The 57,671-nt window shown below is 40.7% G+C and carries 55 protein-coding genes, 2 tRNA genes and 1 pseudogene (1 of these 58 only partly in view); 32 read left to right on the forward strand and 26 right to left on the reverse strand.

Features of this window, described 5'->3' with window-relative positions; all coding sequences use genetic code 11:
- Positions 1-178 precede the first annotated feature (178 nt).
- The 11 genes from FK004_RS05560 to FK004_RS05610 form a co-directional block, all read right to left on the reverse strand.
- On the reverse strand, positions 179-478 hold the full coding sequence (locus FK004_RS05560; RefSeq protein WP_108736372.1) for a hypothetical protein: 300 nt from the start codon (positions 476-478) through the stop codon (positions 179-181).
- Positions 479-515: 37 nt separating this feature from the next.
- Positions 516-998, reverse strand: a complete 483-nt coding sequence (locus FK004_RS05565) for a hypothetical protein (protein ID WP_157956037.1) — start codon at positions 996-998, stop codon at positions 516-518.
- Positions 999-1,020: 22 nt separating this feature from the next.
- Entirely contained in the window at positions 1,021-1,524 is a 504-nt protein-coding gene (locus tag FK004_RS05570; protein WP_108736374.1) for a hypothetical protein, read from the reverse strand.
- A 2-nt stretch (positions 1,525-1,526) separates the two neighbouring features.
- Positions 1,527-1,808 carry a hypothetical protein gene (locus FK004_RS19390; protein WP_157956038.1) on the reverse strand — a complete coding sequence of 94 codons (282 nt, stop codon included), beginning with the start codon at positions 1,806-1,808 and terminating at the stop codon, positions 1,527-1,529.
- Between the two features lie 178 nt (positions 1,809-1,986).
- Positions 1,987-2,418 (reverse strand): hypothetical protein, encoded by a 432-nt coding sequence (locus FK004_RS05580; RefSeq protein ID WP_108736376.1) that lies wholly within the window; start codon positions 2,416-2,418, stop codon positions 1,987-1,989.
- A gap of 17 nt (positions 2,419-2,435) precedes the next feature.
- Positions 2,436-2,933: a hypothetical protein gene (locus tag FK004_RS05585; RefSeq protein WP_108736377.1), complete on the reverse strand. Its 498-nt coding sequence runs from the start codon at positions 2,931-2,933 to the stop codon at positions 2,436-2,438.
- Entirely contained in the window at positions 2,921-4,126 is a 1,206-nt protein-coding gene (locus FK004_RS05590; RefSeq protein ID WP_108736378.1) for a hypothetical protein, read from the reverse strand. Before FK004_RS05590 ends, FK004_RS05585 begins: the two co-directional genes overlap by 13 nt.
- A 24-nt stretch (positions 4,127-4,150) precedes the next feature.
- A complete protein-coding gene (locus FK004_RS05595; protein ID WP_108736379.1) occupies positions 4,151-4,702 on the reverse strand; it encodes a hypothetical protein in 552 nt (183 codons plus the stop codon).
- Between the two features lie 524 nt (positions 4,703-5,226).
- A complete protein-coding gene (locus tag FK004_RS05600) occupies positions 5,227-5,625 on the reverse strand; it encodes a hypothetical protein (protein WP_108736380.1) in 399 nt (132 codons plus the stop codon).
- A gap of 2 nt (positions 5,626-5,627) precedes the next feature.
- Positions 5,628-5,906 (reverse strand): hypothetical protein, encoded by a 279-nt coding sequence (locus FK004_RS19160; protein ID WP_157956039.1) that lies wholly within the window; start codon positions 5,904-5,906, stop codon positions 5,628-5,630.
- Positions 5,907-6,057: 151 nt separating this feature from the next.
- Positions 6,058-7,833, reverse strand: a complete 1,776-nt coding sequence (locus FK004_RS05610) for a hypothetical protein (protein WP_108736382.1) — start codon at positions 7,831-7,833, stop codon at positions 6,058-6,060.
- 370 nt (positions 7,834-8,203) lie between these two features.
- Here FK004_RS05610 and FK004_RS05615 point away from each other — a divergent pair, with 370 nt between their 5' ends.
- The 4 genes from FK004_RS05615 (at position 8,204) to FK004_RS05630 (ending at position 11,959) form a co-directional block, all read left to right on the forward strand.
- Positions 8,204-8,413, forward strand: coding sequence for a hypothetical protein (locus FK004_RS05615; protein WP_108736383.1), 210 nt, complete (start codon positions 8,204-8,206; stop codon positions 8,411-8,413).
- Between the two features lie 240 nt (positions 8,414-8,653).
- Complete coding sequence (locus FK004_RS05620) at positions 8,654-9,607, forward strand: hypothetical protein (protein ID WP_108736384.1); 954 nt, start codon at positions 8,654-8,656, stop codon at positions 9,605-9,607.
- Positions 9,608-10,320: 713 nt separating this feature from the next.
- Complete coding sequence (locus FK004_RS05625; protein WP_108736385.1) at positions 10,321-11,202, forward strand: Abi family protein; 882 nt, start codon at positions 10,321-10,323, stop codon at positions 11,200-11,202.
- A gap of 424 nt (positions 11,203-11,626) precedes the next feature.
- Positions 11,627-11,959, forward strand: a complete 333-nt coding sequence (locus FK004_RS05630; RefSeq protein WP_108736386.1) for a hypothetical protein — start codon at positions 11,627-11,629, stop codon at positions 11,957-11,959.
- 84 nt (positions 11,960-12,043) lie between these two features.
- Here FK004_RS05630 and FK004_RS05635 read toward each other — a convergent pair whose 3' ends face one another.
- Positions 12,044-12,814: a hypothetical protein gene (locus tag FK004_RS05635; protein ID WP_108736387.1), complete on the reverse strand. Its 771-nt coding sequence runs from the start codon at positions 12,812-12,814 to the stop codon at positions 12,044-12,046.
- An 88-nt stretch (positions 12,815-12,902) separates the two neighbouring features.
- Between FK004_RS05635 and FK004_RS05640 the strand changes: the two genes are divergently transcribed.
- The gene (locus FK004_RS05640) at positions 12,903-13,169 is read left to right on the forward strand and encodes a hypothetical protein (RefSeq protein WP_108736388.1); all 267 of its coding nucleotides are present in this window, start codon (positions 12,903-12,905) and stop codon (positions 13,167-13,169) included.
- A gap of 22 nt (positions 13,170-13,191) precedes the next feature.
- Here the strand turns inward: FK004_RS05640 and FK004_RS05645 are convergent, their stop codons facing one another.
- Positions 13,192-14,133 carry a hypothetical protein gene (locus tag FK004_RS05645; RefSeq protein ID WP_108736389.1) on the reverse strand — a complete coding sequence of 314 codons (942 nt, stop codon included), beginning with the start codon at positions 14,131-14,133 and terminating at the stop codon, positions 13,192-13,194.
- 101 nt (positions 14,134-14,234) lie between these two features.
- On the reverse strand, positions 14,235-15,431 hold the full coding sequence (locus FK004_RS05650) for an FAD-dependent monooxygenase (RefSeq protein WP_108736390.1): 1,197 nt from the start codon (positions 15,429-15,431) through the stop codon (positions 14,235-14,237).
- Between the two features lie 511 nt (positions 15,432-15,942).
- Between FK004_RS05650 and FK004_RS05655 the strand changes: the two genes are divergently transcribed.
- The gene (locus tag FK004_RS05655) at positions 15,943-16,932 is read left to right on the forward strand and encodes an LptM family lipoprotein (RefSeq protein WP_108736391.1); all 990 of its coding nucleotides are present in this window, start codon (positions 15,943-15,945) and stop codon (positions 16,930-16,932) included.
- Between the two features lie 113 nt (positions 16,933-17,045).
- Here FK004_RS05655 and FK004_RS05660 read toward each other — a convergent pair.
- Positions 17,046-17,119: transfer RNA gene (locus tag FK004_RS05660), tRNA-Asn, on the reverse strand.
- Positions 17,120-17,532: 413 nt separating this feature from the next.
- Between FK004_RS05660 and FK004_RS05665 the strand changes: the two genes are divergently transcribed.
- Together FK004_RS05665 and FK004_RS05670 are read left to right on the forward strand one after the other, a co-directional pair.
- Positions 17,533-17,880, forward strand: a complete 348-nt coding sequence (locus FK004_RS05665; RefSeq protein WP_108736392.1) for an ISAon1 family transposase N-terminal region protein — start codon at positions 17,533-17,535, stop codon at positions 17,878-17,880.
- A 22-nt stretch (positions 17,881-17,902) separates the two neighbouring features.
- Positions 17,903-18,856: an ISAon1 family transposase gene (locus FK004_RS05670; RefSeq protein ID WP_227871705.1), complete on the forward strand. Its 954-nt coding sequence runs from the start codon at positions 17,903-17,905 to the stop codon at positions 18,854-18,856.
- Positions 18,857-18,982: 126 nt separating this feature from the next.
- On the opposite strand, the gene FK004_RS05675 is transcribed toward FK004_RS05670, so the two are convergent.
- Both FK004_RS05675 and rseP read right to left on the reverse strand, forming a co-directional pair.
- Positions 18,983-19,056, reverse strand: a tRNA-Asn gene (locus FK004_RS05675).
- Between the two features lie 84 nt (positions 19,057-19,140).
- Complete coding sequence (gene rseP, locus FK004_RS05680; protein WP_108736394.1) at positions 19,141-20,484, reverse strand: RIP metalloprotease RseP; 1,344 nt, start codon at positions 20,482-20,484, stop codon at positions 19,141-19,143.
- Between the two features lie 143 nt (positions 20,485-20,627).
- On the opposite strand from rseP, the gene FK004_RS05685 reads away from it, so the two are divergent.
- The 9 genes from FK004_RS05685 to FK004_RS05725 all read left to right on the forward strand — a co-directional run bounded on the left by FK004_RS05685 (position 20,628) and on the right by FK004_RS05725 (position 29,419).
- Positions 20,628-21,110 carry a DoxX family membrane protein gene (locus FK004_RS05685; RefSeq protein ID WP_227871678.1) on the forward strand — a complete coding sequence of 161 codons (483 nt, stop codon included), beginning with the start codon at positions 20,628-20,630 and terminating at the stop codon, positions 21,108-21,110.
- 4 nt (positions 21,111-21,114) lie between these two features.
- Positions 21,115-22,188, forward strand: a complete 1,074-nt coding sequence (locus FK004_RS05690) for an NADH:flavin oxidoreductase/NADH oxidase (protein ID WP_108736395.1) — start codon at positions 21,115-21,117, stop codon at positions 22,186-22,188.
- A 15-nt stretch (positions 22,189-22,203) separates the two neighbouring features.
- Entirely contained in the window at positions 22,204-23,247 is a 1,044-nt protein-coding gene (locus tag FK004_RS05695; protein WP_108736396.1) for a Gfo/Idh/MocA family oxidoreductase, read from the forward strand.
- A 10-nt stretch (positions 23,248-23,257) separates the two neighbouring features.
- Positions 23,258-24,229, forward strand: a complete 972-nt coding sequence (locus tag FK004_RS05700; RefSeq protein ID WP_317046968.1) for an aldo/keto reductase — start codon at positions 23,258-23,260, stop codon at positions 24,227-24,229.
- Positions 24,230-24,286: 57 nt separating this feature from the next.
- Positions 24,287-25,261 (forward strand): 2-hydroxyacid dehydrogenase, encoded by a 975-nt coding sequence (locus tag FK004_RS05705; protein ID WP_108736397.1) that lies wholly within the window; start codon positions 24,287-24,289, stop codon positions 25,259-25,261.
- 21 nt (positions 25,262-25,282) lie between these two features.
- Positions 25,283-26,281 carry an alpha/beta fold hydrolase gene (locus FK004_RS05710; RefSeq protein ID WP_108736398.1) on the forward strand — a complete coding sequence of 333 codons (999 nt, stop codon included), beginning with the start codon at positions 25,283-25,285 and terminating at the stop codon, positions 26,279-26,281.
- Between the two features lie 3 nt (positions 26,282-26,284).
- On the forward strand, positions 26,285-27,442 hold the full coding sequence (locus FK004_RS05715) for an MFS transporter (RefSeq protein ID WP_108736399.1): 1,158 nt from the start codon (positions 26,285-26,287) through the stop codon (positions 27,440-27,442).
- A gap of 22 nt (positions 27,443-27,464) precedes the next feature.
- Positions 27,465-28,460: an aldo/keto reductase gene (locus FK004_RS05720; protein WP_108736400.1), complete on the forward strand. Its 996-nt coding sequence runs from the start codon at positions 27,465-27,467 to the stop codon at positions 28,458-28,460.
- A gap of 134 nt (positions 28,461-28,594) precedes the next feature.
- Positions 28,595-29,419 (forward strand): HAEPLYID family protein, encoded by an 825-nt coding sequence (locus FK004_RS05725; protein WP_108736401.1) that lies wholly within the window; start codon positions 28,595-28,597, stop codon positions 29,417-29,419.
- A gap of 3 nt (positions 29,420-29,422) precedes the next feature.
- Here the strand turns inward: FK004_RS05725 and FK004_RS05730 are convergent, their stop codons facing one another.
- Positions 29,423-31,342, reverse strand: a complete 1,920-nt coding sequence (locus tag FK004_RS05730) for a M1 family aminopeptidase (RefSeq protein ID WP_108736402.1) — start codon at positions 31,340-31,342, stop codon at positions 29,423-29,425.
- A gap of 192 nt (positions 31,343-31,534) precedes the next feature.
- Between FK004_RS05730 and serS the strand changes: the two genes are divergently transcribed.
- The 9 genes and pseudogenes from serS to FK004_RS05775 all read left to right on the forward strand — a co-directional run bounded on the left by serS (position 31,535) and on the right by FK004_RS05775 (position 40,132).
- A complete protein-coding gene (gene serS / locus FK004_RS05735; protein WP_108736403.1) occupies positions 31,535-32,806 on the forward strand; it encodes a serine--tRNA ligase in 1,272 nt (423 codons plus the stop codon).
- A gap of 150 nt (positions 32,807-32,956) precedes the next feature.
- A complete protein-coding gene (locus FK004_RS05740) occupies positions 32,957-34,735 on the forward strand; it encodes a tetratricopeptide repeat protein (protein WP_108736404.1) in 1,779 nt (592 codons plus the stop codon).
- A gap of 55 nt (positions 34,736-34,790) precedes the next feature.
- On the forward strand, positions 34,791-35,102 hold the full coding sequence (locus FK004_RS05745) for a DUF4286 family protein (protein WP_108736405.1): 312 nt from the start codon (positions 34,791-34,793) through the stop codon (positions 35,100-35,102).
- Between the two features lie 96 nt (positions 35,103-35,198).
- Positions 35,199-35,978 carry a 16S rRNA (adenine(1518)-N(6)/adenine(1519)-N(6))-dimethyltransferase RsmA gene (gene rsmA, locus FK004_RS05750; protein ID WP_108736406.1) on the forward strand — a complete coding sequence of 260 codons (780 nt, stop codon included), beginning with the start codon at positions 35,199-35,201 and terminating at the stop codon, positions 35,976-35,978.
- On the forward strand, positions 35,968-37,320 hold the full coding sequence (gene mgtE / locus FK004_RS05755; RefSeq protein WP_108736407.1) for a magnesium transporter: 1,353 nt from the start codon (positions 35,968-35,970) through the stop codon (positions 37,318-37,320). The genes rsmA and mgtE overlap by 11 nt, the downstream gene beginning before the upstream one ends.
- A 139-nt stretch (positions 37,321-37,459) precedes the next feature.
- A pseudogene (locus FK004_RS05760) lies at positions 37,460-38,404 on the forward strand (2-hydroxyacid dehydrogenase); the annotation flags it as partial.
- A gap of 534 nt (positions 38,405-38,938) precedes the next feature.
- Positions 38,939-39,319, forward strand: a complete 381-nt coding sequence (locus tag FK004_RS05765) for a DUF805 domain-containing protein (protein ID WP_108736409.1) — start codon at positions 38,939-38,941, stop codon at positions 39,317-39,319.
- A gap of 20 nt (positions 39,320-39,339) precedes the next feature.
- On the forward strand, positions 39,340-39,696 hold the full coding sequence (locus FK004_RS05770) for a DUF4234 domain-containing protein (protein WP_108736410.1): 357 nt from the start codon (positions 39,340-39,342) through the stop codon (positions 39,694-39,696).
- Positions 39,697-39,760: 64 nt separating this feature from the next.
- Positions 39,761-40,132 (forward strand): DUF2752 domain-containing protein, encoded by a 372-nt coding sequence (locus FK004_RS05775; RefSeq protein WP_170108578.1) that lies wholly within the window; start codon positions 39,761-39,763, stop codon positions 40,130-40,132.
- Between the two features lie 58 nt (positions 40,133-40,190).
- Here the strand turns inward: FK004_RS05775 and FK004_RS05780 are convergent, their stop codons facing one another.
- Positions 40,191-42,005: a GNAT family N-acyltransferase gene (locus FK004_RS05780; RefSeq protein WP_108736412.1), complete on the reverse strand. Its 1,815-nt coding sequence runs from the start codon at positions 42,003-42,005 to the stop codon at positions 40,191-40,193.
- A gap of 215 nt (positions 42,006-42,220) precedes the next feature.
- Between FK004_RS05780 and FK004_RS05785 the strand changes: the two genes are divergently transcribed.
- Both FK004_RS05785 and FK004_RS05790 read left to right on the forward strand, forming a co-directional pair.
- Complete coding sequence (locus tag FK004_RS05785) at positions 42,221-42,982, forward strand: exodeoxyribonuclease III (protein ID WP_108736413.1); 762 nt, start codon at positions 42,221-42,223, stop codon at positions 42,980-42,982.
- A gap of 37 nt (positions 42,983-43,019) precedes the next feature.
- The gene (locus FK004_RS05790; RefSeq protein WP_108736414.1) at positions 43,020-43,982 is read left to right on the forward strand and encodes an OmpA family protein; all 963 of its coding nucleotides are present in this window, start codon (positions 43,020-43,022) and stop codon (positions 43,980-43,982) included.
- 61 nt (positions 43,983-44,043) lie between these two features.
- On the opposite strand, the gene FK004_RS05795 is transcribed toward FK004_RS05790, so the two are convergent.
- The 7 genes from FK004_RS05795 to panC all read right to left on the reverse strand — a co-directional run bounded on the left by FK004_RS05795 (position 44,044) and on the right by panC (position 52,428).
- Positions 44,044-45,414 (reverse strand): PQQ-dependent sugar dehydrogenase, encoded by a 1,371-nt coding sequence (locus FK004_RS05795; protein WP_108736415.1) that lies wholly within the window; start codon positions 45,412-45,414, stop codon positions 44,044-44,046.
- Positions 45,415-45,621: 207 nt separating this feature from the next.
- On the reverse strand, positions 45,622-47,595 hold the full coding sequence (locus tag FK004_RS05800) for a transglycosylase domain-containing protein (RefSeq protein WP_108736416.1): 1,974 nt from the start codon (positions 47,593-47,595) through the stop codon (positions 45,622-45,624).
- A gap of 84 nt (positions 47,596-47,679) precedes the next feature.
- Positions 47,680-49,044, reverse strand: coding sequence for a DNA repair protein RadA (gene radA / locus FK004_RS05805; RefSeq protein ID WP_108736417.1), 1,365 nt, complete (start codon positions 49,042-49,044; stop codon positions 47,680-47,682).
- Positions 49,045-49,052: 8 nt separating this feature from the next.
- The gene (locus tag FK004_RS05810; RefSeq protein ID WP_108736418.1) at positions 49,053-50,195 is read right to left on the reverse strand and encodes an alpha/beta hydrolase; all 1,143 of its coding nucleotides are present in this window, start codon (positions 50,193-50,195) and stop codon (positions 49,053-49,055) included.
- A 53-nt stretch (positions 50,196-50,248) separates the two neighbouring features.
- Positions 50,249-51,211: a lysylphosphatidylglycerol synthase transmembrane domain-containing protein gene (locus tag FK004_RS05815; RefSeq protein WP_108736419.1), complete on the reverse strand. Its 963-nt coding sequence runs from the start codon at positions 51,209-51,211 to the stop codon at positions 50,249-50,251.
- A 4-nt stretch (positions 51,212-51,215) separates the two neighbouring features.
- On the reverse strand, positions 51,216-51,566 hold the full coding sequence (gene panD, locus FK004_RS05820; protein WP_108736420.1) for an aspartate 1-decarboxylase: 351 nt from the start codon (positions 51,564-51,566) through the stop codon (positions 51,216-51,218).
- A 13-nt stretch (positions 51,567-51,579) separates the two neighbouring features.
- Complete coding sequence (gene panC, locus FK004_RS05825; RefSeq protein WP_108736421.1) at positions 51,580-52,428, reverse strand: pantoate--beta-alanine ligase; 849 nt, start codon at positions 52,426-52,428, stop codon at positions 51,580-51,582.
- 108 nt (positions 52,429-52,536) lie between these two features.
- Between panC and FK004_RS05830 the strand changes: the two genes are divergently transcribed.
- From FK004_RS05830 to atpD, 4 genes are all read left to right on the forward strand, one after another.
- Positions 52,537-53,346 carry a glycogen/starch synthase gene (locus FK004_RS05830; RefSeq protein WP_108738765.1) on the forward strand — a complete coding sequence of 270 codons (810 nt, stop codon included), beginning with the start codon at positions 52,537-52,539 and terminating at the stop codon, positions 53,344-53,346.
- Positions 53,347-53,362: 16 nt separating this feature from the next.
- The gene (locus FK004_RS05835) at positions 53,363-54,994 is read left to right on the forward strand and encodes a BamH family beta-barrel-assembly machinery protein (RefSeq protein ID WP_108736422.1); all 1,632 of its coding nucleotides are present in this window, start codon (positions 53,363-53,365) and stop codon (positions 54,992-54,994) included.
- A gap of 8 nt (positions 54,995-55,002) precedes the next feature.
- Positions 55,003-56,850, forward strand: a complete 1,848-nt coding sequence (gene glmS, locus FK004_RS05840; protein WP_108736423.1) for a glutamine--fructose-6-phosphate transaminase (isomerizing) — start codon at positions 55,003-55,005, stop codon at positions 56,848-56,850.
- Between the two features lie 295 nt (positions 56,851-57,145).
- Positions 57,146-57,671, forward strand: partial view of a F0F1 ATP synthase subunit beta gene (gene atpD / locus FK004_RS05850; protein WP_108736425.1) — the 5' portion only. It continues 986 nt past the right edge of the window; 526 of the gene's 1,512 nt are visible here — the first part of the coding sequence; its start codon is at positions 57,146-57,148; its stop codon lies beyond the right edge, outside the window.

Below are 57,671 nucleotides of genomic sequence, written 5' to 3' on the forward strand. Positions count from 1 at the left end.
GCATCTACTTTCCAAATCAGGTATGTTCCTCGGGATATAGGATGTATAATAAATAAGTTTTTAGCATAAATGTATTTCAATTCATGGTTGATAAACTCTTCCCTGGTGATATAGGGGATATTGTTTATAGTGTTGGTCCGGATAGGTTTTTCAATACTCCAATACTCTAATGATTTAACTATTGTATTTCGTTTGGAAAACATTGGTGGATTGTTTTTACATTTTCCAGAGTTTCTTTTTTTGGCTTTTTTCTTTCAATGGCAGTTGCAGGGGTACTTTTGTTTTTCAGAGATCCTTTTCTATAAATTCCAAAAGAAGCTCTTGTACTATCCTTTGATATGGAATAAATTACTGTTTTGTCTAATTGTAGTAAGACATAAAGACTGTCCCGATTTTTTGCTAATGCTACACTTTGGTTCTCTTGCGAATAGCATAGGGCAGTAAAAGATAGTATATAAGCTATCAAAACTGTTTTCATAATGATTTTAATTTACTAAGAAATAGTATAATCTCAATTATTCCCTGGCCATTAAACTGGACTTCCATATTAAATAGTTGCCATAATTATCAGGCTGAATTATAAAAATGTGTTTTCTATAGAGGTACTTTTCCAGATCAGATACAAATTCATACCGCGTGATATAATTTAAGTTCTTTAATGAATGCACTTTTATCGGAGGATACATAGACCAAAAGTTTAATGTTTCTGAAATAGATAATGAGGATTTTTTTGTGACAAAAAGTGGCTTGCTGTTTTTTATATCTTGCCTGTCTTTCCTTTTAGGCATATTCGTGTTTACAGGATTTTTTTTTGGATATCCTTTTTTGTAAACTCCAAAAGAAGCCCTTGTGCTGTCTTTTGATATGGAGGAAATTACTGTTTTATCCAATTTTAATAAAAGATATAGTGTGTCCTGCTTTTTCTCCTGACTAAACAACATAGCATTGGACGAAATAATTAGTAAAAAAACGACTCTTATTTTAAAGGTTATTGACATGATGTATTTTTATTTTGTTATACTATTCATTAAGCTGCCATGGAGCCAATTGTACATTCCATAGTAGATAATCATTTTTGTCAGAACGGTGAATTATAAAATAGTTTTTTGTCCGGTCATATTCTAATGTTCCATTTATAAATTCTTTTCGTATGACAAAAGGAATATTTGTAATGGATTGCATATGATTTGGTTTTTCCCGACCAACGAAATAATAATAAAGCTTTAATGGTTTTTCTTGTTTTGGAGGATGTTTTTTAATCCACTCTAATTGCTTTTTAGCGACAGGACCATTTTTAGTCTTCTTTTGTCGAATGATTTGTGTTTCGTATTTCTCGGTATAAATACCGAATGAGAATAATGTTGAATCTTTACTGAAAGAATAAAACGAAGATTTCTCCGGGTCGTCTAATTCCAACAAAATATATATTGTATCCGAACTTTTTTTCGATACCATTTCCTTTTCCTGCGAATGACATATTAGGGAAAGTAAAAACGTAATACTAATCGTTACAATAGCTTTCATAATTAATCCGTTGCATTTTGATTTCTCCAGGTTACGGGGTATACGACAAACTGTTTGTCGTTAATGATCTCAATTAGGAATGTTTTAAAAACGGCATTCCTATCAGATAAATTTATAAACCAGGTATATTTTTTAATGAGAGCCTCTTTGTTTCTATAATACCATTCTTTTTCCAATACATCTATTTTTGTAACAGGAGTAATTTTATAATTTTTTAATTTGGAAAGCGGGAGAGTGTCGGATTTCTGTTTATTCTTATAGAGTAAACTTACATTTTTATCCATAAGATTAAATACATATCCCTTTTCTTTCTCTCTATAAAATTTATAACCTAAATTCCGTACGGAATCCGTTTTGTTCTTTTCAAACAAAAAATAAACTGTTTTCTTTTTTAAGTTTTGTGAGTATCCTAAAATTGAAAAAAGAAACGTAATACTAATTGTTACAATAGCTTTCATAGTTTTAATCAATTACTCCCTGATTTCGCCAGGTAACTGGATATATGACAAATTCGCTGTTGTCAATGATTTCTATGATATATGTTTTGAAATATGAGTTCTTATCATAAGAATAAGGGATTCTATTATATTTTTTTATAAGCCACTCCTTGTATTTATTTTCAAATTCTGCAATTTGTAACGTATTGGAAATAGAATAGTTTTTTAATTGACTTATTGGGAGTGTATCTGGTCTTTGTTTGACTTCGTATAAGAAACTTTCACCTTTATTAGGTAAGTTAAAAACATATCCTTTTTCTTCTTTATTGAAGAATTTAGATACTCTATCTTTTTGTCTTTTTTCGAACATCACATAAATCGTTTTTTTTTCGATTTTTTGACCCTGACAGAAACATGAAAAAAGAAGCGTAATACTAATCGTTACAATAGCTTTCATATTAGGTGATTTTAGATTTATTCTACACTAATGACGTTTGCAGTCCATTTCAGGTAAGTACCATTATCTAATTTATGGATGATGTAGACTGGATTTGCAATTATGAAATTTTTATTACTGACTCTAAATGTTTCATCTGTAATATAGTTTAGTGTTGTTATATCATTTATTATTTCTGGTTTCTTAAAAGTTATAAAGTTGGTAGAAATAGGAATATATTCTTTACGGATTTTTGTGGGAGGGTGTTTCTTGATGTACTCTAAAGTATATTTTTTAGGTTTTTCCCTGACATAAAATGCATCTCTGGATTTTTGAGTTTCATATCCTTTTCGATAAATCGCAAACGAAGCACTGGTAGTGTCTTTTGAAAATTGAATTTTTGAAAAGGATTTATTAGTCAGATAAATGTTAGATACTTTTTCAGCAGATTCGTTTATCTGTGCAAATAACAATGAAAAAACTGCAGAGCTCAAATAAAGTACCATAATTGAGAAAATCTTGATTATTGTTGGCATGGTAAATTTGTGTTTATATAATTTTTGATTGAATTGATGATTTGTATTCTTTCTGTTTGAGGTATATTTTGCCAAGCGACTGTTGGATTAGGAGGTAATCCAGTACTATCACTTATTTCTCCTTCTCCCATTAATCCGACCCAGGCTAACATCTGATATATTTCATTACTTAGGCCAGGTCTAAACTCCTGTAAAAATTGAACTATAACGTTTCTGTAATGTTGAGCCATCATCTGATGGTCAAGAACACCGGAATTGGTGGTGTTATATTCGTATCTGATGTAATAATCATAAAGACCAGGGAAATTATTACTGAGGTTATTCATAAAATTAGTCCATTCCTGTAAATTGTAATTGTTAAAGTTTACGTGTGGCATGCCGGCAGCACCTAACAATTTTCTTAATATTTCAGCATGTATAATTTCATGCATGAAAGTACGGGCGATATCAAAAGCAGGTCGATTCAGTTTATTTAAATTAAATTCTATTTCGACTATATAATTATTCGATTGATGTGTGATTGCATTTCTTTGATTTTCAGCAGGTAGCGTTTTTGCACTCAACTTCAAATGTGCTACAGAAAAATCACTATCAAAGTTACGAAGATAATTTTGGAAAGTAGGTGCGCCGCCGAGCTGGGTAAAAACACCCATAAGGCATTCGTTATCTTTAAAAGATTTGTCGATGATCACTTTGTAGGTAAAATCCACATCGCCTCCTTCCATCAGCGCATCAAGGGCTTCGCGGGCGAATTCGGCAGCTTTATCAAAATTATCCGATTCAAGAAAATTACTAAAGAGCTGTTGCAATGCCGCCGGGGCATTCTGCCACCAACTTTTCTGTTCAGGAGTCAGGCTGAGTGTAAAGCGGCGCAATGGTGGAATAGTGGGTAGCGGTGAAGTCCAGGGATTTCCGTTTCCGTCTTCGATTCCCGGGGTTATTGGGGCATTTGGATCTGTAGGTTTTGGCGGCCCTCCCCCTTGTCCCGGATTCCCGGAAGAACCACTATTCCCTCCGGAAGAGCTTCCCGAAGACCCGGATGCAGAACCACCATTGGAACTTCCTCCGCCCTCATTACAAAATTTAAATACCAATTGTACAATGTCCGGGGTTGGCATTCCTGGTGTTCCATAATGCACACAGGTTTGCCCGTCCGTGATATTTTGCCAGGTATGCTCGTTACTGGCACACATGGAGCCGGGGGTAATGCTTTCACTCTAGGTATTGCAGCCTCCGTCATCAATGGCCTTGGCACTGAATGCGGCAGCTTTGGATTCCCATCCGTTGAGTACTGTAATGGTTAAGGGGCGTTTAAAATCAAAAGCTTTTCCGTTGGCATATTCCAGTTGTGCGGCTTCGGTCATTTCGTATTGTAGCAGGTACACCTTATAACTGCCATCGGATTGGAGGGAAAGCAGGAGATTTTCCAGGAATCCATTGTTTTCTTCACGGTATAAAGGGAATGTAACCGAATGGTAATTGCCCTTATCAATCCATAAAAAGTTTGGCGTAGCAATGCCATAACCGGAAGTGGCTGCCTGTTGTGTTGTAGGCTTGTTATTAGCAACAGGGAGCAATTGTAGCTCTTTTAGTTTTTGGAGCAGCTTGGGATGATCTTCCAGATCTTCCCAATGGATCATGCGGTAGTGGGCAGGGGTTTCCTGTCCAGGTTTGGCTACAGGATTTTCTGTAGTGACATCATCATTTTGGCAACTGCCGGTTATTGTGAGCAGTACTACGAGTATCATCCAATTGTAAAATTTCCCCATGCGAACATTGTTTTGGTTGTTCTTCAAAGCTAAGTAAGTTGAGAGACAGTACTATACCCCAATAAGTCATATTAGTATCAGAATAGGGTAAAAGGCAAAATAATTCGGGAGCAGGTAAAGGTGGGTGTAAAAAGTTAAGATTGCAATAGGATGCTAATCGTTATAAGTTATGTCATTTTGATTAATGCACAGTCTTTAATAACAATAGATATCCTCTTACTAATAAAAAGGGCTCCTCAATTTTATGAACCTTTGTTTCTGATTTTTTTGACTTTTGAGCACTCCTTTTCAGGATATTCCTTTTCTGTTTTGCCTGGTTGCGGTCAAACTTTGTGTTTATCTTTTATGATTGAATCACCTACCAAATTATCCGATTGCGGAGTTAAAGCGCTATCCGGTATCTTCTGGAAATAAGAGTAGCTATAGAGGAATAGGACTGATTATTACAAATTGCTTTCATACTTCTTAAGATTTAAATAATTACTCAATTGCGTATATCCATTTTACAGGATATAGCATACCTTTTAAATCGCTTTTTTTCTCATAGATATATATATTATTGAAAATATCATCAAAATTATAGGGAGGATTTCTGATGATATTCCCTTTTTCTTTGTTGATTTTTCAAAAGCGGAAGCTTTTTTTTCTAAAATAGATTTAACTTTCTGGTTTACCATTTCAATAGGAAGGAGTTTGTCCTTAATCTCTTTATAATAGATAGGTACCGCACCGTTTTTGACGCTGTCATAGATAAAGTAACTATTGTCAATTTTTGGTTTCAGATAAAAATATTTAAATTTCAAACTTTCCTTAATAGTATTGGTTGTGCTCTCTTCAAAGAGTATATAGATAGTTTCTTTTCCCTGAGAATGGCCTATCAGGGAAAGTAAAAACATAATACTAATCGTTACAATAGCTTTCATAATTAATCCGTTGCATTTTGATTTCTCCAGGTTACGGGGTATACGACAAACTGTTTATCGTTAATGATCTCAATTAAAAAGGTTTTGAAGACTATGTTTCTGTCCCTATAATGAAAAAGACCTTTTCCTTTTGTAATTACTTCATAATTGGTTTTGTACCATTCTTCCATCATTGCATCCAATTTGCTTATGGGAGTAATTTTATAATTTTTTAATTTGGAAAGCGGGAGTGTGTCTGATTTCTGTTTATTTTTATACAATAAAGTGATTCTTCTATCCATAAGATTAAATACATATCCCTTTTCTTTCTCTCTATAAAATTTATAACCTAAATTCCGTACGGAATCCGTTTTGTTCTTTTCAAACAAAAAATAAACTGTTTTCTTTTTTAAGTTTTGTGAGTATCCTAAAATTGAAAAAAGAAGCGTAATACTAATCGTTACAATAGCTTTCATTATTTATAATATTTGTTTGTTTTGATTTAATGTTACTTTGTTCATTTGTAGTAAGGTTGTTCCACGCTACAGTACCTTCTAGCCCTACCCAGGATAATGCTTCATAAAAATTGTCTTCATGTGTATTATTGTCGTAATTTTTTAGGGTTTGTTTTATAATATCCCGGTAATGTTGTGCCATTTGTTCATGCTGAGGACTAGTCGGAGTAGAATTAGAATTTTTATATCGCGTATAATAATCAAACAATCCAGGAAAATTAGGCATAAGGTTTTTTAGGAACGTATTCCATTGTTCTGGAGTATAATTATTTGGATTGAAATCGGCAAGCCCCTCAACACTTGATAATTTACGATATATTTCAGCATGTATCAGCTCATGAATCAGAGCCAGGGCAGTATATATTTTAGGATAATTAATTAATGAACTTTCAAGGTTAGGGTCTATATTCATAATGATTTCAATAACATAATTATAGGTTCCAAAGGTTATTGCTCCTGAGGAAGGGTATTGAGGATAATTCACAAAAAAATTAGAGTCAGCACTCAACTTCAAATGTGCCACAGAAAAATCACTATCAAAGTTACGAAGATAATTTTGGAAAGTAGGTGCGCCGCCGAGCTGGGTAAAAACACCCATGAGGCATTCGTTATCTTTAAAAGATTTGTCAATGATCACTTTGTAGGTAAAATCCACATCGCCTCCTTCCATCAGGGCATCAAGGGCTTCGCGGGCGAATTCGGCAGCCGTGTCAAAATTATCCGATTCAAGAAAATTACTAAAGAGCTGTTGCAATGCCGCCGGGGCATTCTGCCACCAACTTTTCTGTTCAGGAGTCAGGCTGAGTGTAAAGCGGCGTAATGGCGGTAGAGTCGGTAGCGGTGAAGTCCAGGGATTTCCGTTTCCATCTTCGATTCCCGGGGTTATTGGGGCATTTGGATCTGTAGGTTTTGGCGGCCCTCCCCCTTGTCCCGGATTCCCGGAAGACCCGCTATTTCCTCCGGAAGAGCTTCCCGAAGACCCGGATGCAGAACCACCATTGGAACTTCCTCCGCCTTCATTACAAAATTTAAATACCAATTGTACAATGTCCGGGGTTGGCATTCCTGGTGTTCCATAATGCACACAGGTTTGCCCGTCCGTGATATTTTGCCAGGTATGCTCGTTACTGGCACACATGGAGCCGGGGGTAATGCTTTCACTCCAGGTATTGCAGCCTCCGTCATCAATGGCCTTGGCACTGAATGCGGCAGCTTTGGATTCCCATCCGTTGAGTACTGTAATGGTTAAGGGGCGTTTAAAATCAAAAGCTTTTCCGTTGGCATATTCCAGTTGTGCGGCTTCGGTCATTTCGTATTGTAGCAGGTACACCTTATAACTGCCATCGGATTGGAGGGAAAGCAGGAGATTTTCTAGGAATCCATTGTTCTCTTCACGGTATAAAGGGAATGTAACCGAATGGTAACTGCCTTTTTCAATCCATAAAAAGTTTGGCGTAGCAATGCCATAACCGGAAGTGGCTGCCCGTTCTTTTGTAGGTTTGTTTTTGGCAGCGGGGAGCAATTGTAGCTCTTTTAGCTTTTGGAGCAGCTTGGGATGATCTTCCAAATCTTCCCAATGGATCATTCGGTAGTGGGCAGGGATTTCCTGTCCAGGTTTGGCTACAGGATTTTCTGTAGTGACATCATCATTTTGGCAACTGCCGATTATTGCGAGCAGTACTACGAGTATCATCCAATTGTAAAATTTCCCCATGCGAACAGTGTTTTAGTTGTTCTTCAAAGCTAAGTAAGTTGAGAGACAGTACTATACCCCAATAAGTCATATTAGTATCAGAATAGGGTAAAAGGCAAAATAATTCTGGAGCAGGAAACGGGAACTGCCCGATGGGGCGATCTGGATGGACTGCTTTTGTACTGTGGCTCATGCAATGGATAGCAATTGGTATACCGCATCCATAATTATGGGAAGCGACAATGCAGTTGCTGTATTTGAGGGAAATTCCACTGTAAATAAAGGCAATGCTGTACATCTATAATCGGCTCTGCAGATTGTTTGCGGAATAACAAAAAGCAAAGAAGGCGCGACAAGAAGCAAAGAAGGCGCGACAAGAAGCAAAGAGGGCGTGACAAGAAGCATAGAAGGCGTGACAAGAGGTAAAGAAGGTGTGACAAGAAATAAAGAAGGTGTGACAAGAAATAAAGAAGGTGTGACAAGAGGTAAAGAAGGCGTGGCAAGAAGCATAGAAGACGTGACAAGAGGTAAAGAGGGCGTGTCAACAAGCATAGAAGACGTGGCAAGAGGTAAAGAAGGCGTGCCAATAATTATACAATAGATCTAAAAGGGTAATAGTTTGTTATAAATGCTAATATAAAATGAATATTTAGGCACATATAGTTCATTAATGCGCTAATGGTACTTTTTGTTTTATAAATAAACTTTAATGTTGTTTAAAATAAACAAAGTAGATTATTAGATGTTAATTATTTAAAAAATAAAATATAATCACAATAAAACATATTTTAATAAGTTTTATAAAAGATATATAACAATTGTAATCTTAAATTATTCCGATATGAATCCAATTGAAGTTGTCCGTTTGTTTCCAGGATCTGATACCGCCATGACCGGTACCGCGAGGGTGATCCATGAGTTATTCCGTCAGGACCTTGCTGTCTTTATGGCTTTTGATGTGAGTTTGAATATTGATTTTGCAGAGGCTTTTTTAGCCAGTATCGAAGCCGCTGAAATAGTGGTAGCCGATAGTGCTATTATCGACCAGCAGGTAAGCCTTACCGAGGATGCTTATGATGCTATGGACCAGGCGAGGATAAAGTACAATGAAGTGAAGTATTTTGTAGTAAAGGCTTTTCCGAGTGCCGGAGTACAGGGCGAGTTTGGCCTCAATGGCTATCCGAAAGCCCGCCGGAGCCGAAACCAGATGGCACAATTTCTCAATGAAATGCACTTGGCCTGTGTCAAATACCAGGAGGGCCTCATCGCTGCCGGATATAATGCCGAGGCTATCGCTGCTATCCTTCCGTTACGGAATGAGTTAATTGAAAAAAACACATCCCAGAAAATCTTTCGAAAACAACGCCCAAAGCTGACCGAAGACCGAATCAAGATACTGAATAGTTGTTATAAATACCTCAGCCAGATACTGGCGGCAGGGCAGTTAGTATTTCCCACCGAATATGCCAAACAAAAGCAATATGTGTATAAGCCGGTGAGCCGGAAAAAAGAAACGGAGGATTACAGCGATACCTTGTCACCGGGTAGTAGTGTAATGATAGCAACAGTAGCCTATACTCCGGAATCGTTACTTGTTTTTTATAATACCGGATTGGGGACAATGAGTTTTTGCCTGGCGTTGGAAGGGACAACGGAAGGCAATTGGGTGACCTTACCTTCCGGGGCGGAGATTACCAAAACCATGGCGCAGCTGCAGGAAGGCGGTACACAGCTTATGGTGCGCAACGACGATTTGGACCGGGAAGGGAGTTATGCGCTGGAAATCCATTTTTAGGACTGGCCGGACTGAGTCCGCGAAAGAGTCCGGCCGGCGGAATTTCCGAATAAAAATAAAAATCTTGTGGTAGGTGACAGCACCCGAAAGGACTGTGATCCCCATATGTTTTAGGAGTTAGTAGCACCGTACGCCACAAGGATTCCAGGTAGCAGTACCTGGAATGGCGGCCCTGATTGGGCCGCCTTTTTTATGGATATAAGTGATAAGTGGAGCTGGTTTTTTTGAGGGATAGGGAATAGTAAGTTATAAATATTGGTAAATACGGTAGTGACAAAAACAGTACGAATGGATTATATTTACATATAAATCTCTTTTTGGGCTTAGAATCGTGATATAAATAAAAACATTACAGGAATCTCACATGGATTCGTAAAATTTTTTTTTGGGTGGTGATTGGAGTTATCAAAAGAGACTTAATAGTATGGTCTTCTGGAGAAATAGATTATAATAAGATTATTAAAAATAGACTTTTCCGTAATCAGGGAATTTTAAAAATGATAGATAAATCGTAAAGGACTCAAATTTAAAAATTAGTTTTGTATTCGATTTTGAGTATAAAATCAATTTAAGAAAATTTTAGTTATGGCATTACCGAATTGAAAGCACGAGATATTAAATACTGATAAAATAAAAACTTTTGAGGTGTGATTGAACTTTAAAGGAAATATAAAGCTAGATAAAGTACTAGCTTTATAAATATAGATTATAATATGGGGATTAAAGCGACAACTGTAGAGGAACAGATTCAAAAACTTATTGGTAGAGGAATGGTTTTTGAAAATGGTCAAGAAATTGAGAAGGCAAAAGAGATTTTGTTAGATATAGGATATTATAGATTAGGTTTTTATTGGAATCCTTTTGAAATAGATAAAAAACATAACTTTGCGAATGGAACTAAATTTTCTGATGTTGTCTGTTTGTATTACTTAGATGTAGATTTAAAAAACATCTTGAATAAAGCATTAAATAGGATTGAAATTAATTTAAGGACACAAATTATTTATCATGTGTCAAATAATTATTCGGATAATCCTACTTGGTTTGCAAGTAAAAAAGTGATGGTTTCAAAATTTGTTGACGAATTTCCTTTAAAGAGTTATACTGAAAAGTTTAAGGGGAGTAATAAACCTATAAAAAGACATCATAGTAATTATCCAAATGATATTTATGCACCTGCATGGAAGACTTTGGAATTTCTAACATTTGGAAGTATTTATACAATTTATTATTCTTTAAGAGATCCTGTTTTAAAAGGAGAAATCGCAAATTATTATGGTATAAAAAAGATAAAAGTTTTTGAAAATTTTTACAATACAATTGTTTTCATTAGAAATATTTGTGCTCATAGCGGTATACTTTATGATTCAAACACCCCAAAAGAAATTGAAACTACCCCATTGATTAAATTTAATAATAATAATAGACATTCTTTAGATTCCTCAATAAAAGTAATTTTGTATTTTCTTGAAAGGATTTCGCCGAGTAGAAAGAAAATAATTGAAGATGAAATAATTACCTTGTTTGATGCCTATGATCATAATCCAAAAATCCAAAAAATAATAATTGAAAAAATTGGGTATTTGAAAAAATAAGTTAAAAAGCTTTTTTGCGCGTAACAAATAATATATTTTTGTAGTCAAGTGCCCAACTAGTCATTAGCATTAGCGCTGCACTATAAAATAGTAAATATAACCCAGACATGCTCTGGGTTTTTTTATGCAAATATTTGACCTGTAGTGTAATATTGGCTTGTGATACTGGTTAGGAAGTGTAAAAGGGTAATTGAAATAATAAGGAAGGCAATCCAAAAATGGGCTGCCTTTGTCTTTTACAGCCGTTCTGTTTTTATAAACGTTTTGAATTGGGTATATTTGTTGTTCTTAAAATTACCACATTAAGAAACTAATAGATTTCCCTCGTACGATGCAGGCGGTATCGGAAACGACCGCGAATGCTGTGGTAAGCATTAAGACTGCTAAGGTATGAGGGTCTTTTAATTCTTAAAATTACCACATTATGAATGCAGAGAAAAAATCCAAAGTGGCTCCATTCCATTGGGACACTTTAAAAGAGGCGGCAGGCTACCTAAGCCCGTTTAACACCGCCACCCAAAGCCAGGCTTTGGAAATCAGTTTTAATAATTACACCGATCTTATGACTACCACCGGGAGCCTGTTGGAAACCTGTTGTAATGCTTTGCGCTTTGGTGGGAATACTCCGGAAAATCAACCGCAGGAAATCTGCCTCGATGTAGCGAATGTGTTGGAACTCGTCCAGAAGCTATTGCCGTTTTCCGAAATGGAATTCCTCGATCGGCTGACCCTAAGGGAAAGCAAACCGGAAGATTAAAGAGTAATACACTGAAAGCGGCTTTAAGGCCGCTTTTTTAGTTGTCCTTCTTTATGTTTTTGAAATGCCGTAATGTACTGTGAATTAAAAACCTTTCTTCCCTGCATACGGGCTCTTAAAAGCAATCCATCCGGTAGTTTTTCCTGCTACCCCCGATGCCGTAGTAGGCGTAAAGCGCACTTTATAATTTCCGTTTTTCGAAAACGTAAAAGCCCCACTGCACATCCCATGGCCCACAATGATTTGGTTTTTGTCTGCAGCCAGGTAAAAGGTGGTGCTGGTATTGGTGTCCAGATCGACCACTTCGGTTTTATACCACGATCCGGGAGCGGCAGGTGGATTGGAAATGCTAAATATAACAGTCGCCGCCGGACCACATCCGTAATATTCCACACTGGAACTGCTGTAGGTAATCTTAGGGGAAATATTCGGGAGGGACGTTTCGATACGGTCTGTAATCCAGTAGACAGGCTCTTTCTTTTTAGTATCCGGATTCCACTGCAGGAGTTCGCGCTCCTCGTTTTGGGTCATGTTGGCATACTGTAAGATGTATTTGGTATTGGGTTGCAAGGTAGTGGCAGGTTTGAATAGGGCTTGGGTCTCGAACATTTGCCCTTTGAAAATGTTGACTACAGTAAGTGCAACGGTACTGCCGTCTGGTGCTTGCAGGAAAACACCCCGGTTTTTAAAGCTTTCAATCGTTTCCTGGTTTTGCGAAAACCCCTGGATGATAAACAGTGTAATGGGGCTGATGTGTTTTTGCTGCGGGAAAAATGCCATACCGCTGGAAGTGCATTCGGCCCGGCTCATCTGGATTCCCAATACCATCACGAGCACAAAGAGTAGCTTTTTCATAAGGCAGTGTTTTGAATTGCCCTTTAAAAGTAAGAAATAAATGGATGAGGAATAGGGAAGTACAGGATCTTTTTGGGATCTTTACGGTATGGAACATCTCGAAAATACCATCCTTGCTTTTGACCACTGGGAAAATCCCTGGACCTTCCAGAAGTTTGTCCTGTCCCATCTTGATACCGATAACCGGAATGTCTTTAACCACTACTGGACCATCGCTACGGCTGCCGAACTCTGGAACCATTCCGATCTTATATTGGGATGTAAAGCCTGTCATAAACAACTCCGGAAGCAGACACCCCTAAGTGATGCAGCAATAGCAGCTATCGTAAGGGCGGTTTCTTATGAGTGGAATTAATTTCAGATTTTTTTATTCTAATCTAAGATCTTTTCTTTCCCAAATAGAAATCCAATTCTTCTTCCAGTGAAGCCATATTTTCAGGATCCAAAAAAGGATCCGCGTCTTGTTGTACGGCAGTTAGCAATTCTTCCAACGCAGTGTGGTCTACATGATCGATAGTGCCGAGTTCCCGTAAGGAGCCGGATAGTTGTTGTATGGTATAATGTAGCCGTGCTGTGGGGCTAAGGGTTTCGAAGTGGGTATAGTCCCAAGCGACATAGGCATATTCGTACCAGTTTTCGAGGGGGAATTGGATTTTGGCTTGTTCCAATGTTTCCGCAATACTAAAATAGATATGGGAATACAGTGGTGTATACAGCGGATGCTGTTTTAGGTTCCGGTGCAGCAGGTCGATCATCATGTTGAGGTACGGCAGTGCTGCAGGTGATTCCTTAAGGTCATACCTCCGGAATTCTTTTACTTTCTTTTTTAACTCCTTTTTGTGGTTCCGTCGTTGTTCGATCTGGCACTCCATCCACTTTAAATGGATTTGTGCGTCGAGGGCTTCGGTATTAGTGCTGTACTGTTTAAGTTCCGCTTCGGTTTGTGGCAGCAGGGGGCGTAAGGCCTCTAAATCTTTTTTAAGCAAGGCGATTTTAAAGTCCCTGTTGGGTACTTCAATACCGTCCACGCGATCGAGGCTCTCCAGGACGATTTCAAAAATAGTTTGAAAATTGAAGGTGTTCAGTTTGTTGTAATCGGGATCGGTAGGAGTATATGGGACAGTGATGTCGGCATATTTGTGGTACAGGAAGCGTTTTTTGAACTTTTGTGCCTTTTTGGGATGCTCGATAAGGGTAATAAAAATGGCCTGAAAGGTAATCCCATGATCAATCCCAATCAGGTGGTCGTTCAGGAACCGGGAAAGTGCCATCGTATTGGGGGAGCGGTTGCTTTTGTCAAAGTCTATTTCTATTCTCATGTAGGCTGCTTTAGGTCGGGTAATCAAATATAGGAAAATCCCAATAAAACAGCCTAACCGAAAATTGTAGGGATTAAAGTTTCGGCATGGCTTAAAGCGATTTACTTATATTCAGGAAGTTCGATGTCGTCTTTTGTAACGTCTTTTTCTTTCTTGCTAAACAGCTTGCCAATTGCCTTGATGGGGCGGCTGGCCACGATACCCGCTACAGTATTGACTACGGCAACGCCAAATTTAGATTTTGGATGCGCAAGCCACGGAACGCCCGGAGGCAGTTTCTGTATCTTTTCAACAAACGGGCGCATCCGTTTTTCGTAGGCGGCAAAGGCTTCTTCATGGGTAGCATGGCGCGAAAGTTCGCCTGCCAAGAGATAGGCACCGACTATGGCTAAGGTCGTCCCCATTCCCGTAAGCGGGGTTGGGCAATAAGCAGCATCACCAATCATGCCTGCACGGCCATTGAACCATCGTGGGGCATGAACCTGGCTGATCCCATCGAAATACACATCATCGTTGGTTTCCATTTCTTTCATCAGGCGTGCCTCTTCCCAGCCGGCTCCGGAAAGCTTATCCTTTAGTATTTTTTTCTGATCGTCGTTGGAAAGGTTCTGGTAACTTTTGTCATCGGAAAGAAAACTGAATGAGGCTCTTGTCGTCCCATGATTATCGGGACGGAGCAACATCACCCTTGATCCGGGAGCAGTATACCAGCGTGCCCATCTGGTATCTCTTGCTGTTTTAGGAATGGTATACCAGGCATTATAAAGGCCCACAAATTTTATTTCGGGCTCTTCGCCAAAGAGTAACGTTCTGGTAGTAGACCGAACCCCATCAGCCGCGATCAATAAGTCAAACACTTCTTTTGTGTCATCACTAAAGGTCACCTCAACAGTGTTGGTATCCTGCTGTACTGCTGTGATGTATTTGCCAAAGACATACTTTACCTCATTTTTAGTGCTGTTATATAAGATATTGACCAAATCCCCGCGGAGAATTTCAGCTTCGCTGGTAAAACTGCTGGCACCGTCTGTTGGAAATGCAGCTTTGACCTCATTATTTCGGTTTACAAATTGCAGGCCTATCTCTCCGGTGTTGGCGGCAAGTATGTCCTGCTCAATCCCCATCATTCTTACGATGGCGCGCCCGGCTCCCCTGATATCAAGGTTCTGGCCGCCCATTCGCAGAGCTTTGGAACGCTCCACTATGGTGACGTCAAAACCATATTTTGCCAGCCAGAACCCCAGCGTTGGGCCGGCAATACTTGCGCCGGATACTATTACTCTCTTTTTACGTTCCATACTGTTCCTTAATTATATTTCCCTGCCAGTCATTTGTAACGCCCGGAAGTGCGGTGCTTTAAGCCCGTTACTCAAATATAGGAAATTTGTGCTTTCGGGTACCTATGCGATCCTGTTGAAGAAGTTGTTTTATGCTCCCTCTCCTGGGGTAGAATGAGGGATGTTCTGATTAACAGGCCGATGCCTGCCGGCTTTCACCTAATGCCTGAATCTATTTTTATTAGGAACTGCCAACGAAATCCTTTTAAATAGTTGTAGCGGTTTATTATTATCTATAAATTTAGTTACGTTTTTAGAGAATAGCTTCCTTACCTCAAAACAGCACTATATGAAAAACAGAATCAGCTATAGCATGCTATTACTTTTTTTGATAGGGCAGATAACAGCCTGTCAGCCTGGAACCAAAATGAGTGCTGTAGAAAATTTTCAGGCACAATGGGGTAATTGAAAATTTAATAAACAATGCTTGTTGCAGGAACTTAAAAACGAATGAACATTTTTAATAAGAACTATGAAGAAAAGCCAATTGTTATGTAGTTTGTTACTTGTATTCGCTTGCGGATGCCAACAAAAATCGCCAACGTATACTACGGATCAGGTAAAAGAGGATCAGGAAAACCAACAGTCGGATGATGTGATGCACTATCGTGATAGCACAATGGAAGTTTATTCGGAAAGCGCGTATACTGCATTAGCAGATCGTAAGTATAAATTTCCATCAACAACTGATTTTGAGCAAATAATCGAGGCGGTTTACCATATTAATGTTAAGAAAGCAAAATTTGATGATGTGTATTTATCAGAGGATAACGGACCCGTCCCGACAGCTGTGAGGCAGAAAAACTTTATTTATATATTTGATCACTATGCGGATGCCGAACCGAATGTGGATCATAATCTGACATTCAATTTGAATAATTACCTGTTTCATAAGAATATCGAATCCAGAAATGTATTGTTAAGCTCCGATAATGACAAAGAATACCTGTTTGATCTCGTAGAGCAGTATGGCTACGCAGATGACGAGTATTTGCTACACTATGTATTGGATAAAAAATATAAAAATGATAATTTCCAAAAGCTGGGTGCCCTTGTATTTATAAAAAAGCCGGATGGCAGTCTTGAGATCAGAACGAAAATTTTAAACTTTACAGCCTCCAATGCTAATGAAAAGGATGTAGTCCTGGCAAGGAATATGCTGTTGTATTGTATCGACCTGATTGATACGGATCCAGATGATGAGTTTTCAGCGGCTCAAAAGGCTAAAATAATTGCATTCGCATCCAATGCAATAGATCCGATCTATAAAAAATACCATCGGATTAACGATCAGCATTGGGGAACTGCGTCCGTCCTGTCCTATTACATCGCTGCTGTAGGTGCGCAAAAATGGAATGAAACGGAAGCAGCCTACCTAAAAGAACAATATTATAACCTGCCAAACTTAGCTGCAATGATAGCATATGCCAATGAATTTGATAGTATCGGTGCTCCGGATTAAGAGGAAGTGCGGAGAATAGGAAGGAGGTATAAAATGATGGTTGAAGCCGTCGTTTTCCCAAACTGTTTTAAAACAAAAAAGACGATCATTGCTGATCGTCTTTTGTTTTTGTGCTCCCCCTCTTGGGCTCGAACCAAGGACCCTCTGATTAACAGTCAGATGCTCTAACCAACTGAGCTAAGGAGGAAGGCGTTTGCCTTATAAAGCGCTGCAAATATAGGGAAAAAATTGATTTCTATGCATAAATCAGCAACCATTTTCTATTGGCCTGAGCTGTAAGTTTATAGGTGATTGTTCTGGGATAATTCCTGTTCGTGTAAGGATAGAATACAGCGTAGGGAATAGGTGTGACGGGATGAAAGGGTCGTTGGGTTGTCACGAATGAAATTAAGAGGTTGAACCGGTGTAAGAATGAAAAAGAAGGAACGGTGTGTTGTAGCTTTTTTAGATTGTGGTACTCTTTAAAATGGTGGGAATGGGATTGAAAAGCGGTATTGGTTTTGGAAGGGTTAAAAAAACGTCGGGAGGTGGTGGATCAAGAACAAAACTTGGGGAGGAATGTCAAAATAAAATCAGAAATTTGCAATCTAAGAATTTGATATGACCCCTATAGAGCTATTGAAGTTTATGCTTCCTGATTTTTTAGTTGACCATTTTGAAGTGGTTTTTTCTACTAATACAGAAGAAATATTACACCTATACTTTGAAGAGAATGCCAAACCTCCGTCAGAATTTAATGGACTTCAGTTAATCTCAAAGGGTTTCCAGGATGAGATCACCATTCAGGACTTTCCTTTGAGAGGGAAGTTTGTGTATCTACACATCAAAAGACGTCGCTGGATCAATAAAGACACAAGTGAGATCGTTAAAAGAGATTGGAATCTAGTTGCCAAGGGAACCCGCATGACTCAGGAGTTTGCGGCTTTTTTAAAAGAAATTAATAGATAAAACTGCTACTGACTGTCGTACCATTGGAGGTTTCTTTGGAGTCAATGGGAAAAAGTTACAAAGACAATACAAAAAATATTTAAGCTCCTTTAGTACGTGGGCTCAACGTGAACATGCGCATGAGTGGATTATTTATCCTGAAAATATAGGTACCCACTTGTCAATTGATGAAGTAGCCTTGTCTCAGGGTGAGCTTTTTACTATTGTAACCAATAAGGAAGCTAGAGGTAAAAAAGGTTGCCTAGTTGCTATTATTGCAGGGACAAAGGCAGATCAGGTCATTGAACATATCTGTAAAATTGATTACAAAAAAAGAAGTTGGGTTCAAGAAATAACACTTGACATGGCTAATTCCATGAAGTTGATTTCCAAAAAATGTTTTCCAAAAGCGGTACAGGTTACCGATAGATTTCATGTTCAAAAATTAGCTCTAGAAGCATTACAGGAGATTAGAATAAAATATCGTTGGGAAGCGATGGATACTGAGAATCGATTCATATTACAAGCGAAAAAAGAAAACAAAACTTATCTCTCAGATCTTTTATCTAATGGAGACTCTGTAAAACAGTTGCTCGCCAGAAGTAGATATGTTCTTTATAAATCCCGCGATAAATGGACCGAAAGACAAAATGAACGAGCCCAATTGTTATTTGGCTTATATCCCGATATTAAAAAAGCATACAGTTTAACCCAACAACTACGAAGTATTTACAACAATCATAACAATAAACACGTTGCGATGACAAAACTGGCACATTGGTACAGGAATGTAGAGGAGTCAGGGTTTAAAAATTTTAATATCCTTTTAAATACTATAACGGTTAATTACCAGTCAATCTTAAACTATTTTGACAATAGAAGTACAAATGCTTCAGCAGAATCTTTTAATGCTAAAGTAAAAGCATTTAGGAGTCAATTTAGAGGAGTGCGTAAAGTAGATTTCTTCTTATTTAGATTATCTAATCTTTTTGGCTAATCCCCAAGCTTTGCGTTTGATCCGAGGTGGTCCTGATGCGATGTGAAATGATTGGAAAAGCAGTTGTTTTTCGAAACTTTTTTAAAACAAAAAAGACGATCATTTCTGATCGTCTTTCGTTTTGTGCTCCCCCTCTTGGGCTCGAACCAAGGACCCTCTGATTAACAGTCAGATGCTCTAACCAACTGAGCTAAGGAGGAAGGCGATTTGCCTTGTAAAGGCGGTGCAAATATAGGGCTAAATTTGGTTTCTGCAAATAAATCTGCAAATAAATTCAAAAAAAATTACCTGCTCGAAATTGCCCGATAAATATCGTTTCCGTTTGCAAAAAGTAAGAGTGCTATAAGCAACACAATGCCAACTATTTGTGCATGTTCTAGGAATTTATCACTTGGTTTTCTTCCTGTAATTATCTCGTATAATAAAAACATTACGTGTCCTCCGTCAAGGGCAGGAATAGGCAATAAGTTCATTACACCAAGCATAATGGAAAGCATCGCGGTACGTCCCCAAAAGATTTCCCAGCTCCAGCTTTGTGGAAAAATATCGAAAATAGCTTTAAATCCACCTACGCCTTTATAGGCTCCGGTTTCCGGATTAAAGATCGCTTTTAGTTGTTTCAGGTACCCTAATACCTCTTCTTTGCCTTTGTGTAATCCGGCAGGAAAAGATTCGGCAAACGAATAATGTTGGGAACTGATTTTGAAATAATCCAGTTTGGCAAGATTGTCTGGAGTCAGGCCACCATAAAAGGCACCCAGTTTACCGTTTTGGTCTACTTTAAGGGATACCGTTTCTTCTTTATTGTCACGCAGTACAACAGCACTTACGGTTTTGTTTTTGTGTGCTTTCAGCAATTCGATCACCTGGTCGGCATAACGGGTTGGAGTTCCATCAAGGCTTAGTACCATGTCTTTCGCTTTTAGCGTTGCTTTATTCGCAGAGCTGTCGGCTACTTCGGCTACCATAAAAGGCATTCTCAGGTTGATAAAAGGCTTTTTCTCGCCTTTCATCAGTTGATCCAGCAGGTCAATAGGCATGTTCAGTGTTTGCTGCTGGCCATTTCTTTCGATTAATACCGTTTTGGCAAAAAGGATTTTACCCGGGATATCATCAAACTTCAGCATTTTTACACCGTCTACTTCCAGGATCTTATCCCCTGTTTTCAATCCGATCTGTTCGCCTACCGGAGTAGTCACCCAGATGCCGTCTTTCAGTTCGCTGTTGGCAATATATTGGTCGCCATAAGCGTAAGCCATACCGATATAAATGATAAAAGCCAGTATAAAGTTTACGGTAACACCACCCAGCATAATGATCAGGCGCTGCCAGGCCGGCTTGGAACGGAATTCCCACGGTTGTGGTGGCAGGGCCATTTGTTCCTTGTCCATGCTCTCATCAATCATTCCGGCAATCTTTACATAACCACCCAGGGGCAGCCATCCGATACCGTATTCGGTTTCACCTATTTTCTTTTTTAAAAGGGAGAATTTAACATCGAAAAAAAGATAGAATTTTTCGACTTTGGTTTTGAATAATTTGGCGGGGATAAAATGACCAAATTCGTGAAGTACAATCAGTAAGGACAAACTCAATAAGAACTGACCGAGCTTAATAACTATTTCCATTTTTTAATTTTAAAATTCGAATTACGCACAAAAGTAAGGTTTTCTGTGCAGTAATCTAATGATAATATTTTGAACGGTTTTAAATGTTTGTTAATAATTAAAAAATACTGTGGCTGTTTATTTCAGGTATAGTAAATTTACGTTTGTCTTTTTTAGGCTATTTTAACCGAAAAGATCCTGGTTTTTTCGAATTCCCAACTCCATACCGAAGCAAATACCGCCCAATTATTATGATAAAACCTTTACCTCTTTTATTTATCCGCCTTACTATTGCCCTGAGTTTTTTCGTCCACGGACTGGTGCGCATCCCTAAGATTGCGACTTTTACACAGTACATGCTCGCGCGGTTCGAACCTACGTTTTTGCCCAAGGGCATTATCATCCTCTTTAGCTATGCACTGCCTTTTGCGGAGTTTACAATCGGGTTGCTGTTGCTGCTTGGGTTGTTTACAAGGCAGGCACTGGCGCTGGGCTGTGTACTCATGTTGTGCTTAGTATGGGGAACGGCCCTAATCGAAGACTGGGCGTCACTGCCCACCCAATTCATACACATTGCCTTTATGGCTTTTCTGCTGAACGCGCTTCCGCAGAATAGTTATGCAATGGATAACCTTATTAAAAAATAAAACTATGTCAGCAAAGTCATTTTCACCACTTACGATCCGGAGCCTTACCTTAAAAAACAGGATCGCCATTTCGCCTATGTGCCAATACAGTGCCGTGGACGGATTTGCCAATAACTGGCATTTAGTACACCTGGGAAGCCGCGCCATAGGCGGGGCGGGGCTGATTATCCAGGAAGCTACTGCGGTGACTCCGGAGGGCCGTATCTCGCAATACGATCTTGGGATCTGGAGCGATGAGCATACCGAAAAATATAAAGCCATTACTCAATTTATCCTGTCACAGGGTGCTATTCCCGGAATCCAGCTGGCACATGCCGGAAGGAAAGGAAGTACCGAAGCCCCCTGGAATGGAGGCCGTAAAATCCTGATAGAACAGGGTGGGTATACCTGTGTTGCTCCGAGTGCTATCCCGTTTCGTGACGAGGAACCGGTTCCGGTAGCGATGGAAACTGCCGAAGTACGCCAGATGGTAGATCATTTTCGGGTGGCTGCACGCCGGGCACTGGAAGCGGGGTATAAAGTGATCGAACTGCATGCTGCACACGGGTATCTGATCCACCAGTTTATGTCGCCACTAAGCAACCACCGCAAGGATGAATACGGGGGTAGTTTTGAAAACCGTGTCCGTTTCCTTTTGGAAATTATCACCGCCGTACAACTGGAATGGCCATCGGAACTGCCGATATTCGTCAGGATTTCCGCAACAGACTGGGCGGATGGCGGATGGAATGCCGACGAATCGGTACAGTTAGCAGTATTGCTTCGGTACAAAGGGGTAGACCTCATCGATGTTTCTTCGGGCGGGAATGTGCCGCACCAACAGATACCGGTAGGACCTTTGTACCAATTGCCTTTTGCCGAAAGGATCAAAAGTGAAACCGGGATCCGTACCGGGGCAGTAGGACTAATTACCGAATCCCGTCAGGCCGAAGATATTATCGTAAAAGAACAGGCCGACCTGGTGTTCTTTGCCCGGGAATCCCTGCGCGACCCCAACCTGCCACTGACCTTCGCCCGGGAATTGAAAGCCGATATCAAATGGCCGAATCAATATGAGCGTGCCCAGCTCAAATCATAAAAAATTAAGTATACCATGCAAAAGATAAAAACAGCACTGCTGTCCTACGGAATGTCAGGAAAAGTATTTCATGCCCCGTTTCTGGAACTCCATGAGGGATTTGAACTCACGGGAGCCTGGGAACGCAGTAAGAAACTCATCCAGCAGGATTTTCCGGAGGTAAAAAGTTATGCATCACTCGAAGAATTACTTGCCGATGATGCCACACTGGTCGTCGTGAATACACCGGTAGGCACACATTATGAATATGCCCGTCAGGCATTATTGGCGGGAAAAAATGTAGTGGTGGAAAAAGCATTTACCACTACGGTAGCCGAAGCGGAAGCGTTAAAACAACTAGCGGAAGAAAAAGGCCTGAAGCTGGCCGTTTTCCAGAACCGGCGTTGGGACAGTGACTTTAAAACCGTACAACAGGTGATTGCCTCAGGGGACCTGGGCGAAATTGTAGATGCCGAAATCCATTTTGACCGTTACAACCCGAAACTGAGCCCAAAACAACATAAAGAAACGGCCAATTCCGGAGCCGGGATCCTCAAAGACCTTGGCCCACATATTATCGACCAGGCCCTGTGCCTGTTTGGAAAACCGGACGCTGTTTTTGCCGATATCCGCATTACCCGTGACAACTCCCAGGTAGATGATGTACTGGATATCCTCCTGTACTATCCCAATACCCGCGTCAGGCTGAAAGCCTCTTTCTTTGTCAAAGAACCACTGCCGTCCTATATTTTCCATGGGCGTAAAGGTTCGTTCCTGAAAAGCCGTGGCGACATACAGGAGGATGAGCTGAAATTGGGCAAAAAACCGGACACTACCGAAAACTGGGGCAAAGAACCCGAAGCACAATCGGGCTTGCTGCATACCGAAAAAAATGGAGTGGACATCCGCAGGACACTACCGACGCTTTCGGGGAATTACTATGCCTTTTATGACGGGATGTACCAGTCAATTGTGAACAATACCAAAGAGCCTGTCACTGCGACGGAAGGCGTACACGTGATGGAAATCATTGAAGCCGCTTTGCAAAGCAGTACCGAAAAAAGGAATATCATACTATAAACCGCAGCCCTTGGGCGAGAATACCGATACGATTATGGAAAAAAGACAATTAGGGGCCACCGACTTACACGTATACCCGATCACGTTTGGCGGGAATGTATTCGGATGGACATTAGACGAGAAAAAATCCTTTGAAATCCTGGACGGCTTTACCGGTGCCGGTTTCAATTTTATAGATACTGCCGATGTGTATTCCCGTTGGGCACCCGGAAATGAAGGGGGCGAATCGGAGACGATTATCGGGAATTGGATGAAGCAAAAGAAAAACCGAAAAGACATTGTATTGACAACCAAAGTGGGAAGCGATATGGGCAGCGGGAAGCAGCTAAAAAAAGCGTATATCCTGGAAGCGGTGGAAAAGAGCCTGAAACGCCTGCAAACGGATTACCTGGATTTGTACCAGACGCATTTTGACGATTTGGATACTCCGGTACAGGAAACCCTGGAAGCCTATGACCAACTAATTAAAGAAGGGAAAGTACGCTGGATCGGGGCTTCGAATATGTCGGCAGAACGCTTAAAGGAATCCCTTGAAACTGCTGTGGCTCATGGATTGCCGGAATACCAGACGTTCCAGCCGCATTACAACCTGTATGAGCGTAAAGCTTTTGAGGAGACATTAGAGCCAATCTGCCTGGGGCATAACCTGGGCGTACTGAATTACTATTCGCTGGAAAGCGGTTTCCTGACCGGGAAATACCGTACCAAAGCTGATTTAGGGAAAAGCCCGAGAGGTGCGGATATGGATAAATATTTTAATGAAAGAGGCCTGCGTATCCTGGCGGCACTGGATACTGTAGCGGCAGAATACAAAACCACCCAGGCTACTGTAGCTCTAGCCTGGCTGATTGCACGCCCATCAGTAACCGCACCGATAGTGAGTGCCACAAGCCTGTCCCAACTGGATGCGATCATCAAAGCCCCGGAACTGGTACTCGGTGAAGAAACACTGCGCATGCTGACTACAGCAAGTGCCTGGTAAACAAAAAATAAATAAAGGCCCTGCTTCGGTGGGGCCTTAACTATTAAATAGCATAAGATGAAAGTATTTATCACCAGGGTAATTCCCGAAGCGGGACTGCAGTTATTGCGGGATGCCGGGATTACCATTACACAATGGGAAGAGCCACGCGAACTGACCTCTGCCGAGCTGATCGAACACTGCCGTAATGCAGACGCTTTATTAACCGCAGGACGCTCTACAATTGATGCGGCCTTCCTGGAGGCGTGCAGCCACCTGAAAGTGGTATCCTTATTTTCGGTAGGGTATGATAATGTGGCGATCGCAACAGCGACAAAACTTAAAATCCCGGTAGGGCATACACCGGATGTATTGAGCAAAGCAACAGCTGATGTGGCATTCCTGCTGATGCAGACCACGGCACGAAAAGCTTTTTACCACCATCAGCGGATCCTGGACGGGGAGTGGGATTTCTTTGAGCCCAAAGCCGGACTGGGTATCGATTTGCAAAACAAAACCTTAGGCGTATTTGGCCTCGGGAAAATAGGATTTGAAATGGCGAAGTCCTGTAAAGGTGCTTTTGAAATGGACATCCTGTACCATAACCGCAGTACCAATGCGGAAGCGGAGGAGAAATTAGGCGCCCGTAAGGTTTCCTTTGACGAACTGCTGGCGCAAAGCGATGTGATCAGTGTGCACGCGAACCTGAGTAAGGAGACAAAGGAGTTGTTTAATAAGGCGACTTTTGCGAAAATGAAACCCAACGCGATATTTGTCAATACGGCACGGGGCGGTATTCACAATGAGGCGGATTTATTAGCCGCATTACAGCAAAAAACAATTTGGGGAGCCGGACTGGACGTAACCAACCCGGAACCGATGGATCCGGAGAATGCACTGCTGCGCCTGCCGAATGTGTGTGTATTGCCACACATCGGGTCTTCAACGGAAGGCACACGCGACCAGATGGCGATACTGGCGGCGAAAAATGTTATTGCCGGGCTGCGGAATGAAAAATTGCCGAAAGTAGTGAACCCTGAAGTATATGGGTAAGACGAATTAAAATAAAAACAGATGAAAAAATATATAGCAAGTGTATTGTTCCTGGGCGCAATCCTGATCGGTTTTGGACAGGAAAAAGACCTGAAGGTATCGGAAATCAATCTGGAAAACTTATCCTATCCCTATCCGGTCAAAGAAATAAAACTGGACATCCAGGGGCAATCCCTGATCATGGCCTATATGGATGTAGCCCCCCAAAAGCCCAATGGCAAGACGGTGTTGTTATTGCACGGGAAAAATTTTGCGGGCTACTACTGGAAACAAACCGCAGCCGATTTGGCAAAAGCCGGCTATCGTATCATCGTGCCGGATCAGATTGGATTTGGCAAATCGTCTAAGCCAACGACTATCCAGTACAGTTTCCAGTTGCTCGCCCAGAATACAAAAGCAATACTGGATGGGCTGAAAATCGATAAGGTCAATGTATTAGGGCATTCGATGGGTGGGATGCTGGCCACGCGTTTTGCACTGATGTACCCGGAAAGAGTAGAGAAACTGATCCTGGAAAACCCGATCGGACTGGAAGACTGGAAAACGGTAGTGCCCTATCAGTCGGTAGATGATTGGTACAAAGGCGAACTGAAACAGGATTATAAGAGTATAAAGGACTATCAGCTGAAATTCTACTATGATAACAAGTGGAAACCGGAATATGATGAAGGTGTTAATGTACTGGCAGGCTGGACGATCAATCCGGAATATCCGGTGATTGCCAAAAATGCCGCCCTGACCTATGATATGATCTTTACCCAACCGGTAGTGTATGAATTTGAAAACATAAAAGCGCCTACCCTGCTGATTATCGGGCAACGCGACCGTACGGCACTGGCGAAAGGCAAAGCGCCCAAAGCGGTACAGGAACAGTTGGGAAATTATCCGGTTTTGGGGCGGGCGACTGCTAAAAAAATAAAAAATGCAACTTTGGTAGAAATTGATAATGTCGGACATTTGCCTCATATTGAAGCATACGATAAATTTATCGGCCCGCTTTTGAAATTTCTGAAAAAATAGAACATGCAACAGACTGAAACGACCACTAACCGGCTTCGCCTCCGGATTGCGGTGACCTTATTTTACTTTAGCCACGGATTGTGTTTTGCCACCTGGGCAAGCCGCATCCCGGATATCAAAACGATGCTCCACCTGAGTGATGGCAGCCTGGGGACTATTTTGTTTGCCCTGCCGGTAGGACAGTTGGTCATCATGCCGTTCTCCGGAGTGCTGGTCACGCGTTTCGGAAGCCATAAAACGCTAATTGTCTCCCTGGTTTTATATGCGCTTGCACTGACGAATATGGGATTGGCCACCACGGCCTGGCAACTGGCACTGGCCTTATTTATTTTTGGACTTGCGGGCAATGTGACCAATATTTCGGTAAATACCCAGGGCGTGTATGCGGAAAACCTGTACGGGAAGATTATCATGTCTTCGTTTCACGGGGCATGGAGTATCGCAGGATTTACAGGCGCATTGATAGGGCTATTGATGATTTCACTACAACTGACGCCTTATGTGCATTTCTGGATCATAAGCGGTGTAGTGTTCCTGATCATTGCGCTCAATTCGCATTACCTGCCGCGTGTGGAAGAGAAAAAAGAGGTGGAAAAGAAAAAAGGCTTTACCCGGCCGGACAGCTTCCTGATTTGGATCGGGATTATTGGTTTTTGCAGTATGGCGAGTGAAGGGGCGATGTTCGACTGGAGCGGTGTCTACTTTAAAGATGTCATCGGTGTAGACGGATCGCCGGTCATATTGGGTTATACATCCTTTATGATCATGATGGCCAGCGGACGGTTCCTGGGTGACCGCATGGTGCGTAAGGTAGGACGCAAAAGGCTGATGCAGGTGAGCGGTGTAATGATTTCAACGGGATTGTTCACCTCGGTATTGTTTCCGTACATTATCCCTTCTACCATTGCCTTTATGATGGTAGGCTTGGGCGTATCGTCTATCGTGCCTATCGTCTATAGCCTTGCAGGCAGGAATGCTAAAATACCGCCGAGTATCGCACTGACGATTGTATCGAGTGTGAGTTTCCTTGGCTTCCTGATGGGGCCACCCCTGATTGGGCATATTGCAGCATTGTCAAGTCTTCGGATTTCATTCGCTGTGGTAGGGATTTTTGGCTTTTTTATCACCTTTATGGTGGGACGGATTAAAGGAATTGAATAACAGTATAAAAAAAATAAAGAGTATGGAATATCGTAAAATAGGAAATTCAGATTTAGAATTATCAGCCATTACTTTTGGTGCCTGGGCTGCCGGAGGATGGATGTGGGGAAGTACAGATCGTAATGATGCCATCAAGGCGATCCAGGCTTCGTATGATGAAGGGGTCACATCTATTGATACAGCACCCATTTATGGACAGGGCGATAGTGAATCTATTGTCGGGGATGCTCTGAAGGGGATTTCCAGGGATAAAGTACAGTTGGTGACCAAGTACGGCATGCGCTGGGATTTGGCCAAAGGTGATTTTGCCATGAAAAGCAAAGACAACAGCGGTAAAGATATCGATGTTTATAAATATGCCGGTAAAGAAAGCATCATCAAAGAATGTGAAGACAGCCTTCGCCGGTTAAAAACCGACTATATTGATCTGTACCAGATCCACTGGCCGGAATCGACGACGCCTATTGGGGAAACGATGGAAACGGTAGCACAACTGATCAAAGAAGGGAAAGTGCGCTATGCCGGAGTTTGTAATTATTCGGTAGACCAGATGAAGGAAGGCGATCGTTATGTGAACCTTATCTCCAACCAGGTGCCCTACAGCATGGTAAAACGGGAAATTGAAAAAGAACTGGTGCCGTATGCACTGGAAAACAACAAGTCAATTTTAGCTTATAGCCCGTTAGAAAGAGGATTGCTAACCGGAAAAATGAAACCGGGGCATCAGTTTGCTGAAGGTGACCACCGTGCTGGACTCTATTATTTTAAAGACGAGAACCTGAGACGGACGAATGCATTCCTGAGCACAATAGCTCCATTGGCAGCGGATAAAAACGTATCCTTGTCCCAATTGGTACTGCGCTGGACGATTGAACAGCCGGCTATTACTATTGCTTTGGCGGGTGCCCGAAATGCACAGCAATCGGTACAAAATGCAAAAGCGATCCAGGTACAGCTAACCAAAGCGGAAATCGACCTGATCACGAACGAACTCAACAAACTCGAACTGGTGAAGTAATTCTTTTTAAGATGTTTCACTACTGATCCAATTCAGGAAGGCGCTGTTTGTACAGCGCCTTTTTTTGTGCCCGGAAGCCCATTGTTCCTAATTCTTTCCTATTTGCAGTTTTAGTTTTGACTCAAATACGATTGATGATGCAAAAAATGATATTCCTGCTGTTTGCTTTAACAGCCACGCTTTCCGCTTACAGCCAAAGTGTTCCTGATACACTACACGTACAACCCCAAAAACTAAAATTACACCATGCCGAACCCTTATATCTGGATCTGATCCGGGATTTGGGTGCGCGTAAAGGGGAAAAGGAGCTTAATTTTGGAATGGGGATAGAAGATTATAAAAAGTACAACAGCTACTCCGGATTTGTGGAATATGAATTTGCCCCGGCAGATCGTCTGGGTGTGGAAGTGGAAATCCCGTTCCGGTTTTTTCAACGGGTCGATGGGGTGTCTACTACTGCAATGCCGCAGAACCGTATCGAGGGCGTAAAGCTGGCTACGCAATATACGTTCCTGGTATCGAATAAATACCAGACTTCAATGGCAGTAGGCTACATACAGGAGTTTGAATTTTCCTCTTTTTCAACGATCGACCATCAGGGGAAATTCCTGGAAGGGACTTTATACAACCCGATTTTTATTGTAGCCAAACGTTGGACTCCTGCCATCCATACGTTGCTCTACACGGGACCAGTATTCGAACAGCATTTTACAAACAATAGGGTACATACCCTGGCACAGGTCAATGCCAATTTGCATTATGTATTTCCGGGAAGCGGTAATTTTGTAGGCCTTGAAACCAATATGGAGTTTTCTGAAAATAAACCGTCAGTAATTTTCAGGCCCCAGATCAAACTGAAGATTTCAGATGGTGTGGCAATTGGTTGTCTTGCAGGCATTCCGGCACGATCTTCCGAACGGGGGCTGAGTATTATGACCCGGCTGATCTGGGAACCTTAATGTTTATTTTTTGATGAATTTAAGCTGTTGGTTTCCAGCTGAGGTGAGGATCGAGATAAAATGTACCCCCGATGCCAACCCCGAAATATTCCATTGGGTTTGTGATCCGGTTTCCAGTACGTTTTGTCCCAGTACATTTTGAAATACGGCTTTCTCCAATACGACACCTTGCGGCAGGCTGAGGTTCAGTTGTCCCGTAGCCGGATTTGGATACAGTTTTACCTCGGAAAGCATGGAGAAATCGGTATTGGAAAGTGTTGCGGTGCTATTGGCTGCAATAATATCAGCATTGACATTAAAAGCAATCGATGTTACTGTAAACGGAATGTCCCTGATAAATACTTCGCCATTAACGGTATTGTCCAGCACAAAGTCCTGTTGCTGTCCGGCACTGCCAAAGGCTCTTACTGGCACTGGCAATTCGAAGAATGTATTCTCTGCAGGGATAGAGCTGGTTTGGTTTACTGTGAATTTCACCTGTCCGGGAGTATTGTTTTGTGCCGTGATGGTATATTTCGGATAACCCTGTCCATAGACCCAGTCATTGAAGAATGCCGTCAGGTTTTTTCCGGATACTGCTTCGAGGTGGGATTTCAGGTCTGGGGTTTTGGCATAACCATACGCAAGATTGGTATCGGCGAGGTAGTTGCGTAATCCCTGGTAAAAATGGGTATCGCCCAGGATATAGCGGAGCATGTGAACCACCATTGCGCCCTTGTTGTAACTCAGCCTGCTGCTGAAAATACGGTTGACACTGCTGAGGTCGGCATCCGAAAGGTATAGTGTTCCGCCGGGTAGGGACGTGATGTTATTAATGAGGCTCTTTTTCCAGTTGACAAAAGGAACGGGGCCATCTAAATGCTCGCGTACCAATCCGGAGAGGTAAGTTGCAAAACCTTCGTTGAGCCAAATGTCTTTCCAGGAACCACAGGTGATTTTGTCCCCGAACCATTGGTGCCCCAACTCATGCGCAATCAGTTCCCGATCAAAGCCGCCCATAAAAGAAACGGTGGTGTGTTCCATACCGCCACCCCAGCCAAATTGGGCATGACCATATTTTTCGGACGCAAAGGGGTAGGTTTCGAACAGGCTTTCATACAGGTTCATAATCGGTAGTGTAACGGCTAATTGCGTTTGTACGGTAGCCATACTCTCCGGATAGATGTAGTTTACAATCGGGAAGTTATTTGGAGCGGTACCGGCTTGTTGCGTATAGATCTGGTAATTTGTTACGGCAATAGCAATCAGGTAGGCCGGGATAGGGTAGTTGTGGCGGAAATGGGTTGTTTTTTGCCCATTGGCAGTCGTTTGCCCAACCTGAAGGCCGTTGGATACGCTGGTGTATTGTTGCGGTGCCGTAATATACACATCGATTGCATCGGCTTTATCAACCAAGTCCTGTTTGCAGGGCCACCAATCCAGTGCGCCATACGGTTCGGACAACGTCCATAAAATGGGAGTGCCGCTATGGGTGCTGGTGGCAAAGGAATCATTCCCAGTAGGCGGAGCTCCCTGGTATACAATTGTAACCGAATCCAACACGCCTGTTGCCTGTTGTTGCGGTAGGGTGATGACTAATTCGTTATTGGTATTTTGGGTATACGCGAGTGTCGTATTCCGCTGTTTGACAGAACTGACGGTAAGCTGGTTGGAAAGGTCAAAAGTTACGGTATTCATCGGCGTTACTGCCCTAAAATGCGTCGTTACATTCCCTTGTATGTTGTATTGTGCAGGATTAACGGTAAATCGGAGGCGGTGGTATACCACATCGTAATTGGCAGTATTGGCATTGCTGGTAAAGTTGATCAGGGCGGAAGCAGCTTTGGCTTCAGCCTCGGCGATAGTGCCTGTTTTTTCCTGGATAGACTGCCCGGAACTAATTGTGGCAGAAAGCATCAGCAGGAAGTAGCATACTGTTTTCATTTTAGGGAAATTTTCCCAAATGTACTATTATTTTGGTCATAACAACACGGGAGCATAAAAATATAAGTATTGCTGTACGCTTGTAAATCAGTGGTTTCCGGATGGTATCGCCCGGGTTTTCCAAATAATTACATTCGGTTCTTATTATAGAAAACAATTCGTTAAATTTGCTGCCTTATAAAAGATAAACTTATGTTACAGATTGCATTTATTAGAGAGAATCCTGAGAAAGTGATTAAGGCTTTAGCAAAAAGAAATATCGATGCTACAGCAATCGTGGAGGAAGTAATTTCGCTTGATGAACAGCGCAGAGCTGCACAGGTGGAACTGGACAACACGTTATCCGAATCTAATAAACTATCGCGGGACATAGGCGAATTGATGAAAAGTGGGGAGAAATCCAAAGCGGAAATCCTGAAAGTAAAAACGGCTTCTTTAAAAGAAAAAGGAAAAGCACTTTCTGAAAAAGCGGATGCATTGGCGGATGCCCTGACCCACAAATTGTATACGTTACCCAACTTGCCAGCCGAGATAGTCCCGGAAGGTAAAACTCCGGAAGAGAACCTGAATGTTTTTGAATCAGGAGCGGTTCCGGTATTGCATGAAGGTGCACAACCGCACTGGGAGCTGGTAAAGAAATACGATATCATCGATTTTGAATTGGGAACCAAAATTGCCGGTGCCGGATTTCCGGTTTACAAAGGCAAAGGCGCCCGACTGCAACGTGCATTAATCGCTTACTTTTTAGATAAAAATACAGCCGCAGGCTATACAGAATACCAGGTACCACACTTAGTGAACGAAGCTTCAGGATATGGAACCGGGCAATTGCCGGATAAAGAAGGACAGATGTACCATTCTACGGTGGATGACCTGTACCTGATTCCTACTGCTGAGGTTCCGGTAACGAATATGTTCCGCGATATGATCCTGGACGAAAAAGAGTTTCCGATATTGTGTACAGCGTATACACCTTGTTTCCGTCGTGAAGCGGGTTCTTATGGCGCACACGTACGCGGGCTGAACCGCTTGCATCAGTTTGATAAAGTGGAAATCGTACGGATCGAGCATCCGGAGAAATCCTATGAAGCCCTGGATGGTATGGTAGAACACATCAAGGAAATATTAACAGAATTACAATTGCCATACCGCGTTTTAAGGCTTTGTGGTGGCGATATGGGATTCACTTCAGCCCTGACTTATGATTTTGAAGTGTTCTCTACAGCACAGGACCGTTGGTTGGAAATCAGTTCTGTTTCTAATTTTGAGACGTTCCAGGCCAACCGATTAAAGCTGCGTTTCCGTGATAAAGATGGTAAAAACCAATTGGCACACACCCTGAACGGAAGTTCATTGGCCCTGCCAAGAGTGCTTGCGGGTATCCTGGAAAATTACCAGACTCCGGAAGGTATCGTAATACCGGAAGTATTGCGTTCGTATACCGGATTTGATATTATTGACTAAATACTATAGACAATAGTTTATAACGACAATGTACTGATTGAGGACAGAAATTCTTATATTAGTACATTGTTTTTTTAAGCACAATTACAATCGGGCACCCTACCGATTCCCGATGGCGGGAGTAGGATACCGGGTATCGGTTTACAGCAAATGAAAAAAATAATTCTCTATATCAGCCTTCTTTTTTCCGTGATAGCTTTCGCACAAAACGAACAGCTGGCACAGAATTATTTTGATAAAGGGGAATTTGAAAAAGCACTCACCCAATATGAGGAATTGTTCCGGGCACAACCGAATAATTCGACCTATTTCCAAAAGATCATATTGTCCTGCCAACAGCTGCAGCACTATGATAAAGCCGAAAAACTGATACAGGAGCGCTATGAGAAGTACAAACTGCCCAATTTACTGGTAGAGTTAGGGTACAATTTCCAGCTTCGCAATAATCCCTCTAAAGCACAACAGTATTACGATAAAGCGATTGAAGGCATTCGGGAGAATCCATCAGCGGTATATGGTGTCGCCAATGCTTTTGAAACGAAAGTCCTGCTTGAAAACGCCTTAAAATCGTACAACCTGGGAACGACTTTGAATCCCAAAATGAATTTTGATTACCAAAAGGCATTGCTTTATGGTCAATTGGGGGACACGGGTAAAATGATCGATATGTTTCTGGATTATGCCTACAGCAATCCCGGTAACAGCGGTATTGTACAAAATCAGCTGGCTCGTTTTATAGGCGATGATGTAGATGGTGTTTTTAGCGCTTCCCTGCGGAAGGCATTGTTGCTGAAAGTACAAAAAGACCAGGATATCTTCTGGAACGAATACCTGAGCTGGTTTTTTGTACAGCAGAAAGACTATGGTAAAGCTTTTATCCAGGAAAAAGCCATTTACAAGCGAAATCCCGAAAACTTTTATAATATCGTCAACCTGGGAGAACTCGCTAAGGAAGAGGAAGAAACGGAAACGGCCAAAGAAATACTGACTTTTGTATTGGAAAATACTCAGGATACGGACTTGCAGATACGCGCCCATCAGTTCCTGATGAAAATGAAAATAGACAAAGCTACGGCTAAGGATAATCCGGCGATACAGGCGGAGATGGAACTACTGTTGAAGAAATATGGCATTAGTCCCTATTCGATTGCACTGCAGGAATTGTATGCCCATTTCCTGACATTTAACCTGAACAAGCCGGAAGAAGGGAAAAATGTGCTGAAAAAAGCTTTAGAGCTGCAACTGAACAAATACCAAAGTGCTGAAATTAAGATGGAATTGGCCGATATATTGTTGTATGAGCAAAAATACAACCAGGCCCTGATCTATTATTCCCAGATTGAAAATGACCTTAAGAATGATGCGGTGGGGCATGAAGCCAGCCTGAAAGTCGCCAAAACCAGTTACTTTAAAGGGGATTTTGACTGGGCATTAAAACAGCTAAAAGAACTAAAATCGTCTTCTTCGCAACTGATTGCCAATGATGCGCTGGAATTGTATTTGCTGATTAACGATAATACCAAAGCCGATTCTACACAAACGGCATTGAAGAAATTTGCGAAAGCCGATTACCTCTTGTACCAAAATAAGCAAAAAGAAGCGTTGGTTCAGTTCCAGTCAATACTGACCGAAGATAAAGGCAATGCAATTGAAGATGCCGTGCTGCTAAAGATGGGTGGGATTTATGAGAAGCTGGGTGATTATACATCAGCTTTAAATCAATATCAAAGTATAATGAGTAACCATGCCGAAGGAATCTATATCGATGAAGCATTGTTTTTTGCGGCTGAAATTTACAACAAGCAACTCAAAGACCCGGAAAAGGCCAAGCCACTCTATGAGAAAATCCTTTTCAATCACCCGGATAGTATTTACTTTATAGAATCCAGGACCAAGTTCCGACAGCTTCGGGGAGATACCAATTTATAAGACAGCAGATGCTGATGTGCCGTAAGGCTTTTTAGAAAGATTAAAACAGATTATCATGATAGTATACAATGTTACCTCCAATATAGATGAATCCATCCACGACCAATGGCTTGATTTCATGCAAAACAAACACATTCCAAGTATGTTGGCTACCGGAAAATTCTCTCAGGCGCGCCTGGTGAAAGTATTGGTAGAAGAAGAAATGGGTGGCGTTACATACTCCATTCAGTATACGGCTGCCAACAAGGAAGACCTGAGCCGTTTTTATGCGGAAGATGCCCCGGCATTGCGTCAGGAGATTCTGGCTTTGTTTGCCGATAAAGTGCTAACGTTTCGTACAGAGCTGGAAATTATCAGCGAGCACTAACCGACCACTACACGTTTTGTATTCCCGGATCCTGAAGATTTCAATGATCCACAAGCCGATCGATCGAATTCCCGAAAGATCTAAAAAACTCCTAAAATGGAAAAAGTAAAAGCTAAAAAACATCTCGGTCAGCATTTCCTGAACGATGAGAGCATTGCTAAAGATATTGCCGACACGCTAACGCTAAAAGGCTACGATAAAATTTTGGAAATAGGTCCCGGAATGGGGGTGTTGACCAAATACCTTTTGGATAAACCTACGACCACCTATGTGATTGAGATCGATACCGAATCGGTAACGTATCTGGAAGAACATTACCCAAAATTAGAAGGCAAGATTATTTCCAAGGATTTTTTACGCTATAATATCAAGGAGATTTTTGGTGAAGAACCTTTTGCTATTATTGGTAATTTCCCTTATAATATCTCCACCCAGATTGTATTCCGGGCTTTGGAGCTACGGGCACAAATTCCGGAGTTTGCGGGAATGTTTCAGAAAGAAGTAGCCCAACGGATCTGTGAGAAAAAAGGAAGTAAGGCCTATGGGATCTTATCGGTACTGGTTCAGGCATTTTACCATGCAGAATACCTTTTTACAGTTTCAGAGCATGTGTTTATTCCACCTCCAAAAGTAAAATCCGGGGTACTGCGTTTGACCCGTAAGGAGAATTACCACCTCCCTTGCTCGGAGAAGTTGTTTTTTACTGTAGTAAAAACAGCATTCCAGCAACGTAGAAAGACCATGCGTAACAGTTTAAAATCATTAAATTTATCCGATAGTTTACGAGAAGATACTATCTTTGACCTGCGTCCGGAACAGCTGAACGTAGAGCAATTTATAGAACTTACCACAAAAATACAGGCCGATGGAGTTTAAAATCAGCAAAGAGCTTATTCTGCAGTTAGAACATTTAATTGACAGTAAAAATGACAGGGAACTGGAAATTTTACTGAAGGATATGCACCACGCTGATATCGCCGAAATCCTGGATGACCTGGATTTCGACGAGGCTACCTATATTTTCCGCTTGCTGGATAGTGAGAAGACTTCCGAAATCCTCTTGGAATTAGAGGAAGACTTACGGGAAAATATATTAAGCCGACTGTCTCCCAAAGAGATTGCAGAGGAACTTGATGAACTGGATACCGATGATGCTGCCGATATTATAGGGGAGCTCTCGCAGGAGATCAAGAATGAGGTAATTTCAGAGCTGCTGGACGTAGAACACGCCAAAGACATTGTAGAGTTGCTCCGGTATGATGAAGATACTGCCGGGGGATTGATGGGTAAGGAATTGGTTCAGGTCAATGAAAACTGGAGCGTCCTGACCTGTGTGAAAGAAATGCGTTTGCAGGCAGAAAATGTATCCCGCATCCATTCCATTTATGTGGTGGATGAAGAAAACCGACTCAAAGGGCGATTGTCCTTAAAAGACCTGCTTACTACTTCAACCCGAACGCCAATTAGTGATGTGTATATCCGGAAGGTGGATTCGGTAAGTGTCGATACCAAAGATGTTGAAGTCGCGCGGATCATGCAAAAATATGACCTGGAAGCCATTCCGGTTGTCGATGAGCTGGGCCGTTTAGTCGGCAGGATTACCATTGATGATATCGTCGATGTCATCAAGGACGAAGCCGATAAAGATTACCAGTTGGCTGCGGGTATCTCCCAGGATGTGGAAGCCGATGATAGTATTATCGAGCTGACACGGGCAAGGCTTCCCTGGCTGGTACTGGCTCTCTTAGGCGGTTTTGTAACAGTAAAAGTATTGGGCCTTTTTGAAGGCGCAATGGAAGAGCACGGCCAGCTTTTCTTTTTCACGCCACTCATTGCTGCAATGGCAGGTAACGTAGGCGTACAATCTTCAGCAATTATTGTACAAGGGCTTGCTAATAATACCTTAAGTGGTTCCCTTTGGAACCGGTTGTTAAAAGAGGTTTCCCTCAGTTTGTTGAATGGGGTCATATTGGCAGCCATACTACTTGTAGGGAGTTATTTTTTACTCAATGTAGACATCTGGATTGGAATTACCGTTACTACTGCTTTGATCTCTGTAATTGTAATTGCCTCGCTAATCGGAACCTTTATCCCGATTACTTTGAATAAATTTGGAATTGACCCGGCATTGGCGACTGGCCCATTTATTACGACGAGTAATGATATTTGCGGAATCCTCATCTATTTTTCGATTGCCAAACTCATCCTCGGGTTCTAAAACCCTCGTTTTCCTTTCCATAGTAGGGGAAGATACAGTCTTTAAAAAGGCTTTACCACTTCAAAGAAATTGGTTACATTAGTACCGTAAAATCACAGATTATGCGGGCTGCCTTTATAATCAATTAAAATCTAACCCATTGGAAACTACTATTAAAATTCTGCATATCGACAGTAATAATCCATTGCTACGCGTTCAATTGGAAGCTGCCGGATTTGAAAATCACGATGATTTCACTTCGTCTAAAGAAGCCATTGAGGCAAAAATCCAGGACTACCAGGGAATCGTTATCCGCAGCCGTTTCAAAATTGATAAGACTTTTTTAGATAAGGCGACCCAACTTCAATTTATAGCACGGGTAGGCGCTGGACTGGAAAGTATCGACTCCGATTATGCGACGAGTAAAAATATCAAATTAATTGCAGCCCCGGAAGGCAACCGTAATGCCGTAGGCGAACACGCCTTAGGTATGCTGCTTTCGCTATTCAATAACCTGAACAAAGCCGATCGGTCGGTGCGGGAAGGGAAATGGATTCGCGAAGGCCATCGTGGGCATGAATTGGATGGAAAAACAGTAGGAATCATCGGATATGGCAATATGGGAAAATCCTTTGCTAAAAAGCTACGGGGTTTTGATGTAGAAGTATTGTGTTATGACATTCTCGAGGGCGTAGGAGACGGCAACGCCCGGCAGGTGACCCTGGCAGAATTACAGGAGAAAGCAGATGTATTAAGCCTGCATACGCCCTGGACCCCGGAAACGGATAAAATGATTAATACTGCTTTTATCGCTGCTTTTGCCAAACCTTTCTGGCTGATTAATACGGCACGGGGAAATAGCGTTGTTACGGCAGATTTAGCTGCCGCACTTGCTGATGGAAAAATACTGGGTGCGGGGCTGGATGTCTTGGAATATGAAAAATCTTCCTTTGAACATTTATTCCATGATACCCAAATCCCTGAGGCTTTTCAATACCTGCTGAATGCAGAAAATGTACTACTGACCCCGCATATTGCAGGCTGGACTTTTGAAAGCCATGAAAAGCTCGCACAAACCATAGTGGATAAAATAAAGGAACTCTATTTTGGAGCCCCGGCTATTGTAAAGGAAGCGGCCGGCGTTACGGGTATAGGCGGGGTATTTTTTAAAGCGCAAAATCCTACTGCCCTATTGGAATGGTACCATAAAAATCTGGGATTGCCGACGAATGCTTATGGCTGTACGTTTCGATGGAAAGATGAGAAGGGCCAGGATTGCAGTACCCAATGGTCTCCTTTTAAGAGTGATACCACTTATTTCGAACCTTCGGTACAGCCGTTTATGCAAAATTTCAGGGTGGCTAACCTGGGCCGCCTGATTGAAACGTTGCAAGAAGCTGGAGTACCAATGGTAGGAACACCCGAATCCCATGAATATGGAAAATTTGCCTGGATCCTGGATCCTGAAAATAATAAGATTGAGCTTTGGGAGCCTATTGATGTGGTTTTTAAATAAAAACGACTAAAAAATAACTTAAAATATAATTATTTAAGGTTTTTTGTTGATATATTCGTGTAATAATCTAACCAAAGTGGAGTCAGAAACCACCAAAAACGAATTAATTAAAACTTATAACTTATGATTGAATGGTACAAAAAAGTCGTTTTAGAAAATTACGCTAATTTTAACGGAAGAGCACGCAGAGCCGAATACTGGAATTTCGTATTGGTGAATTTAATTATATCCATCCTGCTTATGGTAGTTGATAGTGTAATTGGAATACAGGTATTGTCCGGAATCTATTCGTTAGCGCTATTGATCCCTTCAATCGCAGCTGCGGTAAGAAGGCTTCATGACCTTGATAAAAGCGGTTGGTTTTTGCTTTTAGCATTTATACCATTAGTGAATATCTGGTTAATTGTACTTTTGGCTTCAGAAGGAACAAGAGGACCGAACCAATACGGTGCAGATCCTAAAAACCAATTTGACGAAATTAACCATATTGGTAAAGAGTATTAAATAGTAGCGTAAGACAGGAAATGTATAAAATTAATAATTATCCGGAATTTAAAGTTGATCCCATTGTTGTTTTTCTGTTAGGATTTGTGACTTGTGGCCTTTACCTGATTTATTGGAATATTAAAGTAGCGCAAGTTCTAAATGCAGTTGCGGAAAGAGAAGTCATTTCTCAGCCTGTGGCCATATTTTCAGGATGCTGTTTACCGGTAAATCTTTATTTCTATTATTTAGCGGGTAAAGAGGCACTGCCATTGGTCTACAGAATAACAGGAGATACCCAAAAAGACCAGTCTACATTACTACTAATATTAGGCTTCTTTTTTCCGATTGTTGCCGCAATGATCGTACAAAGTGATATCAACAAGTTATATCAATAAAAAGAACCAGTTAAAATTATTCGGGATTATCGGAGCACTTGTGACTCTGATAGTCCCGTTTATCATGATGCTTTTTAATCATCATGACCATCTTGGTACCGATCAGTCCTTATGTCCTTTTAAGATGCTGACGGGTTTTCCTTGTCCAGGTTGTGGAATCACTAAATCATTAGTATACCTCTATGAGGGTGATTTGTACAAAAGTTTCTCCTATCATCTTTTCGGGCCTTTTGTGTTTTTATTCTGTTGGGTAACCATCATTGTGCTCACAGCAGAAATCATTACGGGGAAAAGTTATTTCAATAGTTTGTTTTACAGTAAGAAATTAGCCTATGGCCTGGCGATAGTGCTTGTAGTGTATCACTTAGGCAGGGTAATCTATTTTGTACACGGACATACCCGGGAAGAGATTCTAAAAGAATCGATCTGGAAATAACAGATACAAAAAATGCCAGGAAACTCTCCTGGCATTTTTTTAGTTATAAAGTATTTTTTTATTCTATATCGCCTTCTTTTTCTGCAAGCTTGCGTTCCAATTCGGCCTGAAACTCTTCCATCACCGGTTTTACCGTACTTTCAGGGATGTCCGAAATACGGATGTACATCAGTCCGTCGACAGCGTTGTTGAAAAGTGGATCAACATTAAAAGCAACTACCCTGGCGTTTTGTTTGATGTATTTTTTAATCAATACTGGCAAACGCAGATTTCCTGGTTCGACTTCATCGATTATTTTATCAAATTTATTCAGGTCGGCTTCGGCTTCATTGAATACAAAATCCTTATCGGCATCTTTTAATTTGACCTTAAAGTCCTTTTTTGGATAGATATATTGTGCAATATACGGATCATAATAGTGGGACTTCATAAATTCAATCATCAGGGATTTTGAGAAATCAGAAAACTGATTGGAAATACTTACACCACCAATAAGGAACTTATGCTCCGGGTAGCGCAATGTAGTATGAACGACACCTTTCCATAACAGGAATAATGGCATCGGGCGTTGTTGGTATTCTTTAATGACAAAGGCACGTCCCATTTCGATAGATTTTGACATCATATCGTACAATTCCGGTTCAAAACGGAAGAGTTCGTGAAGGTAGAAACCATCAATACCGTATTTCTTAAAGATATTCGCTCCCATACCCATACGGTAAGCACCAGCGATCAATTGCGCATCATTGTCCCATAAGAACATGTGATGATAGTATTTGTCGTATTGGTCTAAGTCAATGGATTTATTTGTTCCTTCTCCTACTTCCCGGAATGTTATTTCCCGCAGTCGGCCCAATTCATGTAATATGTTTGGAATAGCGCGTGCTTCAGCCAGAAATACTTCATAATTTTTGCTTTGCAGCAATCGGCAGTCGTTGGCTCTAAGATTGTCCACTTCCTTAACGATTTTGTTATGATTAGCCGGTGTAGCGATTTCCTTCGGGCTTCTGGTAGGTAATTTTAGGCTGGAAGTATCGATAAGTTTGGTTTCTTTTTCAAATGGATTGGCAAGCATGTAAGTTTTTCTTCTCAGAAATTCAGAGTAGGCTTCCAATGATTCGTGTTCGTCCTGTTCGGCAACGGAGATCGGTTTTCCAATACGTACCTTAATCACGCGGTCTTTTTGCGTAAGCAGTTCAGACGGTAATTTAGCCGTCCGTAACGTATCACTTACTTTAGACAAGAGGTAGAATAATCTACTGTTCTTGGCATGAAAGTAAATTGGTACTACCGGCACTTTGGCCTTACGGATCAGTTTAATGGCGCCTTCTTCCCAGGGTTTGTCAATGACAAGCTGGCCATCTTTATAAGTCGATACTTCTCCGGCAGGAAAAATACCCAATGGCTTTCCGTCGCTGAGATGGCGCAGCGTTTCTTTGATACCGATTACACTGGATTTGCTATCCTTATGATTTTCAAAAGGATTCACCGGCATAATATAAGGTTTCATAGGATCAATCCTGTGTAACAGGAAATTCGCAATAATCTTAAAATTGGGTTCTCTTTCGAGCATCAATTTTAATAATAGAATGCCATCAATGCCACCCAGTGGGTGATTGGAAATAGTAATGTAGGCACCGTCTTTCGGTAACCGTTTAAAATCCTCTTCAGGAATTTCAAATTTGATCTGAAATTCATCCAATATAGCGTTCAGAAATTCAACTTCGGATAGATGTTTATTCCTGTCATAAATCTTATTGAGTGTCGAGATTTTAAGAACTTTCATTAGCAGCCAGCCGGTAAAAGTTCCCAAAAAACCGTATTTGTCAGTCTTTATTGCCTTTGCAACTTCTTTAGCGGTAACTAAACCCATTTATTCTTCTTTTGTTTTTGAGCAAGAAACAAAGATAACAAAAATGAGTAAACCTCAACGACGGATATGGCATTTATGTTAAATAGGTTTGATCTAATAGTATTATTTCGTTTATTTTATCACCCGGGAGACCAGTTTTTCCGTGAAGGACTATTTTTGCGACAAATATTTAATTGTTTTTACATACTTTTGAAACACTCAAAAATAGCATACTAATGAAGATTATTTCCTATAATGTTAATGGAATAAGAGCAGCGATTACCAAAGGTTTTTTGGAATGGCTGCAACAGGCCAATCCTGATGTCATCTGCCTTCAGGAAATTAAAGCAACACCGGAACAAATTCCGCTTGCTGCATTTGAAGCCGCAGGATACCCTTACCATTATTGGTATCCAGCTGAGAAAAAAGGCTATAGTGGTGTAGCAATACTTTCAAAAATAAAACCCAATAATGTAGTTTACGGTACCGGAATTGAACACATGGATAAAGAAGGCCGTAACCTGCGCGTGGATTTTGATGAGCTGTCCGTGATGAGCCTCTACCTGCCTTCAGGAACCAATATTGCCCGATTGGATCATAAATTTATGTTTATGGATGATTTTCAGCAGTATGTAAATGAGCTTAAAAACGATTTTCCGAATCTTGTCATCGGCGGGGATTATAATATTTGCCATGAGGCGATAGACATACATGACCCGATCCGAAATGCTAAAGTCTCCGGTTTCCTGCCACAGGAACGGACCTGGCTGGATATTTTTATGAAAAATGGCTTTGTCGATTCGTTCCGGCACTTTAATAAAGATCCACATCATTATACCTGGTGGAGTTACCGTGCTAATGCAAGAAACAACAATAAAGGATGGCGGATTGATTACTTGCTGGTGAGCCATCTGCTTGAAAACCGACTCAAAAGGGCTGTAATTTTACCGGAAGCCAAACATTCGGATCATTGCCCGGTTTTGGTAGAAATTGAATAAAGTCCAATCGTATATTTTAAAACACAAATTAAACAAAATGATTAAAAAAGTTTCCTTAGGATTATTAGTTGTATCGCTTTCATTCACTTCCTGTGTTTCGAAAAAAGTATATAATGAATTGGAAAATAAGTTTGCGAATCTAAAGAAAGAAAACCGCAAATTGTCTGACGAAAATAGTGATTTGTCTAAAAATAAAAATCAACTGGATTTAGAAACTACGGATCTAAAATCACAATTGGCAAAACTGAAAGCAGAAAGAGATAAGCTACAGGCTGATGTTGCTGCTACAAAAAATAATTTAGGGAAACTTCAGTCTTCTTATGATGACTTGGACAAAAACAGTTCGGAATATTCCAAAACAAGTTCGGAGAAAAACCGGGAATTGTTAGCACAGCTGGAAGCCAAAGAAAAAGCATTGGCGGCAGAGCAGCAGCGTCTTACAAAACTGCAAAATGACCTGAAAGAGCGCTCGGCAAGAGTGGATGAACTGGAAGGGATGATTGCAGCCAAAGAAGCGAGCATGAAAAAATTGAAAGAGACGTTGTCAAAAGCTTTGAATAGCTTTGAAGGAAAAGGACTAACGGTAGAGCAGAAAAATGGTAAAGTATATGTGTCCATGGAGAATAAGCTTCTTTTTGGATCCGGTAGCTGGACTGTAGGGACAGAAGGTAAGAGAGCAGTTGTAGAAGTTGGAAAAGTATTGGCCAATAACCCTGATATCTCCGTATTAATCGAAGGGCATACGGATAATGATAAATATGCCGGTACCGGACCAATTGCCGATAACTGGGATTTATCTACAAAAAGAGCTACAGCGATAGTTGCAATCCTAAGTGAGAACAAAGGTATTGATCGCAAGAATCTTACTGCAGCGGGTAGAAGTGAATATTCACCATTGGCTACCAATGATAACCCAGAAGGAAAAGCGAAAAACAGGAGGATTGAAATTATCCTGACGCCAAAACTGGATGAAATATCAAAAATGCTAAACGATTTATAGTATTTTTCAAATAATATAAAAGCGGCTGTGTTCTTTACACAGCCGCTTTTGTTTTGTAGTGTTATTGAATCACCAGTTTATGGGTCGATCTGGTTCCTATAGCGGATTCGAGTGTCAGTATATATACTCCTTTTGATAGTAAGGAAGTATCAATGCGGGAGTTGTTTGTAAGCAATTGTTCCTGTGCTACCTGTTTCCCATTTAAGTCGGATACTACGAGGTTTATCGGCATGTCCAGATTATGGGTGGTCAGGAATACTTCGCCTTCGGCGGGATTAGGATACAGGCTGATGTTTTCGGTAGTATATTCGGCATTGGATAACGTGCTGTCTGTGATTTTATAAACTGTTCCCGAGCTAATCCCGGCAATGTATAATTCTCCGGTGGCATCTTCTCCGAATGTAGAGAAATTATTACCGCCAAATGCAGGGGTGTAGGCAATAGTCCCATCAGGAGAAACAAGACCAATTTTGTTACTGCAGTAATCCGCAAAAATATATTTATTAGCCAGTAAAGGATAGGTTGTTCCGGTATACACATATCCTCCGGTAATCGAACACCCTCCTGTAGCCGTATGCGTATATTCAGCAAAAGGGAAAGTATAGGTTGTGGTGGGTTGCGCGCATCCAGCAGTATAAATGCTGCTGCCTTCATAGCAATTCCATCCATAATTCAAGCCTGCTGCCGTTGGGCTTACTTTATTAATTTCTTCTACAGCCCCCTGACCCACATCGGCAATCCATAAATCCCCGGTAGTTCTGTTGAATGAAAATTTCCAAGGATTGCGTAGTCCAATAGCCCAAATTTCATCTGCACCAGCTGTGGCTCCTGCAAAGGGATTGGTAGGTGGAATAGCATAAGGAGTACCGGAATTGACATCAATACGTAACATCTTACCCAATAAGGTTTCGATATTCTGTGCCCTGTTTCCGGGATCACCACCACTACCTCCATCACCCATTCCAATATAAAGGTAGCCATCGGGACCAAAACGTAAAGTACCGCCATTGTGGTTTGAAAAGGGCTGTGTGATAGTAAGCAAGACCTGAGCACTGGAAGGATTGGCTACATTGGTATTTCCGGCACTAACGGTATAGCGTGCAATAACCGTATTTCCTGCAGGATTGGTATAGTTGACAAAAAAATAACCATTTGTACTATAATTGGGATGAAAAGCAAGCCCCAGTAATCCCCGTTCGCCATCACTTGAAATCAGGGAAGCAAGATTGAGAAATGGAGTGGCTGCGACGCTTCCGTCTGCATTGATGATTTTGATAGTACCACCCTGTTCTACAACAAACAAACGGGGGTCACCGGCATTTTCAATCGCGACCGGATTTGAAAATCCTGTGGCAACAGTCTGAAGTGTGATGTTTTGCGCAAAAGTAAATGCATGGTACAACATCAGAATGAGGTAAAGTTTTGTTTTCATAGCCTTGATATTTAGTAGATTAAGTCATACTAATTTAATTCTTTTAATCGGTAAAAGAGGGGACGGCTATGCGAATTTAAAGTTAAAATAAAAAGTATCACATTGAATGTTAGTGACTTGTGTTTTTAGAGTAAAGGGCTATAAGAAAAAAGGTTCCATAACCCTATGAGCCTGGAACCTTTTATGACAGAACATATTTTGATAGTATTAGGGCATTTTGACCGATTTGAAAAGGTTGTCTAAGAATAAAGAATCAATCGTGGGAGTGGCTTCTTCCTTAATTCTGATATAGGATTTGGCCCTGCCCGTGACGATTACCGGCTGTGATTTGTAAATGGTATCGGCACTTTCCAAAATTCCCCTGCGCATCATCAGGTTGGTCAGGTAGTCCTGTTGCCTGTCGGCATAGCTTTTTAATTTTCCCTGGTCGTCAAAGCGCCACATAAAAGCCTTAGGGCGTGGTACAATACTGGCAAGGAAAAGGCACTCGTTAAGGGTTAGTTGTGATGGGTGTTTCTGAAAATAAAACTGGGAAGCTTCTCCAATTCCATAGACATTCGGTCCCCATTCAATAATATTAAAATAGACTTCCAGCATTCTTTCTTTACTGGTAAGGCGGTTGTTTTCTAAGATATAAACCAACAGGATTTCTTCCAGTTTTCGGGACAATGTTTTTTCACGGGTAAGAAATACATTTTTCACGAGCTGCATGCTGATTGTACTCGCACCGCGCGAGAACTTCTTGGTACGGATATTTTTTATGATGGACTGTTTGAACGCTTCATTGATAAAACCACGATGGGAGAAAAACGAAGGATCTTCGGTAGTCAGTACTGATTTGCGGAGGTAAGGGGAAATCGCTGACAATGGAGTATAATTGGGATTGCCGGAGCCTACTTCTATTGCGCGTTGCGGACGCCCATTTTCTATTGCCCTATAGGTGAAACTGCCATTCAGTTTAGATAAGTCGGCTTCGCCATATTTGGTGATTTTAAAATTCTCTTTGGTCAGGTTACTGTCAAAAACCAGCGCGTTAGGTTTATTCTGATTGTAGAGGAATTGCAGGGTATACCCAAAGTTGCCTTCGGCTTCCATGCCTTCAAAATGGGTGAATAATCCTTTAGGAAGCGAGTTGATGAAATCCTGCGCCTTCATTTTCGGGATGGTAACCTTCATCTCGTAAATGGTATCTTTGCGGGTGCTGTATTCGAGGAATGGTTTCAGCTTGATCGCGTTAAGCTGTGCGGTAGAGGTACTGTCCAATGCTACGAAATCGGAACCAAAAAGGAAATGGTAATCAAATCGTGCTTTATGGATTTCGACGTCTTTGGTTGAAATTTTAGGGTGGTTGACCATCAGGTTGGTAATGGACGTAAAGCCATCGATGTGCAATTCATTGCCGTCCATATCAATATTGGACACATTCAGGCGAATGGAATCAAAACCGGATACGATATTGAAACGCTCATCAATATATGGAACCCGTATTTTCCCCGTATCAATATTAAAAAATCGAAGATCGGCCTGTTTGTTACGTGGATCGGCAAAGCCCTTGATTTTCCAAAATTGGGTGAAGGTATTGGTGGTGACTTGTATCGAAGTTTCCAGCTGTTCATCAACCAAACGGAGTTTGTCCAGTTTCATGCTTGCCTTTTTACCTTTGTTGTCCATACTGAGAGACAGGTTTTCGACGCTCATATCGGTAGGGACAAGGTTGAGGGCTTTTGTCAGGATCTTGTAGGCTGTTTCTGCATAGTTTATACGGTCGTTGTTTTTTTTCAACGGTTCTTTACTGTGCAGGAAAGCATCGTAATTACTCCCATGTTCATTTTTAACCAGTTGTATGTATCCGTTTTTTAATTCGAGGCTACCCAGTTGTACATCGCCTTTAAGTAACTGCCAGAAATTAATACTCGTTCTTATATTCTGGATGCGAAACAGTGTATCGGCATCTTTAGGAACCAAGGTGATCTCCGTAAGTTCTACACTTGAAAATCCTACAAAAGAAGCTTGTCTAATAGATAGTTTGCTATCGTAATCCCGGGCAATTTTATTTTCAATCCGGGTAATGGCTTTCTGCAGGAGTGTGTTTCTAAAAGTAAATGCGACACTGATTGCAATCACAAAAAACAGACAGATCGCAAGGGCAATCCGTATAATTTTTTGTTTTCTGGTTTTCATAGTATTGTGGAGTTATTGAAGCGCAGGCTTAAATTAAGTAATATTTCGTAAAAATAGTTTTTTTGAATCACAAACAATTCATAATTAACCAAACAGATCGCTGACCACATCTTCAATTTTTGAAACAAGCCGTATTTTTATGCCGGTGTTCTTAAGGGTGATTTTATTATATCCTGAAACGAATATAGTAGAAAAACCTAATTTTTCCGCTTCCTGTATGCGTTGGTCTACTCTGTTCACAGGTCGGATTTCACCCGATAGTCCTACTTCTCCTGCAAAGCAAAACTCTTTGCTTACAGGAATGTCTTCGTTTGACGACAATATAGCGGCAACTACAGCGAGATCGATAGCAGGATCATCAACGGATATTCCTCCAGTGATATTGAGGAAAACATCTTTGGCACCCAATCGGAAACCGGCTCTTTTTTCCAGCACGGCCAATATCATATTAAGGCGTTTGGCATTATAACCGGTAGTGCTTCGTTGTGGTGTGCCATATACAGCAGTGCTTACCAGAGCCTGAATTTCGATCATCAGCGGACGCATGCCTTCCATAGTGGTGGCTATAGCGGTACCGGAAAGCTCTTCATTTTTATGGGAGATTAATATTTCAGAGGGATTGGAAACTTCACGAAGGCCGCTTCCCTGCATTTCATAGATGCCTAATTCTGATGTGGAACCAAAGCGGTTTTTGAGCGCTCTGAGTATTCTATAGATATGATTCCGGTCGCCTTCGAATTGCAATACCGTATCAACCATGTGTTCCAGTATTTTGGGACCGGCAATAGTCCCGTCTTTGGTAATGTGGCCAATTAGAATAACCGGAACATTGGTTTCTTTCGCAAATTTGATCAGCTCAGCAGTAGTTTCCCGGATTTGGGAGATACTTCCTGGTGAAGATTCAATATAATCGGTATGCAGTGTTTGGATGGAGTCAATAATGACAATTTCCGGCGCTATGGCTTCAATTTGTTTGAAGATATTCTGCGTTTTTGTTTCCGTCAGAATATAGCAGTTGTCGCTTAACGGATTAATTCGGTCGGCACGCATCTTGATCTGCTTCTGGCTTTCTTCTCCGGAAACGTAAAGCGTACGGTAGGGAAGCTTAAGTGAAATCTGAAGTAATAAAGTGCTTTTTCCTATTCCGGGTTCGCCACCTAAAAGGATAAGGGACCCCGGTACAAGGCCACCACCCAGTACCCGGTTCAGTTCCCCGTCACGAGTGTCCATACGGGTTTCTTCGGTACTGTCAATCTCATGGATTTTTAAAGGCTTTACAGCTCTTTTTGTAGTGTGGTCTGTAGCGGTTTTCCAGTCTTTCTTATCTTCTTTCTGGATAATTTCTTCTGCAATAGTGTTCCATTCTTTACAGGAATTGCATTGCCCTTGCCATTTTGCATATTGAGCGCCACAATTTTGGCAAAAAAAGGTCGTTTTTATTTTTGACATAATGGTGTTTACTTGTTCTTCAGCGCATCTGATTTTTCCAACATCATATCTTTGGTCAGGTCGCCAATTTCATTTTTACCAAATGCGCTTTGGTAGGAGCGGGCTGCTTTTTTGAAGTCGCCTGTATTCTCGTAATACATTCCCATCTGGTAATCGGCCAACATGGATTTAGGATAACTCTTTTTAGACAATGCAGCCAGTTTTTCAAATTCCGGATACGCTTTGTTTTTCAATATTGCGGCTTCAATAGCCTTGAAGTCATTCATACGAATCGGCATTTTGATTCCGAAGGACTTTTCGATAAAATCATATTTCTGTACCAGATAGTCACTGTAGTTCCCGGACATCGTTGCGATTTTTTCCTGATATTCTGAAGGAGATATGGGTTTATACGCAGAGAAAATATGGTACAGGGCATTCGGGATCGCATGAAGGACTAATGAATAATGCGTATTGTCTTTCAGGTCATCAAACTTATAGTTTAGTTCTTTTTTGTTGATCACTTTCGCTTTGTCATCCAGGGCATGAATCCTTTTTTGAAATTTTTTCACGTCACCATCAGCTGTAGCGTGATAGTAGTATAATGGTTCTTTGATTACGGAAAGCCTTTGTGGAATCCGGTCTTCCATATCGGTTGCCAAATCAGGACTCAACGAAATATAAGCATTAAAGACAGGTTGGTCTTTATACAGGAAGAAATTCAGGAATCCCGCAGTAGTATCATGACCTGCAATGATTTTAAAGGGAGCAATCCGGTATTTTTTTTGCAGGGAAGGCACAAGTTCAGAAGCGATGAATTCATAAAATTTAGCGCCTTTTTCGTAAGGAACTCCACTTTCTGGATCGTAGGCACTATCTTCAAAACGTTCCCCTTTTTTATTTTGATTGATTCCGACTACGATTACTTCCGGAAGGTCGTCCCAATAAGTCCCGTATATTAATGCGCCATTAAAAGGGTCAAAAAGGTATTCGCCATCCAAAATCAGCAGTAAAGGATATTTTTTATCGGTGTTCGTTGTGTAGGATGGTGGTAGTGCGATTGTAATGTCGCGTGTTTCCCCTAATTTTTCCGATTGTACCTGTTCGGTTGTTTTCTGGGAAAAGGCATTGATTGTAAGGCACAAAAGCAGCAGCAATGTAATTTTTTTCATGTTGTATACAAGATTACTAAGTCAGATTAAAATCGAGTACCAATATACTGAATTTATTTATTTTTGTTAAAGAGTGGGAGCAGCAAAAAGGAAAGGCAACCCAAAACCACCGTCATTAACATTTGTGAGGTCCAGACAATCCATCCAAAAGCGCTACCGGCTGTTTCTGCGACACTGTAGAATAATAGTATTTTGGACATTAATACAGGATATGTTCCAAATCCGCTGCTGGTGAGCGCTATAGCGATGCTACCGACAACAAAGGAGGTTATTACGGCTCCGATCCCAATATGGCTTATTTCGGGTAAGGCATAGATCGTGACATAAAACATTAAAATATAGGAAACCCAGATAATAATAGTATGGAGCAAAAATCCCCATTTGTTTTTCATCTTAAAGATACTAAGCAATCCCTCTTTTAGCCCGGAAATCTTTTCCTTGATTAAAAGGACAATTTTGAGTTTGGAATAGTAATAAAATAGGAGTGCGATAATAAAAAGGATAAATCCAATAGCTAAAAGCCAGGCGATTTTCTGTTTCGGGATTTTGTCGATTACAAAAGCTTTAACGACCTCAAACTGAAAAATCAAAGCCGTACAGATGCATAATAATAATATAAAAGAGTCCACAATACGTTCGGCTACGATGGTTCCGAATCCTTTGTCAAAAGGTATGTTGTCGTATTTTTTCAAAATTACAGCACGGGTAACTTCGCCCGATCTTGGAATTGTCATGTTCATCAGGTAGCCAATGCTGACGGCCATAAAATTATTATGGAAGGAATTGGGATAGCCCAAATGATTCAGGGAATATTTCCACCGGTATGCCCTTGAAATGTAGCTGATGAGCGACAGCAATAAGGACAAGTAAATATAACTATAGTTGGCATTTTCAAAATGATGCTGGATTTTCTTGATCTGCTCCGGCGAAAATTGATTATAGGTGTATATAATTAAAAAAACTCCCAACATAAGTGGGAGTAGTATAGAAAGCCATTTGGATAGCGTCTGTTTCAAGAATTTAAGTCAGGGAATTGTCCTTTTCATTAGGAAAAACTAATGTAGGCTTGAATTTTTTTGCTTCTTCAAAATCCAAAATTCCATATGAAATAATGATGATGATATCCCCTTTTTGAACTTTTCTGGCAGCAGGGCCGTTCAGGGTAATGTCTCCACTGTTACGGTTTCCTTTTATCGCATAAGTTTCTAATCGTTCACCGTTATTAATGTTAACAATGGCTACTTTTTCTCCTTCGATAATATTGGACGCTTCCATAAGCGCTTCGTCAATGGTAATACTTCCAATATAATTTAAATCAGCTCCAGTCACCGTCACGCGATGAATCTTGGATTTAACAACTTCAATTTGCATGGTACAAAGTTAATTAATTTAATGAAATGGTATCAATCAATCTTACGTTGTTGATGAAAATCGCGATAAATGCTCTATATTTTTTATTTTCTTCTTTAAAAGTCGCCGGTAATAAAGTGGATTCGTTGGCTATTTCGAAATATTCAAGTTTAAAATTGGGTGCTTTTTCGAACGCAGTAATGACATACTGAATCACCTCAGCTGGGGTGTGGGTCTTGAATTGTTCTCTGGCTTCGGTCATTATTTTAAAGATCAGGGCTGCTTCGGTACGGGCTTCCGGAGATAGCCGTTCGTTGCGGGAGCTCATAGCAAGGCCACTGGATTCTCTTAAAATCGGGCGTCCGATAACGTTAACAGGAAGGTGGTGTTTCTCGACCATTTTTTTTACAATCTGCAATTGCTGGAAATCTTTTTCACCAAAATAGGCATTGGTAGGATTGATGATTTCGAATAACCGCTTTACAATGGTGCCCACTCCGTCAAAATGGCCGGGGCGATGAGCGCCTTCCATTTGATTCTCAAGGCCGTCATAGTCGAAATGCTCTGACACGGTATTTCCCTGGTAAATATCCTCTACTGAAGGGGCGAAAATAATAACAGCATCACTTACCTGCTCTATTTTTGCAGTATCAACTTCCATAGTACGCGGGTACTTTTCAAGATCCTCGGCATTGTTGAACTGGGTCGGATTTACAAAAATACTGACAACGGTCAGGGTATTTTCAGTAAGTGATTTTGAAATCAGTGACAGGTGGCCTTCGTGTAAAGCACCCATAGTAGGAACGAAGCCAATTGTTGTTTTAGCCTGGTTCACAGATTTTAAATGGTGTTTCAGATCTGCCTGATTATTGAAAATGAGCATATGCTTATTATTAAAATTGGGTGCAAAATTAAGGTTTTAGTTAATATCTGCATAAATTTTCGTAATTTTGCGCATTATTTATTGCCAATAATAAAAGTTATTATAATTATGGAGGATAAGAGGATATTGTACGTATCATCTGAAGTGGTGCCCTATCTGGCTGAGAATGAGGTTTCTTTGATGTCTTATGATGTGCCAAAAATGATCAATGATCAGGGAGGACAGATAAGAATATTTATGCCAAGATACGGAAATATTAATGAGAGAAGACATCAATTGCATGAAGTTATTCGTCTTTCAGGGATGAATCTTGTTATAAATGATCTGGATATGCCGCTTATTATAAAAGTAGCCTCCATACCGAAAGAGCGGATACAGGTTTATTTTATAGACAATGATGAATACTTTAAAAGGAAAGCAACTTTCACTGATGAAGACGGAGTTTTATACCCGGACAATGATGAAAGAGCGATTTTCTTTGCAAAAGGAGTTGTAGAGACGGTGAAGAAACTGAACTGGGTTCCGGATATAATACATGTTCATGGATGGATGGCAGCGATGTTGCCGATCTACATGAAACATTACTATAAGGACGATGCTCTTTTTTCAGATACTAAAATTGTAACATCAGTATATAATCAGTCTTTTGAAGGGACACTGGATATGGATATGATGAAAAAGGTAGCTTTTGATCAGATTCCGGATGATGCGATTGCATTTCTTGCGGAACCTAATTATGAGAATATAATCAAGGCTTCGGTATTGCATTCGGATGCAGTAATCATAGCGTCAGACAACCTTTCGGCAAGTTTAACAAAATTTATAGAATCATCGGAAAAACCTTTTTTACCTTTCGTCCCGAAAGATAAATTTGCAGAAGCGTATACTAACTTCTACAAAGATCAAGTTTTAAAGTAAAATTATAAAATAAACTATGCATACAGTTTCGTTAGCAAAAAAAGTATTATTGTTTTTTTTGGTTGTTCTTTTTGTTTCCTGTGATAAAGATTTTAATAGTATTGGTGCGGATATAGTAGGTGATGATCATTTTGATTCTGACTTGTATGTTGCGCAAAATATTAGTGCTTATAGTAAAGCTACCTTTCCGGTGCAATCCAATAACCTTACTACAAATCCTTTAGGGGTTTATGATAATCCTGTCTTTGGAAAAACCACCGCTAGTTTTGTAACACAGGTGCAGCTGAATAGTGTTGCACCCACATTTGCTGCGTCTGCAGTGATTACTAAAGTGGAATTGTTGGTTCCTTATTTTAGCACCTTAAAAAGTACTGAAGCAGATGGCTCCAGTATTTATGAATTGGATTCGCTTTATGGAACTTCTAAAATTAAACTGGAAGTTTTTGAATCCGGTTATTTCTTGAGAGATTTTGATCCTGCAGCGACAACGCAAACAACACAATTGTATTATTCTGATATGAATAATACAATTGATGCGGCAAAAATAGGTGTGCGTCTTAATGATACGATTGCTCCTTATCAAAATGATGATTTTGTTTTCAGTGCTGCTGAAAATGTAGCTACGGCAACAGATGGTACTGTAACACGATCAAAACCAGGAATGAAACTGCAACTGAATAAAGCATATTTTACACAGAAAATAATCAATAGCGCTTCTGGAAATCTTTTAAATAATAGTGTGTTTAAGAATTATTTTCGTGGACTTTATTTTAAAGTAGGGCAGTCGGCAACTGAACCTAATGGTAATAGCTTGTCGATGCTGAATTTTGGTGATGGAAAAATTACAATAACCTATACAGAACTTACCCCATCTACTACAGATGATGAAAATGCGACAGTTGAGAAAACAGTTATTCTTGATTTGAAGGGTAATACGATAAGTTTGTTGGATAATGAATATAATTCAGCTTACCAAAATGCAATTACAAATCCTAATACTTCGCTTGGAGCAGATAGGTTGTATGTAAAAGGTGGTGCCGGATCAACAGCTTTTATCGATTTGTTCAATGGAGCAGATGATGATAACGATGGTGTTTCTAATGAGCTTGCAGACCTGCGAACAAGAGGTTGGTTAATTAACGAAGCCAATCTTGTTTTTTATATTGACAGGACGACCATGGATGCGCAAGCGGGAAATGCTACTGCGGCTAAAGTTTATGAACCCCGAAGAGTCTATCTTTTCGATGCTAAAAACAATAGGCCGTTGCTGGATTATTATTATGATAATTCTACAATTTCGACCGATGCAAAATTGAATAAATATATTTTTGGCGGTATAATGGAAGTGACCTCTGATGGGAAAGGGGAAAAATATAAAATAAGAATTACAGAACATATTAAAGCGTTATTGAAGCTTGATTCTACGAATGTCAGACTGGGTCTTTCTGTAACAGAGAATATAAATACGATTACTAATGCTGCTTTGAAAACACCATTGTCTCTTCCGGGAGGAAGCAGTAATTTTAAATATGTGCCGGTTGGGTCTGTTATCAGTCCTTTGGGGACAGTGTTGTATGGTAATAATACCAGTCCTGCGGATGAGCCTAAAAAACTCAAATTAGAAATTTATTATACTAAACCTAATTAATTAGATATATGTGTGGAATTGTTGGTTATATAGGTCACAGGGAAGCTTATCCTGTTATTATTAAGGGTCTTAAAAGACTGGAGTACAGAGGATATGATAGTGCTGGGATCGTGTTGTATGACGGTGAAAAATTAAAATTATCAAAAACTAAAGGTAAAGTTTCGGATCTTGAAAAAAAATCAGCAGAAGAAATTACTACTAATGGTACTATAGGAATGGGGCATACCCGTTGGGCTACTCATGGAGTGCCAAACGATGTAAATTCTCATCCGCATTACTCTAATTCTGGAGAATTAGTCATTATACATAATGGTATTATAGAGAATTATGAGCCGTTAAAGAAAGAGTTGATTAATAGAGGGTATACCTTTAAATCTGATACTGATACCGAGGTATTGATTAATCTTATTGAAGATGTGCAGAAGAGTCATAACCTAAAATTAGGAAAGGCAGTACAGGTAGCTCTTAATCAGGTCGTGGGTGCGTATGCTATTGTGGTTTTTGACATAAAAAAGCCAAATGAAATTGTTGCTGCCCGTTTGGGTAGTCCATTGGCAATAGGAATCGGTGAAAATGAATATTTCATTGCTTCCGATGCTACTCCTTTTATAGAATATACTTCAAATGCGATCTATCTTGAAGATGAAGAAATGGCAGTAGTCCGTTTGAATAAAGGCATGAAAATACGTAAGATTAAAGATGATTCTTTGGTTGATCCTTATATTCAGCAGTTGCAAATGAATCTGGAGCAGATAGAAAAAGGGGGGTATGATCATTTCATGCTGAAAGAAATCTATGAGCAGCCAAGTGTAATTAAGGATACCTACAGAGGCCGACTTTTGGCTAATGAGGGGATAATCAAAATGGCCGGAATAGAAGATAACCTTGAGAAATTCGTAAATGCGCAGCGTATTGTTATTGTAGCTTGTGGAACGTCATGGCATGCCGGACTGGTAGCAGAGTATATTTTTGAAGAGTTTACCAGAATCCCTGTTGAAGTAGAATATGCTTCTGAATTTCGTTACAGAAACCCTATTATAAATAAAGGGGATGTCATTATTGCTATTTCTCAATCGGGAGAAACAGCAGATACTTTGGCGGCTATTAAATTGGCTAAAGAAAAAGGTGCTTTTGTGTTTGGTGTTTGTAATGTAGTTGGTTCTTCCATTTCAAGAGAAACCCATGCAGGAGCTTACACTCATGCAGGGCCTGAAATTGGTGTGGCTTCTACAAAAGCTTTCACTACTCAGATTACAGTTTTAACATTGATATCATTGCGTATTGCTAAGGCAAAAGGTACATTATCACATTCTGATTATCACAATTATCTTGCGGAACTGGAAACGATTCCTGAAAAAGTTGCTGAGGCATTAAAATGTAATGATGTAGCGAAACAAATCGCGGCTATTTATAAAGATTCTCCAAATTGCCTGTATTTAGGTAGAGGGTATAATTTCCCTGTAGCTTTGGAAGGTGCTTTGAAGCTAAAAGAAATCTCCTATATTCATGCAGAAGGTTATCCTGCTGCGGAAATGAAACACGGACCAATTGCTTTGATCGATGAGCATATGCCGGTTATTGTTATTGCGCCGAGACAAGGGCATTATGATAAAGTAGTAAGTAATATCCAGGAGATTAAATCCAGAAGTGGTAAAATTATTGCCGTGGTGACCAAAGGGGATGTGCAGGTACGTGATCTTGCAGATCATGTGATCGAAATTCCGGATACAGTGGATGCTTTGTCGCCTTTGTTGACGACTATTCCATTACAATTGCTTTCTTACCATATTGCGGTAATGCGGGAATGTAATGTAGATCAGCCACGAAATCTTGCTAAATCAGTTACGGTTGAATAAGTAAAATATAAAGAAAAGTAAAAAGGGCAGAAAATAATTTTTCTGCCCTTTTTTTATTTGTAGTTGTAAAGTAGATGGTGATTGAATCGTTGTTTGCTGGGATGTCGGGGCATGAGGTATATTTAAAAAGGGGGATTAAGGTTGTTCTTTCTCCCAAGAAACCAACAATCCTGTAAAACATCGATAAAAAACATTGAAAAAATTATTAAATTTTCATTTTTTAAACTATTTTTGCACTCTGAAAAATGAGGGTATTTCCCATTGTCATAATAAGCTGTTTAATAAATACATAAGTATGTCTAAAGTAATAGGAAAAGTTGCACAGATCATCGGTCCAGTGGTTGACGTAGTGTTCAATACACAAGATGCCGAACTTCCAAAAATTTATGATTCATTAGAAATCACTAAAAAAGATGGTTCTATATTGGTATTAGAAGTTCAGTCACACATAGGTGAAAACACTGTTCGTACTATATCTATGGATTCTACAGACGGATTAAGCAGAGGTTATGAAGTTGTAGGAACAGGAAATCCAATCAAAATGCCAATCGGTGCAGATGTTTACGGACGTTTGTTCAATGTAATCGGTGATGCGATCGATGGATTGGGTGATTTGCCAAAGACCGGAGAGAATGGAATGTCAATTCACCGTCAGGCACCAAAATTTGAAGAATTATCAACTTCTTCTGAAGTTTTATTTACAGGTATCAAAGTAATTGATTTGATCGAGCCTTATGCAAAAGGGGGGAAAATTGGATTATTCGGTGGTGCTGGTGTAGGTAAAACAGTATTGATTCAGGAGTTGATCAACAATATTGCAA

It is taken from the genome of Flavobacterium kingsejongi, from assembly GCF_003076475.1.
GTDB lineage: Bacteria > Bacteroidota > Bacteroidia > Flavobacteriales > Flavobacteriaceae > Flavobacterium > Flavobacterium kingsejongi.

What these genes read in the sequence shown, in the direction of transcription:
- FK004_RS05560 (WP_108736372.1), bottom strand. Translation starts at nt 478, where the DNA reads ATGAAAACAGTTTTGATAGCTTATATACTATCTTTTACTGCCCTATGC.
- FK004_RS05565 (WP_157956037.1), bottom strand. Translation starts at nt 998, where the DNA reads ATGTCAATAACCTTTAAAATAAGAGTCGTTTTTTTACTAATTATTTCG.
- FK004_RS05570 (WP_108736374.1), bottom strand. Translation starts at nt 1,524, where the DNA reads ATGAAAGCTATTGTAACGATTAGTATTACGTTTTTACTTTCCCTAATA.
- FK004_RS19390 (WP_157956038.1), bottom strand. Translation starts at nt 1,808, where the DNA reads ATGGATAAAAATGTAAGTTTACTCTATAAGAATAAACAGAAATCCGAC.
- FK004_RS05580 (WP_108736376.1), bottom strand. Translation starts at nt 2,418, where the DNA reads ATGAAAGCTATTGTAACGATTAGTATTACGCTTCTTTTTTCATGTTTC.
- FK004_RS05585 (WP_108736377.1), bottom strand. Translation starts at nt 2,933, where the DNA reads ATGCCAACAATAATCAAGATTTTCTCAATTATGGTACTTTATTTGAGC.
- FK004_RS05590 (WP_108736378.1), bottom strand. Translation starts at nt 4,126, where the DNA reads ATGTGTGCCAGTAACGAGCATACCTGGCAAAATATCACGGACGGGCAA.
- FK004_RS05595 (WP_108736379.1), bottom strand. Translation starts at nt 4,702, where the DNA reads ATGGGGAAATTTTACAATTGGATGATACTCGTAGTACTGCTCACAATA.
- FK004_RS05600 (WP_108736380.1), bottom strand. Translation starts at nt 5,625, where the DNA reads ATGAAAGCTATTGTAACGATTAGTATTATGTTTTTACTTTCCCTGATA.
- FK004_RS19160 (WP_157956039.1), bottom strand. Translation starts at nt 5,906, where the DNA reads ATGGATAGAAGAATCACTTTATTGTATAAAAATAAACAGAAATCAGAC.
- FK004_RS05610 (WP_108736382.1), bottom strand. Translation starts at nt 7,833, where the DNA reads ATGGGGAAATTTTACAATTGGATGATACTCGTAGTACTGCTCGCAATA.
- FK004_RS05620 (WP_108736384.1), top strand. Translation starts at nt 8,654, where the DNA reads ATGAATCCAATTGAAGTTGTCCGTTTGTTTCCAGGATCTGATACCGCC.
- FK004_RS05625 (WP_108736385.1), top strand. Translation starts at nt 10,321, where the DNA reads ATGGGGATTAAAGCGACAACTGTAGAGGAACAGATTCAAAAACTTATT.
- FK004_RS05630 (WP_108736386.1), top strand. Translation starts at nt 11,627, where the DNA reads ATGAATGCAGAGAAAAAATCCAAAGTGGCTCCATTCCATTGGGACACT.
- FK004_RS05635 (WP_108736387.1), bottom strand. Translation starts at nt 12,814, where the DNA reads ATGAAAAAGCTACTCTTTGTGCTCGTGATGGTATTGGGAATCCAGATG.
- FK004_RS05640 (WP_108736388.1), top strand. Translation starts at nt 12,903, where the DNA reads ATGGAACATCTCGAAAATACCATCCTTGCTTTTGACCACTGGGAAAAT.
- FK004_RS05645 (WP_108736389.1), bottom strand. Translation starts at nt 14,133, where the DNA reads ATGAGAATAGAAATAGACTTTGACAAAAGCAACCGCTCCCCCAATACG.
- FK004_RS05650 (WP_108736390.1), bottom strand. Translation starts at nt 15,431, where the DNA reads ATGGAACGTAAAAAGAGAGTAATAGTATCCGGCGCAAGTATTGCCGGC.
- FK004_RS05655 (WP_108736391.1), top strand. Translation starts at nt 15,943, where the DNA reads ATGAAGAAAAGCCAATTGTTATGTAGTTTGTTACTTGTATTCGCTTGC.
- FK004_RS05665 (WP_108736392.1), top strand. Translation starts at nt 17,533, where the DNA reads ATGACCCCTATAGAGCTATTGAAGTTTATGCTTCCTGATTTTTTAGTT.
- rseP (WP_108736394.1), bottom strand. Translation starts at nt 20,484, where the DNA reads ATGGAAATAGTTATTAAGCTCGGTCAGTTCTTATTGAGTTTGTCCTTA.
- FK004_RS05690 (WP_108736395.1), top strand. Translation starts at nt 21,115, where the DNA reads ATGTCAGCAAAGTCATTTTCACCACTTACGATCCGGAGCCTTACCTTA.
- FK004_RS05695 (WP_108736396.1), top strand. Translation starts at nt 22,204, where the DNA reads ATGCAAAAGATAAAAACAGCACTGCTGTCCTACGGAATGTCAGGAAAA.
- FK004_RS05705 (WP_108736397.1), top strand. Translation starts at nt 24,287, where the DNA reads ATGAAAGTATTTATCACCAGGGTAATTCCCGAAGCGGGACTGCAGTTA.
- FK004_RS05710 (WP_108736398.1), top strand. Translation starts at nt 25,283, where the DNA reads ATGAAAAAATATATAGCAAGTGTATTGTTCCTGGGCGCAATCCTGATC.
- FK004_RS05715 (WP_108736399.1), top strand. Translation starts at nt 26,285, where the DNA reads ATGCAACAGACTGAAACGACCACTAACCGGCTTCGCCTCCGGATTGCG.
- FK004_RS05720 (WP_108736400.1), top strand. Translation starts at nt 27,465, where the DNA reads ATGGAATATCGTAAAATAGGAAATTCAGATTTAGAATTATCAGCCATT.
- FK004_RS05725 (WP_108736401.1), top strand. Translation starts at nt 28,595, where the DNA reads ATGATGCAAAAAATGATATTCCTGCTGTTTGCTTTAACAGCCACGCTT.
- FK004_RS05730 (WP_108736402.1), bottom strand. Translation starts at nt 31,342, where the DNA reads ATGAAAACAGTATGCTACTTCCTGCTGATGCTTTCTGCCACAATTAGT.
- serS (WP_108736403.1), top strand. Translation starts at nt 31,535, where the DNA reads ATGTTACAGATTGCATTTATTAGAGAGAATCCTGAGAAAGTGATTAAG.
- FK004_RS05740 (WP_108736404.1), top strand. Translation starts at nt 32,957, where the DNA reads ATGAAAAAAATAATTCTCTATATCAGCCTTCTTTTTTCCGTGATAGCT.
- FK004_RS05745 (WP_108736405.1), top strand. Translation starts at nt 34,791, where the DNA reads ATGATAGTATACAATGTTACCTCCAATATAGATGAATCCATCCACGAC.
- rsmA (WP_108736406.1), top strand. Translation starts at nt 35,199, where the DNA reads ATGGAAAAAGTAAAAGCTAAAAAACATCTCGGTCAGCATTTCCTGAAC.
- mgtE (WP_108736407.1), top strand. Translation starts at nt 35,968, where the DNA reads ATGGAGTTTAAAATCAGCAAAGAGCTTATTCTGCAGTTAGAACATTTA.
- FK004_RS05765 (WP_108736409.1), top strand. Translation starts at nt 38,939, where the DNA reads ATGATTGAATGGTACAAAAAAGTCGTTTTAGAAAATTACGCTAATTTT.
- FK004_RS05770 (WP_108736410.1), top strand. Translation starts at nt 39,340, where the DNA reads ATGTATAAAATTAATAATTATCCGGAATTTAAAGTTGATCCCATTGTT.
- FK004_RS05775 (WP_170108578.1), top strand. Translation starts at nt 39,761, where the DNA reads ATGATGCTTTTTAATCATCATGACCATCTTGGTACCGATCAGTCCTTA.
- FK004_RS05780 (WP_108736412.1), bottom strand. Translation starts at nt 42,005, where the DNA reads ATGGGTTTAGTTACCGCTAAAGAAGTTGCAAAGGCAATAAAGACTGAC.
- FK004_RS05785 (WP_108736413.1), top strand. Translation starts at nt 42,221, where the DNA reads ATGAAGATTATTTCCTATAATGTTAATGGAATAAGAGCAGCGATTACC.
- FK004_RS05790 (WP_108736414.1), top strand. Translation starts at nt 43,020, where the DNA reads ATGATTAAAAAAGTTTCCTTAGGATTATTAGTTGTATCGCTTTCATTC.
- FK004_RS05795 (WP_108736415.1), bottom strand. Translation starts at nt 45,414, where the DNA reads ATGAAAACAAAACTTTACCTCATTCTGATGTTGTACCATGCATTTACT.
- FK004_RS05800 (WP_108736416.1), bottom strand. Translation starts at nt 47,595, where the DNA reads ATGAAAACCAGAAAACAAAAAATTATACGGATTGCCCTTGCGATCTGT.
- radA (WP_108736417.1), bottom strand. Translation starts at nt 49,044, where the DNA reads ATGTCAAAAATAAAAACGACCTTTTTTTGCCAAAATTGTGGCGCTCAA.
- FK004_RS05810 (WP_108736418.1), bottom strand. Translation starts at nt 50,195, where the DNA reads ATGAAAAAAATTACATTGCTGCTGCTTTTGTGCCTTACAATCAATGCC.
- panD (WP_108736420.1), bottom strand. Translation starts at nt 51,566, where the DNA reads ATGCAAATTGAAGTTGTTAAATCCAAGATTCATCGCGTGACGGTGACT.
- panC (WP_108736421.1), bottom strand. Translation starts at nt 52,428, where the DNA reads ATGCTCATTTTCAATAATCAGGCAGATCTGAAACACCATTTAAAATCT.
- FK004_RS05830 (WP_108738765.1), top strand. Translation starts at nt 52,537, where the DNA reads ATGGAGGATAAGAGGATATTGTACGTATCATCTGAAGTGGTGCCCTAT.
- FK004_RS05835 (WP_108736422.1), top strand. Translation starts at nt 53,363, where the DNA reads ATGCATACAGTTTCGTTAGCAAAAAAAGTATTATTGTTTTTTTTGGTT.
- glmS (WP_108736423.1), top strand. Translation starts at nt 55,003, where the DNA reads ATGTGTGGAATTGTTGGTTATATAGGTCACAGGGAAGCTTATCCTGTT.